The following is a 43696-nucleotide window of genomic DNA, read 5'->3' as shown; positions in this document are numbered from 1 at the left end:
CCGTTCCCTGATGGCGCTGGCCATGCTCGCCCTCGGCGGTCACCGACCCGACCTCCCAGGCCGGTGACCACCCACAGATCAATACGAAGAGCCCCTTAACGGCACGCTGGAACTACGGCAGGGTGGCCAGCGAGGCTTCGAGGGTGGCCGCGGACAGCTCGTTGTCTACCATGTCGCCGGCCAGGTAAGCGCCGTACGCCGGCAGGTCCAGGTGCGCGTGGCCGCACAACGCCGTGAGGATCACCTTCTCCTCCCCGGTTTCCTTGCACCGCAACGCTTCCTGGATGCACGCCGCGAGCGCGTGCGTCGGCTCCGGCGCCGGGATGATCCCCTCCGAGCGCGCGAACCGCACCCCCGCCGCGAAGCACTCCTGCTGCCCGACGGCGATCGCCTCGATCAGGCCGAGCTCGTAGATGTGCGAGATCAGCGGCGACATGCCGTGGTAGCGCAGGCCGCCCGCGTGGATCGGGTCCGGGATGAAGTCGTGGCCGAGCGTGTGCATCTTGAGCAGCGGCGTGAGCCCGGCCGTGTCGCCGAAGTCGTAGGCGTACGTGCCGCGCGTCAGCGTCGGGCACGCGGCCGGCTCGACCGCGCGGATCACCGGGTCCATCCGGCCGGCCAGCTTCTCGCGCAGGAACGGGAAGGCGAGCCCGCCGAAGTTCGAGCCGCCGCCGGTGCAGCCCACGAGCACGTCCGGGGTGTCGCCGGCCAGCTCGAACTGCTTCAGCGCCTCTTCGCCGATGATCGTCTGGTGCAGCAGCACGTGGTTGAGCACGCTGCCCAGCGCGTACCGCGTGTTCGGGTCCTGCGCGGCCTGCTCGACGGCCTCGCTGATCGCGATGCCGAGGCTGCCGGTCGAGTCCGGGTGCTCGGCGAGGATGGCCTTCCCGGACTCCGTCAGCTCGGACGGGCTGGGGTGGACGGTCGCGCCGAACGTCTCCATCATCAGCTTGCGGTAGGGCTTCTGGTCGTAGGACGCCCGCACCTGCCAGACCTCGCACTCGAGGCCGTACTGCGCGCAGGCGAACGCGAGCGCGCTCCCCCACTGGCCGGCCCCGGTCTCGGTGGTCAGCCGGGTGACGCCCTCCTGCGCGTTGTAGAACGCCTGCGGCACCGCGGTGTTCGGCTTGTGTGAGCCGACCGGGCTGACGCCTTCGTACTTGTAGTAGATCCGCGCCGGGGTGCCGAGCGCCTTCTCCAGCCGCCGCGCGCGGAACAGCGGCGACGGGCGCCACAGCCGGTAGACCTCCCGGACCTCCTCCGGGATGTCGACATAGCGATCGGTCGTCACTTCCTGGGCGATGAGCGCCTGCGGGAAGAGCGGCGCCAGGTCGTCCGGCCCGACCGGCTCGCGGGTACCGGGGTGCAGCGGCGGCGGGGGTGGCTCGGGCAGGTCGGGAACGACGTTGTACCACTGCGTCGGGAGATCGTCTTCGTCCAGGATGTACTTGGTGCGTTCGGCCATCGCGCCTCCTAGGTCGGTCTCCCAACTTAGGACGCGACCGGGGCGAGAGCCAGTACGGTGACCCGGTGGGGAACTTGATCCTGCTCGACGCTCCGTCCAACCTGGGCCTGCGCCCGCCGGCCGAGGGCGCGGCGCCCGGCTGCTACAAGACGCCGGGGGTGCTGCGCGACCTGGGCATCCTGGGCCGGCTGGGCGCGTCGGACGGCGGTGTCGTGACGCCGGGGCGGTACGTGGGCACCTGGCAGCCGGGCGACGGCGTCCGCAACGCGGCGGCGATCGCGTCCTACACGCGCGCGCTCGCGGACCGGATCGCGTCGATCCGCGCCGGCGGCGGCTTCCCGGTGGTGCTGGGCGGCGACTGCTCGATCTCGCTGGGCGCGATGCTGGCGCTGCGCCGGTCCGGCCGCTACGGCATCGCCTACCTCGACGGCCACGACGACTTCCGCCACCTGCCCGCCGCCGACCACGTGGGCGCGGCGGCGGGCGAAGACCTGGCGATCATGACCGGCCGCGGCGCGGACGACCTCGCCGCCATCGACGGGCTCCGGCCGTACGTCCGCGACGAGGACGTCCTGGTGCTGGGCGTGCGGTCCGCCGAGTCCGCCCAGCTGGCGGCGGCGGGCATCGCCCATGTCACGTCGGAGGCGCTGATGGCCGGCGCCGCGGTGCCGCCGGCGTTCGCGGGCCTGGACGGGTTCTGGGTCCACGTGGACATCGACGTCCTCGATCCCGAGTACGTGTCCGCGGTGGACAGTCCCGACCCCGGCGGGCTCGACCCCGCGACGCTGGTCTCGGTGCTGCGTGAACTGCTGGCGCGGCCGGGCGCGGCGGGCTTCGAGCTGACGGTGTTCGACCCCGACCTCGACCCGGACGGCCACCAGGCCGCACTGGTCGCCGACATCCTGGAAAGGGCACTGCGATGACCGACCTCCCGATGTGGCACCCGCCGTCCGGCCGCGGCCCCGGCCTGGTGCTGATCCAGGAGATCTTCGGCCTGGACGACTACCTGCGCTCGGTGGCCGCGGACCTGGCGGCGGCGGGCTACGTGGTGGCGATCCCGGAACTGTTCCGGCGCACGGCGCCCGGCTGGTCGTCGACGCACGACGAGGCGGGCGTCGCGGCGTCGATGGAGGTGGCCGCGTCGTTCGACCCGGAACTGGGGCTCGCGGACGTGCTGGAGGCGATGGCCCACCTCCGTTCCCTGCCGTCGGTGGCCGGCGGCGTGGGCCTGCTGGGCTTCTGCCTGGGCGGCTCCCTGGCCTTCGCGGCGGCGGCCGAAGGCGACCCGGACACGGCGGTGTCGTTCTACGGCTCGACGGTGGCGGCGTCGATCGCGGACCTGTCCCGGGTGACGTGCCCGATCCAGTTCCACTTCGGCGGCCAGGACCCGTACATCCCACGCTCGGACGTGGCGCTCGTGGAGGCGGCGGTGGCCACGCACCCGGGCGCGGAGATCCACGTGCAGGAGGAGGCGGGCCACGCGTTCCACAACCACGTCGCCCCGATGTTCCACCACCCCGAGGCAGCCGCCCGCGCCTGGACCCTGACGACCGAATTCCTGCGGCGCGCCCTGCCCGCTTAGAAGCACCCGACACCGACTCAGGAGGAGCCATGCCCCGCGCCGTGGACTTCACGACCGTCTCGACCACCGGCCTGGAGTCGTCCCCGGTCGCCGCCGCCCTGGCCGGCCTGCGCGCGAACGAGGCCCGGTACTTCAAGAACAAGTACGACCACGTGTTCACGGTTTCCCCCGCGGCCGAGGTCCCGTCGGCCGTCGAGTGGGTACACCGGATCCTGCGGGAGGAGCGCGGCATCGTCATCGAGTCGCGCCCGCTCGAAGCGACGGCGTTCGAGGTCGAGGGCATCCGGATGGCGTACGTGTTCTACGAGAGCGGCCTGTCGATCAACGTGATGTACACGATCGAGGAGTCCGGGAAGCGCGCGGTGGGGTTCAAGCTGTCGGAGGGGATGGCGGTGCCCGCGGAGCTGGACGGGTTCAAGTTCGCGCGCCAGAAGTCAAAGCTGGCAGGGACGATCCGGGGCTCGTACTTCGTGATCAAGAAGGAGTACTGAGCCGGATTGGAAGCGAACGAAGACTGGGACGACGACTGCTGGCCTGAAGATCCACCAACCACGTACATCGAGGCAATCGCCCGGCTGAAGGCCGAGTCAGCCACCCGATCGGACATCCGCCTCGAGTGGAGTGGTAAACGCGGCTCGAGAGAAGACGCGCGACTCGTCTTCTTGAACTACGACGGCACCGAGAAGTTCGTGCGGCGCATCACTTCGGCCGAGCACCTGGACGCCTTCAGCCGGATCGTCCGGACGGCGCATCCGATTCCCCGACGGCACTCGCTGTGGTACCCGGAGGAGGACCGCATCACCGCGCGCCTGGCCGGAGACCGCGATGAGCTGGTCACCGTGTTGGCCCATCGGATGGTCCGGCTCAAGCCCCGCACAACGGTGCCGCCGGACAGCATCCTCGGGCGAGACGTGCTCGGCGAGCTCGCCGAGCACGGATCGCTCGTGACAACGCATCCTGCGATCCCGGCGAGAAGTATCCGATTGAAGACGGCGAGCCCAGAACTGGTGACGCTGTACCGTCGCCGGTACCAGGGCGGGAGCTGGGTGGCACTGGAACTCACGGGATTCGGAATCTCGGACCTGGCGGCCGCCGAACAAGTACTCGTCGACCACGGAACGAGCTACCTGCACGAGATCGCCAATTCCGCGGACCTCTCATTCCGCCTCTGGGACTCGGCCTACCGCCTGACCTCGGGAGGACCGGCGACCGCGACCGGCAAGATCCGGTTTCCCAGCCGCAAGTACGACACCATTCCAGCCGGACTCTACTCGGCGGGCGGCCGCACCGACCGGGACCCGCTCGAGCGTTACCTCAAGTACTACCAGGTTCTCGAGTACTACATGCGGCAAGCCGCCGACGATCTCGCGACACGGCAGAACGCCCCGAGCATCGGCAAGGCGACCACCCCGTTCCCCTCGGGCAACCAGGCGAACGACAGCCTCCGCTTGGAGCGGAACAAACTCTCCGCGGTCATGGAGAGGGCGGCGACTGCAGTGCAGGCGGGAGGATTTCTTCGCGGGAACCGGAGATTTCAGGTCTTGTGCGATCCGACCGTCATCGAAGACGTTCACGTGCTCCCGGCCGACGCCGCCGGAAATCCCGTCGCCGGACACGACTACCGGCCTGATCTCGTCGCGCGCGTGTACGAGATTCGATGCCGGATCGTCCATGCCAAGGAAGGTGGTGCGGGCAAGGCCGCCAAGCCGCTACTCCCGGACAGTCGGGAAGCCCGGGATCTAGGCGCGGACATCGAAGTTGTCCGATGGCTGGCCGACCGGGTCCTTCGCCACTGGGCCGGATCATTGCCGTGACCGCGCGTCGCCGGGGCGCGGAGCCCCGGCGACGGCGGGGCACTCAATTCCGGTACCGGAACAGGATCCGACCCCGGTTCAGGTCATACGGGCTCAGCTCCACCAGCACCCGGTCGAACGGCAGGATCTTGATGTAGTTCTTCCGGATCTTCCCGCTGATGTGCGCGAGCACCTTGTGCCCGTTCTCCAGCTCCACGCGGAAAGTCGCGTCGCGGAGGCACTCGAGCACCGTGCCTTCGACTTCGATCCCGCCCTTGCCGCCCATCAGCGCACCACCAGTTCGACGGTGCTGCCCGTGCGACGCGCGCCGACACCGGAGGCCAACGCGATCGCCGCCGGATTGCCTTCGTCGACTTCGAACGAAACGGACTCGATGCCCTTGCCGTACAACGAATCCAGCACGTAGGTCAGCAACGCCCGCCCGATCCCCCGGCGCTGCCGGTCGGCGCGGACCGCGATCAGCCCGAGCCGGGTCTGGCGCCGCACCGGTCCAAGGCGAACCAGGCCGACGTACGCGCCGGACTCCGAAGCCACGACGTACTTGGCCAAGTCCATTGTGGCCGGAGCCAGCACCTCGGCGGGCATCGAAGACCACCCGACCGAAGCCGACACCTCCGCGCGGACGGCGTCGTCGAGCGAACGCAACAGGTCCTCGTCCGTCGCCGGGGCGATGGTCACGCCGGCAGGAGACCCTGGCGAAGTGGGCACGACGTACTCCCACTCGCGCCGCCGGATCGCGAAACCGGCGCGCTCCCACTGGGTTTTCAAGGCGCTGTCGGCTTCGTCGACCACCGTGTACAGCGGCCTCGGCAGGGCGGCCAGCATCGCGGACGCGAGACGCGCGAACTCCGCGTCGTGCCACGTGTCGATGCTGAGGAACAGGCGCCCGTCGGGACGCGTGGACGCTTCGCCGCGGCCGACCACGCGGTCGTCGGACAGGGCGTGCCACTGGTGCTCCGCCACCCGCGTGATCACCACCGCGGGTTCGGAATGCAGAGAATTCATGGGATTGCCTTTCGGGAGTGCTTCACTTGCAGCGCTCCCGGCGGCCCCTGCGTCAGCCGCCAGACCGTGACAACGAGGGGAGCACCCACTGCGATCCAGCGTTCACGGGTCCCACCTCCTCGGGCAAAATCACGGTTCGACGGCAAGCTACCAACCCCTCGCGACCCCGTCCAACGGTTTTTCAGGGGTGCTCGTCCAGCCACCGGCTCGCCGTGCCGATCGGGTCGTGACCGGCGAAGCCTTCGAGCTTGCGGGCGTGGCGGCGCAGGGACTCGGTGATCTCGGCCTCGGTGCGGCCGTGGCGGTCGGCCGCGATCTGCAGGTGGGCCGCGCTCTCCTTGACCTCCCAGGCGAGGTCGGACATCAGGTTGCCGGCCAGCGCCGCCAGTTCCTGCCACGCCGGGAACGGCCCGTCCGTCGTGTCGGACACCCCGAGCTCGGACGAGCGGTACCAGGCGGCGCCGCACATCGAGCCCCAGTAGACGAGGTCCGCGCCCGCGTTGATCTGCTTTTCGATCTGCGGCAGCGTGTCGGTGGCGAGGAAGTGCAGCACCTCCAGGTCCACTTTGATCCCGCTGACGTCGACGACCTCGAGCAGTTTCGGCTTCGGCATCGCGAACGACCCCGACCGCCGCGTGACGGTCTCCATCCCGTCCTTGATCTTGCCCTTGATGTCGTCCTCGCAGCCGCGGATCGTCCGCGCCAGCGTCTTCAGCGCCTCCGACGCGCTCGCGATCACCTTCTCGGGCGTGCCGCCGGCGAACTCGACCGGCTGCTTGTTCGGCTCGTCACCGGCGTTGAGCAACGTCTCCAGCGCGGGGAGCGCCGCGCCGACGCCGGCCAGGATCGGCTGCGCGGGCGTCGGGAAGGCCGCCGCGAGCGCGAACAACGCGGTGATCGTGCCGAGGTCGGCGACGGCCGAGCCGCGGTCCTTCATCGCTTCGAGCATCTTCTCGGCGATGGCGTGGACGTCCTCCCGCGCCTTCGCCCAGATCTCCTTCTCCCCGAGCAGCGTCACGCCGGCGAGCAGCGCGACGGCGTACTGGCCGTGGAGCACCGTCGGCAGCGGGGTGCAGAAGTTCTGGTCGAACGCGAAGATCGTGGCGCCGCGCATGTTCTCGCCGCCGATCTTCTCCTGCAGGTAGCCGACGGTGTCCAGCGCGGCGTTGCCGACCGAGCTGACCCGGTCGGCGGCGCTGGTCAGCGACACCGACCAGGCGGCGTCGCGGACCTGGTCGAGGTAGTCGTCGAAGGCCGCCGGGTCGGGGATCGTGCGCCACGGGCGGAACAGCTCGCGGATGGTCGTCTCGAAGTGGCCGTAGACCAGCGAGCCGGCGTTGCGGCCGGCGCCGTACTCGAAGCCGCCGTAGTAGCCGGGAAAGCCGCCGCCGATCACCTGGCCGCCCGACGTGCGCGAAGGGCTGCCGGGCGGGGTGATCTGCGTGCCGTCGCCGGCCGGCCACTGTTCGTAGTTGCCGTGGACGTTGCGCCGCCAGCCGCGCGAGGCCATGAAGAACTCGATCGCCTCGTCGATGATCCGCTCGACCATCTCGTCCACCTGCTCCGCGAACCCCATCGCCGTCCTCTCGTGCCGTGCCGGGTCAGCCGGACCACGCGCGACTGGGCCGAACGGTTTAGCGCGGACCGGTCAGGAATCGAGAAGCGCCGGCCGGCGGCGCGGACCTAGCGTTACCGGCATGACGAACATCGACACCATCACCCTCGAGGTGGCCGACCCCGCGGCCGCCGAGCGCTTCCACGCCGCCGCCTTCGGACCCACCGTCCCGCTGCGCTTCCGCGCCGCGCAGGAGCCGTCCACCGGCTTCCGCGGCTTCACCCTCTCCCTGGTCGTCGCCCAGCCCGCCGACGTCGACTCCCTGGTCGGCACGGCCCTCGAGGCCGGCGCGACGACGCTCAAGGCACCCGCGAAGTCCATGTGGGGTTACGGCGCGGTCGTCCGGTCCCCGGACGGGACGATCTGGAAGATCGCGACGTCGGCGAAGAAGAACACCGGCCCGGCCACCCGCGAATTCGGCCAGGTCGTGCTGCTGCTGGGCGTCGCCGACGTGGCGGCGAGCAAAAAGTTCTACGCCGACCACGGCTTCACCGTCGGCAAGAGCTTCGGCCGGATGTACGTGGAGTTCGAGAGCACGAGCCCGGTCAAGCTGGCGCTGTACCGGCGCAAGGCCCTGGCGAAGGACGCGGGCGTGGCCCCCGAGGGCACGGGCTCGCACCGGCTCGCGGTCAACGGCACGGCCGAGCCGTTCACCGACCCGGACGGCTTCGCGTGGGAGACGACGGCGACGGCCGAGCTGTCCTGAAGGCTTCGTGGCCATCGAACGCTGTAATGAGCGGCTCTGCGAAGACAACTACCCGCGCATGCCGTACGTTTCCTTGCCCGGCGAGGGCCGCCCGATTTCGGTCGACCCGGCCCGTTGGGCGGAGCGGCTCCCGCCGGGAACGTGGCCGCCGGACTTCGCGCTGACCGGCGAAGTCCGGCGCACCGAGGTGTTCTCACTCGCGGATCGCTGGCGAGCCGAAGACGTCTCGACCGTGCAGTTCACGGCCGGGGTCCTGGCCTGGGGCCACGGGATCCGCGGCTACGGGCCGCACCGGACCACCCGGGTCCTGGCACAGCCGGACGCGGCCGGACGCCTGGAAACGGCGCTGGGCCCGCTTCGGGCGGACGTCACCCCGGACGTCGTGCTCGACTGCTACGAACGGTTCGGCACCACGGCGAAGGTGCCCGGCCTCGGGGCGGCGTTCTTCTCGAAGCTCCTCTACTTCGCCGGGTACCGCCGCGGCGAAGGGGGCGTCCAGCCGTTGATCCTCGACCAGGTCGTGGCGCGACGGCTGCCCGAGGACGCAGGCCCGGCCCGGAAGTACACGACGGGCTGGTGGACCAGCACCTGGTCGGACTACCTGCACTGGGCCGCGGCGCAAGCCCGTCGCCCGGAGTACGGCAACGAGCCCGACCGAGTCGAAATCGCCCTGTTCGCCGGCACTTGGACCGCCTGACTTCTGCGCACCCCCGCCGCGGTCGGCAGACTGGACCGCGTGCCGGAACTCCCCGAAGTGGAACTCGCCCGCCAGGTCCTCGCCGGGGCGCTCAACCGGAAGATCCGGGACGTCGACGACCACGACGACTGGGTCTGCCGTCCGCACGCGCCCGGGGACATCCGGGCCGCGCTGCGGGGCGGCAAGCTCACCGGGGCACACCGGCGGGGGAAGACACTGTGGTGTGAAACCGAAACCGGCCGCGGCAGCGCCGGGCCCACGCTCGGCCTGCACCTCGGGATGGCCGGGCAGCTGCGGTTCGGCGACGAAAGCGGCCCGCCCCGGCGGCGGCGTGATCGGGACGAGAAACCCGAGTGGTTCCGGTTCGGGATCACCTTCGCCGACGGCGAACAGCTGCGGTTGTTCGACCCGCGGCGGCTGGGCCGGGTGCGGCTCGACCCCGATCTCGGCGCGCTCGGGCCCGACGCCGGCGAAGTCTCGCGCCGGGACTTCCGCGAGCGCGTCGGGCGGGGACGGGCGCCGCTCAAGGCGCGGCTGCTGGACCAGTCGGTCGTCGCCGGGATCGGGAACCTGCTGGCCGACGAGACCCTGTGGCAAGCCGGGCTCAACCCCGCGCGGCCGGTCGGCGAACTGGACGACGACGAGCTCACCGGACTCCACAAGGCACTGCGGAAGTCCCTGCGCGCGGCGATCAAGCACGGCGGCGTGCACACCGGCGAGCTGATCGGCCACCGCCGCCCCGGCGACCACTGCCCCCGCTGCGGCACCGAACTGGCGCACGGCACCGGTCGGCGGCCGGTCGACCTGGTGGTGCCCGAAGGACCAGGCCGGCTGACACCCCCGAGGTTCGCGGAGGGCGGCCGTCGAGCGCCCCCATGAGGTTTTCTCGGTAGCGGCTGTGAGCGCGGGCGTGCCGGGTGGCCCGGTCGGCTGCGGCTGCGCCCCCGTCAGCGCGGCTACCGAGAAAACCCCGATGTCACGGCTGGCGCGGGCCCTCCTCGATCACGTGCAGCACCACCCCGCGCAGGTCGACGATCTCCTCCCCCAACGGCCCCGGGTGCGCCTCGTCCGACCGGCGGCACTACCCGAACACCACCTCCGGACGCCGTGGCGTGGTCAGCGGCGGCCACCGACGAGAACCGCACGGCGGCGAGCGGTTTTTGTCGGACCCTTTCGGTAGCGTCGCGGACATGGCAACACTGGTCACCTTCCACGCCCACCCGGACGACGAGTGCCTCCGCACCGCGGGCGTCATGCGCAAAGCCGTCGAAGAGGGGCACCGGGTCGTGCTCGTCGTCGCCACCAAGGGCGAGGTCGGCGAGGTACCCGACGGCTTCCTGGCCGAGGGCGAAAAACTCGAGGACCGGCGGGTCCAGGAGGCGCACGCGGCCGCGGCGATCCTCGGCGTCGAGCGCGTCGAATTCCTCGGCTACCGCGACTCCGGGATGATGGGCGAGCCGACGAACGACGACCCGTCGTGCTTCTGGCGCGCCGATGTCGAAAAAGCGGCCGAGCAGCTCGCGGCGATCCTGCGCGAAGAATCCGCCGACGTCCTGACGGTCTACGACGACAACGGCGACTACGGCCACCCGGACCACATCCAGGTGCACCGCGTCGGCATCCGCGCCGCCGAGCTGGCCGGCACGAGCCGCGTCTTCCAGGCGACGTTCAACCGCGAATTCATGCAGCGCGGCTTCGAAGCGGCGGTCGAGCAGGGCCTGATGCCCCCGGAGGCCGCACCGAAACCCCCGGAGAACGTCGAGTTCGGCAAACCGGAAGCCGAGATCACAGCGGCGGTCGACGTGGCGAAGTACGCGCCCGTGAAGCGCGCGGCGATGCGCGCGCACCCCAGTCAGATCAGCGAGGAGATGTTCATGCTGGCGATGCCGGACGACGCGTTCGCCTTCGCCTTCGGCACGGAGTGGTTCATCCGGTGGGGGCAGGGGCCGGGGATCACGGAAACGGACCTGATGGCCGGTCTCTGAACCGCGGTCAGCCGAGCGCGGCCGTCACGTCCAGCTCCACCAGCTGGCCCGGGTACCCGAGCTGGGCGACACCGAGCAAGGTGCTCGCCGTGCTGAAGGCCGCGCCGATCGGGGACGCCGTCAGCCGCGCCCACACCGCCGAGAGGGTCTCGCGGTCGTCGGTCACCACGTAGATCACCGTGCGCACGACGTCCGCGGGCCCGGCGCCGGCGAACTCCAGCGCGGCCACCGTGTTGGCGACCACCTGGTCGGTCTGGGCGAGCACGCCGCCCTCGACCACCGAGCCGTCCGCGGTGAGCGGGCACTGGCCGGCCAGGTACACCGTGCGCGTCGCCGTGCTCACCGTCACGTGGTGGTAGCCCGGCGGGGTGTGCAGGCCGGGCGGGTTCTGCCGTTCAATGGTCACAGCCGCATCATCACCACCGCGGCAACCGGATTTCGCGGGAGGCAGCTTCGTGCGCAGGACCATCGACTGGGCGGACGGCGCCGTCGTCATCATCGACCAGACGGCGCTGCCCGGCGAGTACCGGCTGCTCGAACTGCGGACGGTCGGCGAACTCGTCGACGCCATCAAGAGGCTCGCCGTCCGCGGGGCGCCCGCGCTGGGGGCGGCGGGGGCGCTCGGGGTCGCGCTGGCCGCCCGGCTGGGTGGCGACGTCGCGGCGGACGCGGAGCTGATCGCCCACGCGCGCCCGACCGCCGTCAACCTCGCCTGGGGTGCCCGGCGCGCGCTCGCCAAGCTCGATCAGGGTCCTGACGCCGTCCTCGCCGAGGCGCGGGCCCTGCTGACCGAGGACGAAGAACTCAACAAGACGGCGTCCGCGCACGCCGCCGAGATCGTGCTCGCCGAGTGCCCGCGCCGCCCGCTGCGGCTGCTGAGCCACTGCAACGCCGGGCACCTCGCGACCGTCGGCTGGGGCAGCGCCCTCGGCGTCGTCTGGCACCTGCACGAGCGCGGGCTCGTCGAAGAGGTGCTCGTCGACGAGACGCGCCCGCTGCTGCAGGGCGCCCGGCTGACGGCGTGGGAGCTGGCGCAGGCCGGCGTCCCCCACCGCGTCCAGCCCGACAGCGCCGCCGCGGCCGCGATGGCCCGCGGGATGGTCGACTGCGTGCTCGTCGGCGCCGACCGGATCGCGGCGAACGGCGACGTCGCCAACAAGATCGGCACCTACGGCCTGGCGCTCGCGGCGCGGCACCACGGTGTCCCGTTCGTCGTGGTCGCGCCTTCGTCCACTGTGGACGAGCGGCTCGCGGACGGCACGGGCATCACCATCGAGGAACGCGACGCCCGCGAGCTCACCGAGTACGCCGGGGTGCCGGTCGCGCCGCCGGGCACCGAGGTGTTCAACCCCGCCTTCGACGTCACCCCGTTCGGCCTGATCACGGCCGTGGTGACCGAACGGGGGCGCCTGGCACCCTAGGGCCGCGGGCCGATCTCGCGGCCGCCGTCGGTCACCGTGATCGCCATCGCCGGGCACGAGTCCGCCGCGTCGAGCACCGTTTCGTCGCCGTCGACCGACGACGTCACCGTGTGCGCGACGGCGCCGTCGAGCGCGAACACCTCCGGCATCAGGGCGGCGCACATCCCCGACCCGATGCAGGTGTGTTCGTCGATCCGCACGTCCCAGCTCATGCTCACCATCCGATCGGCATCGACCGCGGTCCGCGGACGAGCATCTGCGTCTTCCACACGATATCGCCGGCCAGGTGCAGGCCCGGCATTTCGGTGACCAACGCGCGCAGCGCCTCCTGCAGTTCCAGCCGGGCGAGCGGCGCGCCGAGGCAGTGGTGGACGCCGTGGCCGAAGCCGAGGTGGTGGTTGTCGCCGCGGTCGAAGCGCAGCTTCTCGGCGTCGTCGAACTGCAGGCCGTCGCGGTTCGCCGCACCGACCGCGACCAGCACCGGCTCCCCCGCCCGCACGAGCACCCCGCCGACCTCGACGTCTTCGGTGGCGTAGCGCGCGAACCCGGCGCCCGCGCCGAGCGGCACGAACCGCAGCAGCTCCTCGACGGCGGCCGGGATCAGGTCCGGGTCGGCGACCAGCCGGTCCCAGTGCTCGTGCTGGTCCTGCAGCGCGTAGACGAAGTTGGGGATCTGGCTCGCGGTCGTCTCGTGGCCGGCGACGAGGATGCCGACGCAGAGGTCGACGAGCTCCAGCTCGGTCAGCCGGTCGCGCACGTCGCGGGCCTCGATCAGCGCGGTCATCAGGTCGTCCTGCGGCGCGGTGCGGTGCTCGGCGATCAGGCCGCGCATGTAGTCGCGCAGCTCTTCGCGGTTGCGCTCGAACTCCTCGGGCGTGAGCCCGCTGGTGGACAGCGCGGCGTCGCTCCACACGCGGAACTTCGGCCGGTCGGCGACCGGGACGCCGAGCAGCTCGCAGATCACCGCGACCGGGATGGGCAGCGCGTAGGCGTCGACGAGGTCGGCGGGCGCCCCGGCCGCCTTCATGTCCGCGATCAGCTCCGTCGCCAGCGAAGCGACGCGCGGCCGCAGCAGCTCGACGCGGCGCATGGTGAACGCCTTCGCGACCAGCGTCCGCAACCGGGTGTGGTCCGGCGGGTCCATCTGCAGGATCCCGCCGTCCCGCTGCGCGGGCATGCGCCGCGGCGCGTCCTTCTCCTTCTCCATCGCCCGCGAAAACCGGCGGTCGCCCAGCACGAGCCGGGCATCGGCGTACCGGGTGGCCAGCCACGCCGGCTCCCCGTAGGTCATCTTCACCCGGACCATGCCCTCGGCTTCCCGAGCGGCCGCGTAAGCCTCGTTGAGGTCGAGGCCCGCCTCCTCGTTGAACGGGTACGAGAGCGGCTCGGTGTGGGTGACTGTCATGCGGAACCCCCGTGCTCCAGATTTGTAAGCAGCTGCTTACAACGCTACACAGGACGAGGGCTCACGTCGAGCGCCGATCCGACCACTCCGCGTCACCGCGGTAACGGAAAGTTTCCGTCCACATGTCACGGTGAGCCATTGCTGGGTCACCGGAGACTAGGTTACGGTGACCTAGGTGTGGATCGAGATCCTCCTGCTGTCGAAGCTGGCCCGCGAACCGATGCACGGCTACGAGCTGCGCAAAGCCGTGGAGGCGTCGACCGGGCACACCTTGTCGAACAACTCGCTGTACCCCACGCTTCGGCGCTTCGTCGACGCCGGCGCGGTGAGCCGCAGCGCCGAGGAGCAGGAGGCCAAGCCGCCGCGGCACGTCTACACGATCACCGACGTCGGGCGGGAGCTGCTGCACGACCTGCTCGCGGACTTCCCGCCGGAGCTGGCGCTCGGCCAGGAGGAGTTCCTGGCGCGCGTCGGGAACTTCGGGTGGCTCAGCCCGGCCGAACGGGCGCGGGTGCTCGAGGTACGGGAACGGGCACTGACCGCCGAGCACGAACGGCTCACCGAGCTCGCCGCCGGGCAGGCCGATCCGTGGAGCCGTGCCGCGCTGCGGCACGTGCTCTCGCGGTTCGACGCCGAACTCCGCTGGCTTTCCGAACTGAACCCCAGGAGCGACGCATGACCACCACCGAACAGACGCCCCGGCTCCCCTTCGCCCGCGGCAACGCGCTCGAAATCGCCCCGGACTACGAGGCGCTCCGGCGGCAGGCGCCGGTGAGCCGCGTGCTCACCCCCGCCGGCGACCCCGCCTGGCTCATCACCTCCTACGAAGCGGCCAAGGAAGTCTTCCGCGATAAGCGGTTCGGGCGCTCGCACCCGGCTCCGGAGCAGGCGTCGCGGATCTCCTACGCCGCGGTGCAGGACGGGCCGAGCGGGGACTTCGAAAGCGAGGAGCGCGAGCACAAGCGGATGCGCCGGATGCTGGCGCCCGCCTTCTCCGCGCCGCGCATGCGCGCCCTCGGCGACCGGATCGCCGAGCTGACCGACCGCTGCCTCGACGACCTCGAGGCCGCCCGCGCCGCCGCCCCGGACGCGCCGGTCGACCTCACCGACTTCCTCGCGTTCCCGTTGCCCGTGCTGGTGATCTGCGAACTGCTCGGCGTGCCCTACGAGGACCGCGAGCACTTCCGCGGCCTGTCCGAGCGGATCGCCAGGATGGACGGCGGCGAAGACGCCCAGGCCGCCATGACCGAGTTCAAGGCGTACATGACGAAGCTGGCCGAGGCGAAGCGCGCGAACCCGCAGCCTGACGTCATCTCCGACATGGTCGCCGTCCAGGCCGACGACCCGACGTTCACCGACGACGACCTCGCGCGGATGGGCGCCGGGCTGCTGTTCGCCGGCCACGAGACGACGTCGACGCGGATCGCGATGGGCACCCTGTTCCTGCTCACCGACACCGCCCGCCGCGACCGGTTCGCCGCCGACCCCGAGGGGCAGGTGGCGCAGACCGTCGAGGAGATCCTGCGGCTGACCGCCACCAGCGGCACCGGCCTGCTGCGCTACGCCCACGAAGACGTCGAGGTCGCGGGCACCCGGATCGCCCGCGGCGACGCCGTCCTCATCTCCAGCGACGCCGCCAACCGCGACGCGGCCGTGTTCGCCGACCCCGACGAGTTCGACCCGGACCGCACGCCGAACGTGCACCTCGCCTTCGGCACCGGCGCGCACGTCTGCATCGGCGCCAACCTGGCCCGCACCGAGCTGCGGACGGTGTTCCCGAAGCTGTTCCGCCGGTTCCCGGGCCTGCGGCTCGCGGTCGGCCTCGACGAGATCCCGGTCCGCACCAACCGCGTGGCCGGCGGCGTCGAGCGCGTCCCCGTCGAGTGGTGAGCCCGGTGAAGATCACCGCCGACACCGCCAGCTGTGTCGCTTCCGGACAGTGCGTGCTGCTCGCACCCGGGACGTTCGACCAGGACGAGGAGACCGGCACGGTCGTGCTGCTGTCCGGGGAACCGGCGGCGGGCGAGGAGGACGCGGTCCGGCAGGCCGAGCTGACCTGCCCGGCCGCCGCGATCCGCCTCACCGGCGACTAGGCGACCGCACGCACGTCCGGTTACCGCTCGGGCCAAGCGCCCCAATGTGGCCTTCGGTGCGTCAGACGCAACCAAGGCCACATTGGGGCGCATTGCCGGACCGGCGGCTAGGCGACCGCACGCGCGTCCGGTTTGCCGGTTAACCTGCACCGGTGAGCGAACAGCCCGGCCGGAAGCGGGACGCGGCCGCGACGCGGCTGGCGTTGCTCGACGCCGCCGCGGAGCTGTTCGCCGAACGCGGCTTCGACCGGACGACCGTGCGGGACATCGCCAAGCTCGCCGGGGTCAACCAGTCGCTGCTCTTCCGCTACTTCGGCAGCAAGGAAGCGCTGTTCGAGGCGGTCATCGCGCGCAACGGGCGCGAACAGCTGGCCGCCACGCCGCCCGAGCGGCTCTTCAGCGCTTCCTTGCGCAGCATGCTGGCGCCCGACGGCGCGGGGAACCGGACGCTGGAGACGTACCTGCGCTCGTCGGGCAGCGACGGCGTCGCGGCCGCGATCCGGCAGGAGATCGGCGAGGAGTACGCGCGGGTGCTGGCGACGCTGACCGACGCCCCGGACGCCGAGCTGCGCGCCGACCTCGCGCTGGCGTGGCTGATGGGCATCGCGCTGGTCCGCGAGATCTCCGGCAAGGAGCCACTGGCCAGCGCCGACCCCGAAGAGGTCTGCCGGCTCGTGCTCACCGCGACGCGGACGCTGCTGGAGCGCAGCGAATAACCGCTGGACACCCGCTCTAGCGTCGAGATCATGGTGCCCTTCCCGCCCGCGGCGACCGAAGCCGAGTTCGGCGCGCTCACCCGCGCCGGGCTGCTGCCCGCGGTCACCGGCCTGCTGGGCCGCGCCGACGTCGTGCCGTTCACCGAGGGTTCGCTGCCGGTGTACGCCGTCGGCGACGACCTGGTCCTCAAGCTGTACCCGCCGCTGTACCGCGACGAAATCACCACCGAACGCACGATGCTCGAAGTCCTGTCCGGCACGCTCCCGGCCCCGGCGCTCAAGGACGCGGGCGAACGCGACGGCTGGGGCTGGCTGCTGATGGAACGCCTGCCCGGCCGGACGCTCAAGGAAGCCTGGCCCACCCTGTCCACAGCGGACAAGCGGCACCTGATGCCCGAGCTGGGCGAGCTGCTGGCCACGCTGCACGCGGTCGACGACCCGCGGCTGGCCGCCCTGGGCCCCCACGACTGGGCCGGATTCGTCGCGCGGCAGCGGGCGAAGGTCGTCGAGCACCACCGGCGGACCGAACTGGACGAAACGTGGGTGACGCAGATCCCCGGTTTCCTCGACCACGTCGACCTCGGGACGCCGCCGGTCGTGCCGCTGCACACCGAGTTCATGCGCGACCACGTGATGATCGACGGCGGCCGCGTCACGGGCCTGTTCGACTTCGAACCCGCGATGCGCGGCGCGGCGGAGTACGACTTCGTGGCGGTGGGCCTGTTCGTGAGCAGCGGCGACCGCGACCTCCTGCGCCGGTTCCTCGACGGCTACGGGCAGGCGATCGACGAACGCCGTTGCCTGGCGTACGCGCTGCTGCACGTCTACAGCAACTTCCCTTGGTACTTCGGGGAAATGCCCGAACCACCGGAGCCGACGCTGGAGGCGCTGGCGACGGCTTGGTGGGGCTCAGGGCAACGCGCGGCGCAGTAGTTCCGCGAGGTGCACCGGACGGCGGCCGGACTCCTGCTCGATCTGCGTCCGGCAGCTGAAGCCGTCCGACACCACCACCGTCTCCTCCGACGCCGCGCGGATCGCCGGGAGCATCCGGTCCTCCGCCACCGCCTTCGAGACGTCGTAGTGGCCGCGCTCGAAGCCGAAGTTGCCCGCCAGGCCGCAGCAGCCCGCGTCCAGCGTCTGGTTCCGGACGCCCGCCGCCGCGAGCGCCGACTCGTCCGCGCCGAAGCCGAGGACCGCGTGCTGGTGGCAGTGCACCTGCGTGATCGCGTCGACGTCCAGCGCCGCGAACGGGATCGGGGCTCGCTCCAGCAACTCGGCGAAGGTGAACGTGCGGGACGCCAGCAAGGAGGCGCGCGCGTCACCCGGCATGAGCGCGGGCAGGTCGCCGCGGAACAGCGCCGTGCAGCTCGGTTCCAGTCCGGCCACCTCGTAGCCGTCCTCCAGGTACGGCGCGAGCACGCTCAGCGTCCGGTCCAGGACGCGCCGTGCCACGCCGAGCTGGCCGGTCGACACCCACGTCAGTCCACAACAGACCCCGCGGTCCGGGAGCACGACGTCGTAGCCTGCCGCGGTGAGCACCTCGTACGCGGCGTCGAGCACCGACGGCGTCAGGTAGTTGTTGAACGAGTCCGGCCACAGCACCACCCGGCGCTCGCCCGAAGCCCGGCGCCGCAGATCCGCGCGACTGCGGGTGAACGGCGAGGCGGCGAACGTGGGCAGGGCGCGTTCCGGTGCGATCCCGCCGAGCCGTTTCACCAGGCCCGCCAAGCTGGACCGCCCGACGGCGTTGGCCAGCCGCGGTGCCCGGGCGCTGAGCCGCAGCCACAGCGGCAGCCAGCCCATCGAATAGTGCGACGCCGGGCGCAGCCGCCGCCGGTAGTGCTGGTGCAGGAACTCGGACTTGTACGTCGCCATGTCGACGTCGACCGGGCAGTCCGACAGGCATCCCTTGCAGGACAGGCACAAGTCCAGCGCGTCGTGCACTTCGGCCGACCGCCAGCCGTCCTTGATCACTTCGCCGTTGATCATCTCGGCCAGCAGGTGCGCGCGCCCGCGCGTCGAGTGCTGCTCCTCGCGGGTGGCCCGGTAGCTCGGGCACATCACGCCACCACCACTGGTGTTGCGGCACTTCCCGACGCCGACGCAGCGCCGCATCGCCTGCCCGAAGCTCCCCCGGTCTTCGGGGTAGCCGAGGAACACTGTGTCCTCAAAGGACGGTGAAGTGGCCCGGACGCGCAGGTCCGCGTCGACCGCCCGCGGCGCCACCAGGATGCCGGGGTTCATCCGCCCGGCCGGGTCGAAGATCGCCTTGAACCGCGCGAAGACGTCCAGCATCTCCGGGCTGTACATCCGGGACAGCAGCTCGGACCGCGCCTGGCCGTCGCCGTGCTCGCCGGACAGCGAACCGCCGTGCGCCGCGACGAGGTCCGCCGCCTCCTCCAGGAACCGCCGGAAATCCGCGACGCCGGACGCCGACAGCAGGTCGAAGTCCAGCCGCAGGTGCAGGCAGCCTTCGCCGTAGTGGCCGTAGACGACGCTGCGGCGCCCGTGCGCGCGCATGAGCTCCTTGAACTCGCGCAGGTACGCGCCGAGCCGCTCGGGCGGGACGGCGGCGTCCTCCCAGCCGGGCCACGCCTCCGAGCCGTCGGCGAGCCGCGTCGCGAGCCCGGCGCCCTCCTCGCGGATGCGCCACAGCCCGCGTTGCGCGGCCGGGTCGTCGACGATCGCGAAGCCCGTCAGATCGAGGGACGCCGCCAAGGCGCGGGCCCGCTCGGCCGGCTCGTCCCCGGCCAGCTCGACGAACAGCCACGCGCCACCCGGCGGCAGGTCGCCCGCCCGGCCCGGCAGCATCGCGACCAGTTCGGCGTCCACGCCTTCGACGGTCAGCGGCGACCAGGGCAGGATCGCCGGCACCGCGTCCGCCGCCGCGACGTCGGACGGGAAACCCAGTACCGCCAGCACTTTCCGGTCCGGGAGCCGGGCCAGCGAGACGGTCGCCTCCAGGATCGTCACGCACGTGCCCTCGCTCCCGACGAGCGCCTTGGCGACGTCGAAGCCGTTCTCCGGCAACAGGTGTTCGAGCCCGTAACCGGACACGCGGCGCGGCCACGTCGAGAGTTCCTTGCGCAGCAACGCGAGGTTGTCGCGCACCAGCGCGCGCAGCTCGTCGAAGATCCGGCCCTCGGTGGGCTCGTCCGGGCCGACGCGCAGCCGCGTGCCGTCGTAGAGCAGCACCTCCAGCGAGCGGACGACGTCGACCGTGCGCCCCCACGCCACCGAGTGCGACCCGCACGCGTTGTTGCCGATCATGCCGCCGAGCGTGCAGCGGCTGTGCGTCGACGGGTCCGGCCCGAACCGCAGCCCGTGCGGGGCCGCGACCGCCTGCAGGTCGTCGAGCACCGTGCCGGGCAGCACCCGCGCGAGCCGGGTCTCCGGGTCCAGCGAGAGCACCCCGCCGAGGTGGCGGGACGCGTCGATCACCAGCCCGGGCCCGCACGCGTTCCCGGCGACGCTCGTACCGCCGCCGCGCGCGATCACCGGCAGGTCGCGGACGCGGGCCTCGGCGACCGCGGCGACGACGTCGGCGGCGGTCCGCGGCAGCACCACGCCGCGGGGCACGTGGCGGTAGTTGGACGCGTCGGTGGTGTAGAGCGCGAGCGTGGCGGCGTCGGTGAGGATCTCCACACCCCCATTCAAGTCGACCGGGCGCCCTCGTACCTCTCCAGCCGGGTATGTCCGAAACCACAGTCCGTGTGCGATCGTGGGCGCGTGACGGCAAAGGAGCACGTCGCCGAGTACAGCGCGGTGCTGGGCGAGCTGCTGCGCGAGCGCGAAAAGCTGCTCGGCACGCTCGACCGCGTCGCCGCGCTGCACGGGACCGCGCGCCTGATCCGGGCGGCGGTCGGGGCGAAGGCCGGCTTCGTCGCCGAGCTCGACCGGCCCGAGCTGGCCGTGATCCGCTGGATGTCCGGCACCCGGACCGACGCCCTCCAGGACCTCGAGGTGCCGGTCGGCCAGGGCATCGGCGGCCGGGTGCTGGCGCTGGGCCGCCCCGTCAGGGTGAGCGACTACGTCAGCTCGCCGGCGATCACCCACCAGTTCGACGCCCAGGTGCGCGGTGAGGGCCTGGCCGCGATGCTCGCCGTCCCGATCGTCGCGCGCGGCGAGACCGTCGCCATCGCCTACGCGGCCATGCGGGAGCCCGCCGACTTCGGCGACGACGCCGTCCGGCGGCTGGAGGAGGTCGCGCTCGACGCCGGGACGGCGCTGCACCTGGCCAAGGTCGCCGAGACCGACCGGACGGCCGCGGTGGCGGGCGAGCGTCTGCGGATGCAGAGCGCGCTGCACGACTCGGTCGGCGCGCTGCTGTTCTCCATCGGCGTCCAGGTGCGCGACCTGACCGCGGACCTGCACGGCAACCCGGGGCTCGAAGCGCGGCTGCACCGGCTGGAAGGGGACGTCTCGGCGGCCGCCGGGGCGTTGCGGGAGTCGCTGCTCGCGCTGTCGGAGTCCAGCCCGGAGCGGGCGCTGCCGGTCGAGCTGGCCGAGCACTGCCGCTCGTTCCAGGCGCGCTGCGGCGTCCCGGCGCGGTTCGTGCAGCTCGCGGCGGTGCCGCCGCTGGACGCCGAACGGACGGCGCTGCTGGTGTCCGCCGTCCGCGAAGGACTGCTCAACGTCGAGAAGCACGCCCGGGCGTCGTCGGTGATCGTCAGCCTGGTGGCGGGCGACGACGGCGTGCAGGTGGTCGTCGCCGACGACGGCACCGGCGCGGCGACCGTGCCCGGCGCCGGCGTGGGCCTGCGGACGCTGGCCGAGCGCGCCGCGCGGCTGGGCGGCCGGGTCAGCCTGGTCCGCGACGAAGACGACGGCTGCACGCTGCGCGCGTGGGTGCCGCTGGTGCGGCCGTGACGCCCGCGACCGTGTTCGTCGTCGACGACCACCCGGTGGTCCGCGACGGCGTCACGCTGCTGCTGCGCTCGGACCCGTGCCTGCAGGTGGCCGGGTCGGCGGAGTCCGGGCGGGCGGCGATCCAGCGCGTCGCGCAGCTGCGGCCCGACCTCATCCTGCTCGACCTGCGGCTGCCGGACATGCTCGCGCCGGAGGTGATCGCCGAGCTGCGGCACGTGCACCCGCCGGCCCGGATCGTGGTGTTCACCGCGCACGGCGACCACCAGGGCGTGCTGGCCGCACTGGACTCGGGCGCGCACGGCTGCCTGCTCAAGGACGTCGCCGGCACCGACCTGGTGGCGGCGCTGCGGCGGGTCCTGCGCGGCGAGCGCGTCGTCGACCCGCGGATCCTGCCCGACGAAGGCCAGCGGTCGGACGCGCTGGCCCGCAGCGGCCTGACCCGCCGGGAGTACGAGGTGCTGCGGCTGGCCGCGCAGGGGCAGACGAACCCGGAGATCGCGGAGTCGACGGGGCTGGCGCGCAACACCGTGAAGACGTACCTGCAGTCGGCGCTGCACAAGCTCGGCGCGCGCAACCGGGTCGAGGCGATCGGCAAGGCCAGCGAGGCCGGGCTGCTGTGAGATCGTCGCTCGGGTGACGATCGACCTGCACGCGCACAGCACGGCCTCCGACGGGACGACACCGCCGTCGGAGCTGCCCCGGCTGGCCGCCGAAGCCGGCCTGACGGTGCTGGCCCTCACCGACCACGACACCTTCGCGGGCTTGGCCGCGGCTTCGGCCGCTTCGGACGTCGAACTCGTCCCCGGCGTCGAGATCTCGTGCCGCCTCGACGACGCCGAGGTGCACCTGCTGGGCCTGTTCGCCGACCCCGGGCACGCGGCGCTGGCGGCCGAGCTGGAGCTGATCCGCACCGACCGGGACCGGCGTGGCGTGCGGATGGTCGAGCGCTGCCGCGAGCTGGGCGCGCCGATCACCCTGGCGCAGGTGCGCGAGATCGCTGCGGGCGCGCCGCTCGGGCGGCCGCACATCGCCGCCGCGCTGGCCGCCGTGGGCATCACCGACGCCTTCACCGCCGACTGGATCGCCGACGGCGGCCGCGCCGACGTCCCGAAGCACGTCCTGGCCACAGCGGACGCGATCGGCCTGGTCCGCGCGGCCGGCGGGGCGGCGGTGCTGGCCCACCCGCGCTCGGTCAAGCGGCGCGCTTCGGTCTCGGACGCGCAGCTGGCCGCGCTGGCTTCGGCCGGGCTCGCCGGGATCGAGGTGGACCACCCCGAGCAGCCGCCGGAGGTTCGGGAGCGGCTGCGTGACGTGGCCGCTTCACTCGGGCTGCTCGCGACCGGGTCCAGCGACTTCCACGGCGACCGCAAGCCGGTCCGCCTCGGCGAGTGCACGACTTCCCCGGAGGTGTTCGCGGCGCTCCGGGAGTCCGCCGCCGGAAATCCGTGAACGCCCCCCGTGCGCCGCGAGGATGTCTGGGTCCCGGCAAAGTCGCGGCGGCTTGCCCGGCGACGGCTTCGCCGACGTCTTGAATGACTCATTCAGGTCTTCGGAGGTCCTGAATGACTCATTCAAGACACCACAGGGCCGCCCGGCACCACTTGCCGCGGCCGGCACCGGTCGGTTCAGACCGAGCGGTCGGCCCCCGGCGACTTTGCCGGAGCCCTGGGCGGGGATGTCGTGAAAGGGTCGTTCATGTCGTCTGGCGAGGTGAACGACCCTTTCATGACATCGCCGTGTCCGTTTCGTAGCCAGAGGGGTCTCCAGGTGGGGGTGTCCGAAGGCCACCGGTGAACGCAGGATGACCGCCACTGATCGTGACTCACGTCACACGAGTGGAGGAGGCCTCTTGCGTCCTGGAGTGAGCCCGTGCTGACCGTGCGTGGCCTGCGGGTCCGGTACGGCCGGTCCACGCCCGCCCTGCACGGCATCGACCTCGACGTTTCCGCCGACGGCGTGCTGGCCGTGCTCGGCAGCAACGGCGCCGGGAAGTCCACTCTGCTCAGAGCCGTCTCGGGCACCCTCCGCATGCACCGGGGCTCGATCGACGCCGGCGAAATCCGCTACGACGGGCACGCGCTGGGCAAGCTCGACCCCGCCCGGATCGTCCGGCTCGGCGTCGTCGGCGTCCCCGAGGGGCGGCAGGTCTTCGCCCGGATGACCGTCGAGGAGAACCTGCGCGCCGGCGGGATCGGCGCCCGGACCGCCGCCGAACGGATCGCCGCGCGCGAGCGCGTCGACGAGCTGTTCCCCGTGCTGAAGGAACGCGCCAAGCAGCGCGCCGGGCTGCTGTCCGGCGGCGAGCAGCAGATGCTCGCGATCGGCCGCGCGCTCATGTCCGCGCCCAAGCTGCTCCTGCTCGACGAACCCTCGCTCGGGCTGGCCCCCAAGATCGTCGAGCAGATCGGCCGGACCATCCGGGAGATCCACGAGCAGGGCACCGCGGTGGTGCTGGTGGAGCAGAACGCCGTGATGGCGCTCGGCGTCGCCGACCACGCCGTGGTGCTGGAGGTCGGCCGGGTGGCGCTGGCCGGGACCGCGGCCGAACTGGCCGCCAGCCAGGACGTCCAGCGGCTCTACCTCGGCGGGCACGCCGAGTCGCAGGAGACCGCCGACGCCGAGGCCGAACGCGCGCGCGAGCAGCTCGCCGGCCGGACCCTGTCGAGGTGGGCCGGATGAAGCCGCCGGAACTGCGTGTCGAGGACGTCTCCCTGCGCTTCGGCGGGATCCGGGCACTCGACGAAGTGAGCTTCACCGTCGCCCCCGGTTCGCTGCATGCGCTGATCGGGCCGAACGGCGCCGGGAAGTCCAGCTGCTTCAACGTGATCAGCGGCCTGTACCGGGCGAACGCCGGCCGCGTGCGGCTCGGCGACACCGGTCTCACCGGGCTCGCGCCGCACAAGCTCGCGCGCCTCGGCGTCGGCCGGTCGTTCCAGAACGCCGCGCTGTCGGCCGGTTCGACCGTGCTGGACAACGTCATGCTCGGCAGGCACGCGCTCACCCGCGGCGGGTTCCTCGAGACCGGGCTGCGGCTGCCGTGGACGGTCCGCGCCGAACGGCGGCACTCGGCCAGGGCCCGGGAGATCTGCGCGTTCCTCGGCCTCGGCCCGGTCGTGGACACCCCGGTCGGCGCGCTGCCCTACGGCGTCGTCAAGCGCGTCGACCTCGCCCGCGCGCTCGCCGTCGAACCGGTGCTGCTCCTGCTCGACGAGCCCGCGGCCGGGATGAACGCGGCCGAGACCGCGGAGCTGGCCGGCACGATCAGCGGGATCCGCGCCGAGCTGGGCATCTCTATCCTGCTCGTCGAGCACGACATGGGACTGGTGATGGGCATCGCCGACCGGGTCACCGTGCTCGACTTCGGCCGCCGCATCGCCGACGGCACCCCCGCGGAAGTCCAGTCCGACCCGGACGTCATCAAGGCCTACCTGGGCACGGAGGCGGCGTGAACACATTCCTGCAGCTCGTGGTGAACGGCCTCGGCAAGGGCGCGGTGTTCGCGTTGCTGGCGCTGGGGTTCGTGATCATCTTCAAGGCCACCGAAGTGGTCAACTTCGCGCACGGCTCGCTCGTGCTCTTCGGCGGCTACCTCGTCGTGGTGACGCGGGACGCGCTCGGCTGGGTCGGCGCGTCCCTGGTGGGCATCGTGTCGGCCGGGCTGCTCGCCCTGGTCGTGGAGCGGCTGCTGCTGTCGCGGTCCCGGCACGCCGACGCGAACAGCCTGGCGCTGCTCACCATCGGCGTCGACGTGATCGTCACCGAGGAGATCGTGCGCCGGCTCGGCGTCACGCTGCCCTTCCTCGGCGACGCCTGGGACGCGAAGCCGTTCCAGCTCGGCGGCATCACCCTCTTCCGCACCCACCTGGTCGCGCTGGGCGTGGCCGCGGTGCTGATCACGGCGTTCTGGCTGGCCTTCAAGTACTCGAACTGGGGCGTGGCCATGCGGGCACAGGCGGAGAACCGGGAAGCGGCCGCGCTGATGGGCATCCGCAGCTCCCGCGTGACGGCGACCGCGTGGCTGGTCGCCGGGCTGCTGGCCGGCGTGGCCGTGCTGTTCATCGCCACGCAGGACTTCTCCGGCGCGGGGCTGTCGCGCGGGACGCATTCGATCGCGCTGGCCGCGTTCCCCGCGGCGATCCTCGGCGGCCTCGACTCGACGGCGGGCGCGGTGGTCGGCGGCCTGGTCGTCGGGATCGTGGAAGCGCTGTCCGCGCAGTACGTCTCGTTCGACTTCTCCAAGAGCGCGGTCTTCCTGGTGATGCTGGTCGTCCTGGTGGTGCGGCCCTCGGGGCTGTTCGGCACGAGGGAGCGGACGCGTGTCTGACAGCGCCGTGTCCGAAGTGGACGCTCCCCCGACGCCCGCCGCGCCGCCGCGCCCCCGGCGGAGCCCGGCCAAGCTCGTGCGCACGGCGGCCTGGCTCGCCCTGCTGGTGGTGCTGCTCGCCCTGCCGCTCTACCTCGACGCGGCCTGGCTGAAGGCCGGGCAGTACATGATGATCGGCGGGGTCGGCGCGATCGGGCTGACGCTGGTGGTCGGGCAGGCCGGGCAGCTTTCCCTGGCGCACGCGTTCTTCCTGCTCGCCGGCGGCACGGCCTACACCGTCCTGTCCGGACCGACCGACGACGACCGCGTGATCGGGTTCGGCCTCGACCCGGGCCTCTCGCTGCTGGGCGCGGTCGCCGTCGCGGCCTTGCTGGGCCTGGCCTTCGCCCCGGTCGCCGGCCGGCTGCGCGGGATCTACCTCGGGGTCGCCTCGCTCGCCCTGGTGTTCCTCGGCCTCTATTTCGGACAGTCGGCCGAGGAGTACACCGGCGGGACGTCGACCGGGCGCACGCCGGCGCCGTTCTCGCTGTTCGGCTTCCCCTTCAGCAACGACGGCCCGGAGATCTCCCTGCTCGGCGTCCCGATCCGGCAGGCCGAACGCACGTGGTACCTGTTCCTGCTGCTGACCGTGCTCGCGTTCGTGATCGCCCGCGGCGCCGTGCGCGGCCGGGTCGGGCGGTCGTGGCGGGCGGTGCGCGACAACGAAGCCGCGGCCGCGGTGATGGGCGTCAGCGTCATGCGCGCGAAGGCGGGAGCGTTCGCGGTGTCGTCGGCGTACGGCGGCCTGGCCGGCGCGATGACCGTGCTGTGGTTCGACATCCTCAAGCCGGACGAAAGCGAGTTCGGCACCTACGGCATCAACGTGTCCATCGCCTACCTGGCGATGGTCATCATCGGCGGGCTCGGCTCGGTGTCCGGCGCGCTCGTCGGCGCGCTGATCGTCAACGGCCTGCCGCAGGTCCTCGCCCTGTACTCCGCCGACCTCGGCTGGTTCTCCGGCACCGGCGACGGCGCGCTGACCCCCGTCCTCGTCAGCTCGTTCGTCTACGGCGCCGCGATCGTCCTCGTCGTGCTCTTCGAGCCCGGCGGGCTCGCCGCGATCGGCCGCCGGCTCACGCGGCGCCGTCAACCCCCGGAGGAAAAACCATGAAACGCACACACCTGGCGGCGGCGCTGGCGGCCGTCCTCGTCCTTTCGGCGTGCAGCACGAAGGCCGGCGACTCCGGTTCGTCCGGTTCGGACAGCTCCGGCGTCAAGACCGGCAAGGGGGTGACGGCGACCGAGGTGACGCTCGGCGTGATGACCGACAAGTCCGGGGTGTTCAAGAACCTCGGCCTCGGCGTCACCCAGGGCAACGAGCTGTGGGCCAAGGACTTCAACGCCGCCGGCGGGGTCTGCGGGCGGCAGGTCAAGCTCGAAGAGGTCGACCACGGCTACAAGGCCGACACCGCGAAGACGCTGTACCCGCAGGTCGAGCCCAAGGTGCTCGGGTTCGTGCAGCTGCTCGGCTCGCCGGTGGTCGCCGCGCTGAAGCAGAACCTGGCCACCGACAAGGCCGTCGCCGCGCCCGCGTCCTGGTCGTCCGAGCTGCTCGACAACCCGTACGTGATGATCGTCGGCACCACCTACGACCTGGAGATCATCGACGGCCTGTCGTACCTGCAGGAGCAGGGCCTGATCAAGGACGGCGACACCATCGGGCACGTCTACATCGACGGCGAGTACGGCAAGAACGGCCTGCGCGGCTCGCAGTTCTACGCCAAGAAGCACTCCCTGACGGTCAAGGAAGTGAAGATCACCTCGACCGACAGCGACCTGACCAACGTCGTCACCGGCCTCAAGGGCGCCGGGGTGAAGGCGATCGTGCTGACCACCACGCCCGCGCAGACCGGGTCCGCGGTCGCGACGAACAAGGCGCTCGGGCTGAACGTGCCGGTGCTGGGCAACAACCCGACGTTCGACCCGGCGCTGCTGAAGAGCCCGGCCGCGGGCGCGCTGGACAAGCTCACGGTCGTCGCCAGCAGCGTGCCGTTCTCGGCCGACCTGCCGAAGGCCAAGGACGTCGCGGCGAAGTACAAGGCCGCGTACAAGGAAACCCCGAACGGCGGTGTCCCCTACGGCTACGCGGTCGGCGAAGTGTGGGGCGCGGTCCTGAAGAAGGCCTGCGAGAACAAGGACCTCACCCGCGACGGCATCTCCGCGGCGCTGAAGCAGACGACGTCGGCGAACACGGACAACCTGGTCGCGGCGCTCGACTTCTCCAAGCCGGGGACGCCGGCGACCCGCCAGGTGTACGCGGCCACCCCGGACGCCTCGGCCGAGGGCGGCGTCAAGTACGTCAAGCCGTTGTTCGAGGCTCCCGAAGCGAAGGAGTACGTGGCGCCGCACCAGAAGTGAGCCGGCGCGCGGCCAGCGCGGCCGCCTCGTGCAGCGGGGTGGTCGCGTTGGCCTCCGCGGCGTTCAGGAGGTCGGTGACGGTCTGCTCGATCGTCTCGACGCGGGCGAGCGCGGCCTCGTGGTCCAGGCCCTCCGCTTCGCGCGAGAGCGTGTAGAGGATCCCTCCGGCGCTCGCCACGTAGTCGGGGATCCAGCGGACGCCGCGGGCGGCCAGGTCGTCGGCGACGGCGTCGTCGGTGAGCTGGTTGTTGGCGGGCCCGACGACGAGCGGGGTGTCGAGCCGGGCCACCGTCTCGGGGCTCAGCACGCCGCCGACCGCGGCCGGGACGACGACGTCGGCGGTCAGGGTGAGCGCTTTCTCCGGCTCGGTCCAGGTCAGGCCGCTCCGCTCGGCTTCGGCGCGCTTGGCGGGGTCGATGTCGGAGACGACGACTTCGGCGCCCGCCGCGTGCAGGCTCGCCGCGAGGTGCGCGCCCACCGAGCCGTAGCCGCTGATCACCACCCGGCGCCCGGTCAGGTCCGCCGGTCCGGCCGCCCGGAGCGCGGCGAGCACGCCGACGGCGGTCGGGCCGCTGGAGGACCCGGTTCCGCCCGCGGACTCGGGCGTGCAGAACGCGTACGGCGAGGCCTCCCGGAGCACCAGCATGTCGGCCGGCCCGGTGCCGACGTCCGGGCCGGCCCGGTACGCGCCACCGAACTCCGCGATCAGGTCGGCGTGGTCGAGCAGGACCGCGCGGCGCTCCTCGGGCGAGAGCACCCGCCCGGGCTCCGGCGCGATGACGCTCTTGCCGCCGCCGAACGCGAGCCCGGCGACGGCGCACTTCGCCGTCATGGCGGCTGAGAGGCGCAGGACGTCGCCGACGGCTTCTTCGAGCGTGGCGTAGGGCTTGAAGCGGCAGCCGCCGACGGCGGGGCCGAGCGCGGTCGAGTGGATCGCGACCATCGTGGTGATGCCGGAACGACGGCCACGCCGGACGACGAGGTGCTCATGTGCGGTCATGGCCGTGAAAGTTAGGCTGATCGTCAACGACACGGATGCGTTGCCGAACGAAATTCGGTCACGACGAGGAGGCCACGGTGCTCGACGAACTTGATTCGGCGATCGTGCGGCACCTGCAGGAAGACGCGCGGCAGACCAACCGGGACATCGCCCGCAAGGTCGGCATCGCGCCGTCGACGTGCCTCGAGCGCATCCGGCTGCTGCGGGAGCGCGGTGTCATCCGCGGCTACCACGCCGACATCGACCTGCCGAGCCTCAACCGCGGCGTCCGGGCGCTCGTCACGGCGCAGGTGCGGCCGCTGAGCCGGGCGGTCATCGACTCCTTCCAGCGGTCGATCGCCGAACTGCCGGAAGTGCTTTCGGTGTACGTGACCGCGGGGAGTGACGATTTCCTGATCGAAGTCACGACACCCGACATCGACGCGCTGCACGCTTTCCTCACCGACCGGCTGGCACTGCGCCGGGAGATCGTCGGCTTCCGCACGTCGATCGTTTTCCGCCACCTGCGCAAGACGACGCTTGAACCACTGCCTTAGGGGTATCCGGGGATCACCCGGGAAAGCGCGACACGCCACCCCTACGTGAACCCCTGAAATACCCGGGTTCGCACGCTGAGAGGCGGAAACTGTCGGTGGTGAGGCGTCTAATGGGCACGACGGGAAGGAGGCGCCGCCATGATCACCGACTTGAACCATCGTGAGCGGGCCACGTTGAGAGCCGTGGCCGGGGGCCACGCCGAGATCAGCTGCAGCTGCGAGCCCGACCTCTTCATCGACGGCCTGAGCTGCTGCGACCAGTCCACCGCGCACCGCCTCGCGCGGCTCGGCCTGATCGCGCCCGCCCACCCCGGCAAGTGCGGCGACCTCGTGCCCGCGCTGCTGACCGAGGCCGGGGCGTCGGCGCTCGGCGAGGTCCTCGCCGTCGCGGCGTAATTGCGTTGCCACGCACCGGGGTCACTGCCAGCATCACCCGATGCACGTATTCCTCGAAACCGAGCGGCTGATCTTCCGCCGGTTCACCGAGAACGACGCGGACGCGCTCTTCGAGCTCTACGACGACGCGGACGTGATGAAGTACCTCAATGGGGGCCTGCCGGCCGACCGCACGGAGATCGTCGAAAAGGATCTCCCCGCGTTCCTCGGTTACTACGAGCGTTTCCCCGGTTACGGGTTCTGGGCGGCGATCGAGAAGCGCACCGGCGATTTCCTGGGGTGGTTCCACTTCCGCCCGCGCCCGCACGACCCGCCGGACGAGCCGGAGCTGGGCTACCGGCTGCACCGCAGGGCGTGGGGCCGGGGCTACGGCACTGAAGGCTCGGCGGCGCTGCTGGCGAAGGGCTTCACCGAACTGGGGGTCACCCGCGTGACGGCGTTCACCATGACGGTGAACCAGCGATCGCGGCGCGTGATGGAGAAACTGGGGATGACGTTCGTCCGCACGTACTTCGAGGAGTTCCCCGAGCACGAGCGGGCGCCGGGCAGCGAACACGGCGAAGTCGAGTACGCCATCACCCGCGAAGAGTGGTCGCGTGGTCGTGAGGGGTCTTGAATGTCATTCACGTCGTCCGGTGACAGGGCCCCGGCAAAGTCGGGCAGCACGGCCGATCCGCCCGTCCGCGATGTCATGAGTGAGATGCGCGACGTCGCCGGGGCCCTGACCTCCCAAGACCCGAATGAGTCGTTCAAGGCCTTTGACGCGCCGCCGGGCCGCGCGGTCGTGAGTGTCCGGGCGGCCCCGCCCGAACACTCACGACCGGCGGGTCAGCGGTAGACCTCGAACTCGTAGATCCGGGCCGCGCCGTTGCCGTTGTTGGCCGGCGTGGTCAGGTTCAGCTTCACGTACCGGGCCGACCGCGTCGTGATCGGGTGGTACGTGCGGCTGGCCCGCGAACCGGACACGGACGCGACCGTCGTCCACGTGCTGCCGTCGGTCGACGTCTGGATCGTGAACGCGCCGGTGTTCCAGCCGGTCGTCTCCCCGCCCAGGCCCGCGTGCTTGACCACGAACGACGACACGTTCTGCGCCGACCCGAGGTCGACCTGGAGGAACTTCGTCGCGGCCGTGGAACAGAACTTGCTGTTGTTCGCCAGGCTGCCGTCGACCGCCTTGTCCGCGGTCTCGGCCGAGTTGCAGGTGGCCGAGCCCGTCGCCGCCTTGCCCTGGGCTAGGTTCGTGCCCAGTTCCGGCGCGGCCGGCGGCGGCGTGAACCCGTCGTTGTAGGACGGCGGGACGTCCGCGGTGCCCGTGCCCCAGCCGCTCGGCGACGAGCCCATCGTGTAGTTCAGGCTCGACGCGCCCGCGATGTCGCCGTAGCGGATCCACGACTTGGTCGTCGCGGTCCCGTTGACGCTCAGGCTCTGCACGTACTGCGCGCCCTGGCCCGCGCCGGAGCCGGTGATCTGGATCGTCCCGCTCGGGCGCGCGATCGAGACCGCCGGGAACAGCGGGCCGTGCAGCGCCAGGACGTCCGCGCCCGGCGTCGCCGGGTACATGCCCAGCGCGGCGAAGACGTACCACGCCGACGTCGCGCCGAGGTCGTCGTTGCCGGGGAGGCCGCCCGCGCCGGTCGTGAACGACTCGTTCATCACGCGCCGCACCGCCGAGCTGGCGCCCTGCGGGTAGGCCGCGTAGTTGTACGCCCACGGCACGCCGTGCTCGGGCTCGTTGCCGATGTAGAAGTACGGCTGGGTGAGGCCGCCGTTGAGCTGGGTGAAGTGGTGGTCCAGCCGCTGGACGGCGGTCTTGCGCCCGCCCATCAGGTTGATCACGCCCTGGTAGTTGTAGGGCACCATCCAGGTGTACTGCGACGGGTTGCCCTCGGTGTACCCGCTGTCGCTCGACGGCACGACCGGCCACGCCCAGTTCCCGTCGCTGCCGCGCGGCTGGACGTAGCCCGAGTCGGGGCCGAACACGTTCTGCCACCACTGGGCGCGCTGCATGTACGTGGTGTACTTCGTGGTGTCCCCGACGGACTTCGCGAACTGCGCGATGGCGAAGTCCGACGCCGAGTACTCGAGCGAGTCGGACGGGTCTTCGTAGATGTAGTGCCGGCTGAGGTAACCGCTTTCCCGGCCGCGAATCGCCTGGCCCTGCGCGGTTCCGCCGTTGGAGCTCTTGTCCATCAACGTCAACGCCGCCGCGGTGTCGAAGCCGCGGACCCCGAAGGCGTACATGCTGCCGACGATGATCGGGCCGGGGTCACCGGTCATCACGAAGTGCTCGTTGTTGTTGTGCGACCACTTCGGCAGCAGGCCGCCCTGCTGGCCGTCCAGCACCATGGACTTCGCGATGTCGCTCGCCTCGTTCGGGGCGAGCAGCCCGATCAGCGCGGCCCACGACCGGTAGATGTCCCAGCCCGAGTAGTTCTGGTAGACGGTGTGGGACGCCGTGTGGATCGCCTGGTCAAACCCGCGGTACTGGCCGTTGGTGTCGCTGGCGATGTTGGGGTTCTGGAACACGTGGTACAGCGCTGTGTAGAACTTCTGCAGGTCCGCGGCCGCGCCGCCGGTCACCTGCACGCGGTTGAGAATGTCGTTCCAGCTCGTGTCGGCGGCACTCCGGATCCCGGCGAAGTCGAAGCCGGGGTTCTCGGCGGCGAGGTTCGCCTGCGCGTTGGCCAGGCTGACGAACGAAATGCCGACCTTCGCCTGCACGGTGGTGTTGCTGGAGGTGTCGAAGGTGACGTAGCCGCCGGAGTTCGTCCCGCTGGTGCTCGCGGACCCGGCGCTCACCGTGCCGCCGAGCCAGGTGCCGAACCCGCTGGGCGCGCGGTCGAACTGGATCACGTAGTAGATCTGGTAGGTCTTGGAAGAACCGCAGAAACCGCCGCCGGTCACCGCGCCGGTGAGCTGGCTGCCACTGATGGAGATGGACCCGCTGCGGTTGCCGGTGGCGCTGCGGCCGGTGTTGACGAGCAGCCGCGCGGACGTCGTGTTCGGGTAGGTCAGCTTCATCGAGCCGGACCGCTTGGTCGCGGACAGTTCGACGGTCGTGTTGTAGTTGTCGAGCTTGTTCTTGTAGTAGCCGGGCGCGGTCGATTCGTTCGCCTTGGTGTAGCGCCCCGCGTAGCCGGTCCAGCCGGTGCCCGGCGAGGTGCCGATGGCGCCGGTGATCGGCAGCAGGCCGAGGTCTTCGTTGTTGGGGCAGCCGGCGCCGTTGAAGTGGGTCAGGCTGAACTCTTCGATGCTGGTGTCGCTGTAGCGGTACCCGGACGGCGACGCGGTCGGGGTGTCCGGGCTGAACTGCACCATCCCGAACGGCACCACGGCGCCGGGGTAGGTGCTGCCGCCGGCCCCGCCGGGAACCGGGTTGGGCGAGTTGCTGTTGTCGGTGCCGATGAAGGGATTCACGTACTGCGTAAGGGCCAACGTCGCGCCGTCGGCCGGTGTCGCGGCAAGTCCCGCGCCGACGAGCGCGGCCACGAGCAGAGCCCCGCGCAACCGTCTGCGCAGCTTCGAGAGTGGTCCGGACATGGGAACCCTTCCTCTCCTTGTCGCACGCTTTCCGCCGGGCGACAACGTTGTCGGGCGTCGTGACAACGTTGTCAGGTCGGCGGGTGCCGCGCTGACAACGTCGAGGGGATCGAAGTGGTACCGGAACTCGGTGGCAGGACATGGTGCCACGACGGGACCCTCCGGCGGAAGCACCGAAAGTTCGTTGCGCAGCAAGCGATCCGCGGACCGGACCAGTCAGGGCCGGTGGACCACCCGGCACCGCGGGACGTCATGAAAGGGTCGTTCATGTCGTCTGGTGAGATGAACGACCCTTTCATGACATCGCGGATGTCCGGATCGGCCGTGCTGCCCGACTTTGCCCGGGCCCTGACCTCCAGCCCGGGGCTTCAGCTGCGCCCGGTCACCCAGTGGTCGCCGAGCGCCGTCGTCGCCGCTTCGCCGTTCGTCAGGTCCGCCAGCCAGCTCTCGAACGCCGGCGCCTCCCCCGGCGCCAGCCCGACCTCGAACCGCGCCAGCTCCTCGAACCGGGTCGCGTGGACCAAGTACGGCGACGCCCGCAAGTCGTTCTCGAGCCGGCCCGCGCGGTCGTAGCTCACCGCCACTTCCACCAACGCGAGACGCCGGTGTTCTAGTACACCAACAACTTCCAGTGCCTCCGAAACGGACTGTCCGTACGCGCGGATCAGTCCACCCGCGCCCAGCAGCACCCCGCCGAAGTACCGGGTCACCACCGCGACCACATCGGTCACCTCGCGGCGGCGCAGGACTTCGAGCATCGGCGTGCCCGCGGTGCCGGCCGGCTCGCCGTCGTCGCTCGAGCGCTGGGTGCGGCCGTCGGGACCCAGAACGAAGGCGTGGCAGTGGTGCCGCGCTCCCGGATCGGCCCGCCGGCGGCCCGCGATGAACTCGCGCGCCGCCTCCTCCGACGTCACCGGGGCGAGCGCGCAGAGGAACCGGGAGCGCTTGATCTCGATCTCGTGGACCCCGGATCGAGCCACGGAGAGATAACGATCAGTCATCGGACGAGTCCGCCATGCCCCCAGCTTCCCACCCCGGCACGGCGTCCAAGCACGTGCCCCGGACCACTTGCGACGGACGTTTCCGCAGGTCAGCGGGGTCCCGCAACGTCATTCGGGAGCCACAGCCCGACATATGGGACTACCCCCTGGCCCGTCAACGTAAGCGTGGCATTTCCCACCCGGGGGCAACGACGTATGTCGATAACAGCGAATTCACACTATCGTCATAAGACCCGGCGAACCCGGGAGTAACACCGCGCGCTCGGCTGACCCCCACCACAGTGGTCCGTCTTGCGCGCACGCAGCACCCGACATGTTCGGCTGCCCAGTGTCGTGCGGCCTCCCAGATGACCGCGTCCGGTTTTCCGAGCATCGCCGCTCGGCCGGTCCCACGCGGCGTCTTGCACCTCGACAACAGCAACTGTTCTCGACTGACCATCGCGGTACCGGACCACTTCGTTAACCGGTTCAGCTCGAACCACACGATGGAGTGAGTACCGGTCGCGCCAACGCCTTGGGAGGCGGCCAGCCGTGACCCACCGTGCCAATTCCCTGCCCCCGTCCGGGGAGCAGTTCAGCAACGCCGAGGCCGAAGGCCTCTACCGGAGCGACTACGAACACGACGCCTGCGGTGTCGCCTTCGTCGCCGACCTGACCGGGCGGCGCGATCATGCGATCGTCGCCAAAGCCCTGGTCGCGTTGCGCAACCTGGAACACCGCGGGGCGCGGGGTGCCGAACCGGACACCGGGGACGGCGCGGGACTGCTCATCCAGGTCCCGGACGAGTTCTACCGCGAAGTCGTCGACTTCGAGCTGCCCGAGCCGGGCACCTACGCCGTCGGCACCGCTTTCCTGCCGCAGGACGAAAAGCGCCGCGGCCGGGCCATGACGACCATCGAGCGCATCGCCGCGGAAGAGGACATGCGCGTCCTCGGCTGGCGCGAGCTGCCGGTGCACACCGAGCACTGCGGGCCGACCGCGGCCGAGACCATGCCGCACTTCACGCAGCTGTTCCTCGCCGCGCGCCGCCCGAAGCCGGAGCACTCGGACCCGCTGCACATCGAGCGCAGCGCCTTCTGCGTCCGCAAGCGCGCCGAGCACGAGCTCGTCGAGGACGACGTCTACTTCCCGTCGCTGTCCTCGCGCACGATCGTCTACAAAGGAATGCTCACCGAGCCGCAGGTCGAGCGCTTCTTCGCCGACCTCACCGACGAGCGCGTCACCAGCGCCATCGGCCTGGTGCACTCCCGCTTCTCCACCAACACCTTCCCGTCGTGGCCGCTGGCGCACCCGTACCGGTACGTCGCGCACAACGGCGAGATCAACACCCTGCGCGGCAACCGCAACTGGATGGACGCCCGCGAGGCGCTGCTCGAGACCGACCTGGTCCCGGGCGACCTCAAGCGGATCTACCCGGTGATCACCCGCGGCGCCAGCGACTCGGCGTCGTTCGACGAGGTGCTGGAGCTGCTCCACCTCGGCGGCCGCTCGCTGCCGCACTCGGTCCTGATGATGATCCCGGAGGCCTGGGAGAACCACCAGGAGATGGACCCGGCCCGGCGCGCCTTCTACGAGTTCCACTCGACGCTGATGGAACCGTGGGACGGCCCGGCGCTGGTCGCCTTCACCGACGGCTCCCAGATCGGCGCGGTCCTCGACCGCAACGGCCTGCGCCCCGGCCGGTACTGGGTGACCGACGACGGCCTCGTCGTGCTGGCCTCCGAGGTCGGCGTGCTCGACATCGACCCGGCGACGATCGTCCGCAAGGGACGCCTCGAACCCGGCCGGATGTTCCTCGTGGACACCGCCGAGGGCCGGATCATCGAGGACGACGAGATCAAGACCGAGCTGGCCACCGCGCACCCCTACGACGAGTGGGTCGAGGCCGGTCTCCTGCACCTGGAGGACCTGCCCGAGCGCGACCGCGAGGTCCCGCTCCACGCCGCGCTCGTGCGCCGCCAGCAGGCGTTCGGCTACACCGAGGAGGAGCTCGACACCATCCTCGAGCCGATGGCCCGCACCGGCGCGGAGCCGATCGGCTCGATGGGCAACGACTCGCCGATCGCGACGCTGTCCAGCCGGCCGCGGCTGATCTTCGACTACTTCATCCAGCTCTTCGCCCAGGTGACGAACCCGCCGCTGGACGCAATCCGCGAGGAGCTCGTCACCGCGCTCGGTACGCAGATCGGCGCCGAGCCGAACCTGCTGACCGGCGACGCCGCCAGCTGCCGCCGGATCGTGCTGCCGTTCCCGGTGCTCGACAACGACCAGCTCGCCAAGCTGGTGCACGTCAACGACGACGGCGACCTGCCCGAGTTCCAGGCCGTCACGGTGCTCGGCCGCTACAACGTCCACGGCGGCGGCGACGCGCTGCTCAAGCGCCTCGACGAGATCCGCGCCGAGGTGTCGGAGGCGATCGAGGACGGCGCGCGGCTGATCGTGCTGTCCGACCGCGGGGTCGACGAAGACCACGCGCCGATCCCCTCGCTGCTGCTGACCGGCGCCGTGCACCACCACCTCGTCCGCGAGAAGACGCGTACGCAGGTCGGCCTCATCGTCGAGGCGGGCGACGCGCGCGAGGTGCACCACATCGCGCTGCTGATCGGCTACGGCGTCGCCGCGGTGAACCCGTACCTGGCGATGGCGACCGTCGAGGAGATGGCCCACCAGGGCCTGATCCCGGGTGTCACGCCGAAGGAAGCGACGCAGAACCTGATCAAGGCGCTCGGCAAGGGCGTCCGCAAGACGATGTCCAAGATGGGCGTCTCGACCGTCGCGTCCTACACCGGCGCGCAGATCTTCGAGGCGATCGGGCTCGGCGAAGAGGTCATCGAGACCTGCTTCACCGGCACGACGTCCCGCCTCGGCGGCGTCGGCTTCGAGACCCTCGCCGACGAGGTCGCGAAGCGGCACAAGTACGCGTTCCCGGCCGACGGCGTCCGGGCGTCGCACCGCGAGCTGGAGACCGGCGCGGACTACCAGTGGCGCCGCGAGGGCGAGCCGCACCTGTTCAACCCGCAGACCGTCTTCAAGCTCCAGCACTCCACGCGCTCCGGGAAGTACGAGATCTTCAAGGAGTACACGAAGGCCGTCGACGACCAGGCCGAGAAGCTGCTGACGCTGCGCGGGCTGTTCGACTTCAAGTACGGCAAGCGCGCGCCGGTGCCGATCGAGGAGGTCGAGCCGGTCTCGGAGATCGTCAAGCGGTTCGCCACCGGCGCCATCTCCTACGGGTCGATCTCGATGGAGATGCACCAGACCCTCGCGATCGCGATGAACCGCCTCGGCGGCAAGTCGAACACCGGTGAGGGCGGCGAAGACGCGGAGCGCCTGTACGACCCGGAGCGGCGTAGCGCCGTGAAGCAGGTCGCGTCCGGCCGCTTCGGCGTCACGAGCGAGTACCTCGTCAACGCCGACGACATCCAGATCAAGATGGCGCAGGGCGCGAAGCCCGGCGAGGGCGGGCAGCTGCCCGGCGCGAAGGTGTACCCGTGGATCGCGAAGACGCGGTTCTCGACGCCGGGCGTGGGTTTGATTTCGCCGCCGCCGCACCACGACATCTACTCGATCGAGGACCTCGCCCAGCTGATCCACGACCTCAAGAACGCCAACCCGAACGCGCGCATCCACGTGAAGCTCGTGTCCGAGGTCGGCGTCGGCACGGTCGCGGCCGGTGTGTCCAAGGCGCACGCCGACGTCGTGCTCATCTCGGGCCACGACGGCGGCACCGGCGCGTCGCCGCTGTCGTCGATCAAGCACGCGGGTGGCCCGTGGGAGCTGGGCCTGGCCGAGACGCAGCAGACGCTGCTGGCCAACCGGCTGCGCGACCGGATCGTCGTGCAGACCGACGGCCAGCTCAAGACCGGGCGTGACGTCGTCGTCGCCGCGCTGCTCGGGGCCGAGGAGTTCGGTTTCGCGACCGCGCCGCTGGTGGTGTCGGGCTGCATCATGATGCGGGTCTGCCACCTCGACACGTGCCCGGTGGGCGTCGCGACGCAGAACCCGAAGCTGCGCGAGAAGTTCAGCGGCAAGGCCGAGTACGTCGTCAACTTCTTCGAGTTCATCGCCCAGGAAGTGCGGGAGTACCTGGCGGAGCTGGGCTTCCGGTCGATCGCCGAGGCGGTCGGCCACGCCGAGTTCCTCGACAAGCGCAAGGCGATCGAGCACTGGAAGGCTTCGGGGCTGGACCTGTCGCCGATCTTCCACGTGCCCGACATGGCGCCGGCGGGCCTGCGCCTGCAGCAGACGCTGCAGGACCACGGGCTGGAGAAGGCGCTCGACAACACGCTGATCCAGCTGGCCGAAGGCGCGTTGAACTCCGGCGACAAGGTGCGGCTGGAACTGCCCGTCCGCAACGTCAACCGGACCGTCGGCACCATGCTCGGCTCCGAGCTGACCAAGCGGTGGGGCGGCGAAGGCCTGCCCGACGACACCATCGACGTCACCTTCACCGGCACCGCGGGCCAGTCGTTCGGCGCGTTCGTGCCGAAGGGCATCACGCTGCGGCTGATCGGCGACGGCAACGACTACGTCGGCAAGGGCCTCTCCGGTGGCCGGCTCATCGTGCGGCCGCCGCGTGAGGCGAAGTACGTCGCCGAAGAGCAGATCATCGCGGGCAACGTCATCGCCTACGGCGCCACCAGCGGTGAGATCTTCATCCGCGGCAAGGTCGGCGAGCGGTTCTGCGTGCGCAACTCGGGCGCGCTGGCCGTCGTCGAAGGCGTCGGCGACCACGGCGGCGAGTACATGACCGGCGGCCGGATGGTCGTGCTCGGCCCGATCGGGCGCAACTTCGCGGCCGGCATGTCCGGCGGCATCGCCTACGTGCTCGACCTGCCCGCGCACCGCGTCAACCCGGAGATGGTCGACCTCGACCCGCTCGACTCCGAGGACGCGGACTTCCTGCGCGAGACGCTGGAAAAGCACTACGACGAAACGGAATCCGCGGTCGCGCGGGAACTGCTGGCCGACTGGGACGCGGGTGTCGACCGCTTCGGGAAGGTCATGCCGAAGGACTACAAGCGCGTGCTCGCGGCGCAGGTGCAGGCCGAGCGCGACGGGCGCGACGTGAACGAGGCGATCATGGAGGCCGCACATGGCTGACCCCAAGGGCTTTCTGACCACCACGCGCGAAGAACCCAAGCGCCGTCCCGTCGACCTCCGGCTGATGGACTGGCGAGAGGTCTACGAAGACTTCGCGACGACGAAGCTGGAGAAGCAGGCCGGCCGCTGCATGGACTGCGGCATCCCGTTCTGCCACCAGGGCTGCCCGCTCGGGAACCTCATCCCGGAGTGGAACACGCTGGTGTGGCGGGACGACTGGCGCCAGGCCATCGACCGGCTGCACGCGACGAACAACTTCCCGGAGTTCACCGGCACGCTGTGCCCTGCCCCGTGCGAAACCGCGTGCGTGCTCGGGATCAACGACGACCCGGTGACCATCAAGCGCGTCGAGATCTCCATCGTCGACCGCGCCTTCGAAGAAGGCTGGATCACGCCGGAGGTCCCCGCCGTCCGCACCGGCAAGAAGGTCGCGGTCGTGGGCTCCGGTCCGTCGGGACTCGCCGCGGCGCAGCAGCTCACGCGCGCGGGCCACAGCGTCGTGGTCCTCGAGCGGGCCGACAAGATCGGCGGGCTGCTGCGCTACGGCATCCCCGAGTTCAAGATGGAGAAGTCCCGCCTCGACCGGCGGCTCGACCAGATGCGCGCCGAGGGCACGGAGTTCCGGACGTCGGTGAACGTCGGCGTGGACGTCACGGCCGAGGAGCTGACTGCTTCGTACGACGCCGTTGTGCTCGCCGGTGGCGCGACCGACTGGCGCGACCTGCCGATCCCGGGCCGGGAGCTGGACGGCATCCACCAGGCGATGGAGTTCCTGCCGCCGGCCAACCGGGTCGCCTCGGGCGAGCTGGAGAAGTCGCCGTTCGACGCTTCGGGCCTGGACGTGGTCGTGATCGGCGGCGGCGACACCGGCGCGGACTGCGTCGGGACGTCGCACCGCCAGGGCGCGCGTTCGGTGACGCAGTTGGAGATCATGCCCAAGCCGCCGGAGTCGCGGTCGGACGCCCACCCGTGGCCGACGTACCCGATGATCTACCGGGTGTCCTCGGCGCACGAAGAGGGCGGCGAGCGGCTGTACGCGGTCAACACGCAGGAGTTCCTGGGCGACGACTCCGGCCGGGTCCGCGCGCTGAAGCTGGTCGAGGTGCGCAACGAGGGCGGCAAGTTCGTCCCCGTCGAGGGTTCCGAGCGCGAGCTGCCCGCGCAGCTCGTCCTGCTGGCCATGGGCTTCCTCGGCCCGCAGAAGCAGGGGCTCCTGGAGGACCTCGGCGTCGAGCTGGACGCGCGCGGCAACGTCGCCCGCGACAAGGCGTTCAAGACCAGCCTGGACAACGTGTTTGTGGCCGGCGACATGGGCCGCGGCCAGTCCCTGATCGTGTGGGCGATCGCGGAGGGCCGCAGCGCCGCGGCCGGCGTCGACGCTTTCCTGACCGGGCGGGACTTCCTGCCCGCCCCGATCGCGCCGACGGACCGGCCGATCGCGTAGAACCCGGCGTCGGCGGAGGTGTCACTGTCGCCACCTCCGCCGGCGCTGTCCCACTTTTCAGCCGAAGTAGTGGCCCTTCTCGATGTCCTCGAGGAGGCCGGGCCGGGTCGGGCGCCAGCCGAGCAGCTCCCGCGTGTGCGTGCTGCGCGCCGGCTGGTCGACCGCCAGGATCCCGCCCAGGAAACCCAGTTCCTCGGCCGGCACCGACGCGGTCGGCAGCTCGAGGTGCCTGCCGATCACCGCGGCGATCTCGCGGATCTCGACGCCTTCGTCGCCCACCGCGTGCAGCACCGAGCCCGCCGGGGCCTGCTCCAGGGCCAGCCGGAACAGGTGCGCGGCGTCGAGGACGTGCACCGCGGGCCAGCGCTGCGTGCCGTCACCGACGTAGGCCGCGGCCCCCTTCTCGCGGCTGAACTCGACCAGCCGGACGATGAAGCCGTGCCGGTCGCCTTCGCCGTGCACCGAGCGCGGCAGCCGCACCACCGACGAGCGGACCCCGCGCCCCGCCATGGCGACGACCGAGCGGGCGATGTCCAGCCGGCCCGCCAGCGGCCCGAAGCCCTCGGGCTCGTCCTGCTCGGTCGACGGCCGCCCGGCGACCACCGGCGTGCCCGACGCGGCCACGAACGGCTTCCCCGCCACCGCCGAACCCAGTGCTTCGACCGCACGCGCGTCGGTCTCGATCGACTCGGCGATCCGGCTGAAGTCGTGCCCGAAGGCCAGGTGGACGACGCCGTCGGCGCGCTCGGCGGCGTTCTTCAGGGTGTCGAGGTCGGTCAGGTCGCCGCGGAGCACGTCCGCGCCCATGGCTTCGACCGCGGCCGCCGAAGCGTCCGACCGGGCCAGCCCGACGACCTCGTGCCCCGCGCCGAGCAGCTCGGGGACGACGGCCGAGCCGATCCAGCCCGACGCGCCGGTGACGAATACCCGCATGACAACCTCCGTGCTGTGATGACACCTGGTGCCATCACCCTAGCACCGTGATGACACCTGGTGTCATCGCCTAAGCTGGACCGCATGAGCCGCTGGGAGCCGAACACGCGCGAGCGGCTGATGCGCGCCGCGGTGGCGGAGTTCCTCGACCGGGGCTACGAGAGCGTCACCGTCGCCGAGATCACCGAGCGCGCCGGCCTGACCAAGCGCACGTTCTTCCGCCACTACGCGGACAAGCGCGAGGTGCTGTTCGCGGGGCAGGAGATCCTGACGCGGCTCTTCGCCGACTCGATCGCGGCGGCACCCCCGGAAGCGACACCGATCGAGGCGATCGGAGCCGCGCTGGACGCGACCGGCGAGGAGTTCGGGCCGGAGCGGCGGGAGTGGGCGCGGAAGGTGAAGGAAGTGGTCGCGGGCCACAGCGACCTGCGGGAGCGGGAACTGCTGAAGCGCGCGAAGCTGACGGCCGCGATGGCGGGGGCGTTGCGCGAGCGCGGCGTCGGGGAACCGGCGGCGAGCCTGGCGGCGGAGATCGGCGGCCTGGCTTTCTCGACGGGCTTCGCGCGGTGGGTGGAGCCGTCGAACGAGCGCGGTTTCGGGGAGCTTTCCCGCGCGGCTCTGGCGGAACTGGTGGCGGCGACCGCCTCGCTCGGCTGACGGGTCCTCGGCGTCACCGCCCGCAGACCGCGCGCGACCGGCCTTCACCGGTCCAAGAGAGCGCTTCCCAGCGGCGTCAGCGAATGCAGCACCGTGTTCCGCTCCCGGTGCGTGATGATCAGCCCCGCCCGCCGCAGCACCGTCGTGTGCTTGCTGACCGCCGACGGCGTGACCCCCAGCCGCGCCGCCAGTTCCGACGTCGAGCAGCCGACCGCCAGGATCGTCAGCGCCGCCGCGCGGGTCGGGCCCAGCAGGTCCGCCAGCGCGTTGCCCGGTGCCTTCCGGGCCGCGCGGTCGAGGCCCGCGGTGTGCGCCGCGTGGCGGACACACGGGTACAGGAGCCGGGGAACGCCGCCCGGCAACGGCGGAACCAGCGACGGTGCCACCGAAAAGTACGTCGGGACCAGCAGCAGGCCCGTGCCTTCCGACGGGAGGGTGCCGGGGAGGCCGTCGTCGGTCTCCAGGACCGGGGCCCTCCAGCGGACCTTGGGGCGCAAGCCGGTCAGCAGCGCGTCGACGCCGCCGTGGAGCAGCACCTGCGTGCGCATGCCGAGGTCCGCGTCCACCTGGGCGCACAGCAGGTCCCAGCCCGGCGCGAGCGCCAGGTCGTGGTAGTCCTGCATGGCCTGGACCAACCGGGGCAGGCCGGCGGTGTCGCCGTCGGCGAAGGCGGCCGCCCACGGTGGCAGGTCGTGGTCGGCGGGCGCCGTGCGCAACGCGGCCTTGAGGCTCACCGAGTCCGCCTTCAGCACCGCCGCGAGGCCCGTCTCGAGGTCGTAGCGGCCCGCCGCGGGCACCAGGAACTCCGGGATCGGCGCGTCCGGGCGGCACAGCCACATCAGCACCGCCGCGGAGTCCGGCAAGCCCTGCCAGACCCGGTAGCGCCACCGGTTGAACGCCGCCGAAGCCGCGTTCCGGCCGCCGTCGCGCCGCTGCAGGACCTGCAGGCTCGCGGCCAGCTCCCCCATCGGGTCGGCCGCGGCGGCGAGGCC

Annotated in this window: 41 protein-coding genes (1 of these 41 cut by a window edge); 28 read left to right on the top strand and 13 right to left on the bottom strand. The window is 71.4% G+C overall.

Annotation, left to right across the window (positions count from 1 at the left end):
* Positions 1–112: 112 nt before the first annotated feature.
* Complete coding sequence (locus EIY87_RS32030; protein WP_125313511.1) at positions 113–1465, bottom strand: TrpB-like pyridoxal phosphate-dependent enzyme; 1353 nt, start codon at positions 1463–1465, stop codon at positions 113–115.
* Between the two features lie 65 nt (positions 1466–1530).
* Here EIY87_RS32030 and EIY87_RS32025 point away from each other — a divergent pair, with 65 nt between their 5' ends.
* Genes EIY87_RS32025 through EIY87_RS32010 form a run of 4 tightly spaced genes read left to right on the top strand, consistent with a single transcriptional unit; the run spans position 1531 to position 4861 of the window.
* Positions 1531–2388 (top strand): arginase family protein, encoded by an 858-nt coding sequence (locus tag EIY87_RS32025; protein ID WP_125313510.1) that lies wholly within the window; start codon positions 1531–1533, stop codon positions 2386–2388.
* Positions 2385–3047, top strand: coding sequence for a dienelactone hydrolase family protein (locus EIY87_RS32020; RefSeq protein ID WP_125313509.1), 663 nt, complete (start codon positions 2385–2387; stop codon positions 3045–3047). The genes EIY87_RS32025 and EIY87_RS32020 overlap by 4 nt, the downstream gene beginning before the upstream one ends.
* A gap of 29 nt (positions 3048–3076) precedes the next feature.
* Positions 3077–3538, top strand: coding sequence for a phage tail protein (locus tag EIY87_RS32015; protein ID WP_125313508.1), 462 nt, complete (start codon positions 3077–3079; stop codon positions 3536–3538).
* A 6-nt stretch (positions 3539–3544) separates the two neighbouring features.
* Positions 3545–4861: a hypothetical protein gene (locus EIY87_RS32010; protein ID WP_125313507.1), complete on the top strand. Its 1317-nt coding sequence runs from the start codon at positions 3545–3547 to the stop codon at positions 4859–4861.
* A gap of 43 nt (positions 4862–4904) precedes the next feature.
* Here the strand turns inward: EIY87_RS32010 and infA are convergent, their stop codons facing one another.
* From infA to EIY87_RS31995, 3 genes are all read right to left on the bottom strand, one after another.
* Complete coding sequence (gene infA, locus EIY87_RS32005; protein ID WP_086862560.1) at positions 4905–5126, bottom strand: translation initiation factor IF-1; 222 nt, start codon at positions 5124–5126, stop codon at positions 4905–4907.
* Positions 5126–5866 (bottom strand): GNAT family N-acetyltransferase, encoded by a 741-nt coding sequence (locus tag EIY87_RS32000; RefSeq protein ID WP_125313506.1) that lies wholly within the window; start codon positions 5864–5866, stop codon positions 5126–5128. Before EIY87_RS32000 ends, infA begins: the two co-directional genes overlap by 1 nt.
* Positions 5867–6047: 181 nt before the next feature.
* The gene (locus tag EIY87_RS31995) at positions 6048–7442 is read right to left on the bottom strand and encodes a hypothetical protein (RefSeq protein ID WP_125313505.1); all 1395 of its coding nucleotides are present in this window, start codon (positions 7440–7442) and stop codon (positions 6048–6050) included.
* 121 nt (positions 7443–7563) lie between these two features.
* On the opposite strand from EIY87_RS31995, the gene EIY87_RS31990 reads away from it, so the two are divergent.
* The 4 genes from EIY87_RS31990 to EIY87_RS31975 all read left to right on the top strand — a co-directional run bounded on the left by EIY87_RS31990 (position 7564) and on the right by EIY87_RS31975 (position 10869).
* Entirely contained in the window at positions 7564–8187 is a 624-nt protein-coding gene (locus tag EIY87_RS31990) for a VOC family protein (protein ID WP_125313504.1), read from the top strand.
* Between the two features lie 7 nt (positions 8188–8194).
* Positions 8195–8884: an 8-oxoguanine DNA glycosylase OGG fold protein gene (locus tag EIY87_RS31985; RefSeq protein ID WP_125313503.1), complete on the top strand. Its 690-nt coding sequence runs from the start codon at positions 8195–8197 to the stop codon at positions 8882–8884.
* 39 nt (positions 8885–8923) lie between these two features.
* A complete protein-coding gene (locus tag EIY87_RS31980; RefSeq protein ID WP_225440146.1) occupies positions 8924–9763 on the top strand; it encodes an Fpg/Nei family DNA glycosylase in 840 nt (279 codons plus the stop codon).
* A gap of 311 nt (positions 9764–10074) precedes the next feature.
* Positions 10075–10869 (top strand): PIG-L family deacetylase, encoded by a 795-nt coding sequence (locus EIY87_RS31975; protein WP_125313502.1) that lies wholly within the window; start codon positions 10075–10077, stop codon positions 10867–10869.
* A 7-nt stretch (positions 10870–10876) separates the two neighbouring features.
* Here EIY87_RS31975 and EIY87_RS31970 read toward each other — a convergent pair whose 3' ends face one another.
* Positions 10877–11275: a RidA family protein gene (locus EIY87_RS31970; RefSeq protein WP_125313501.1), complete on the bottom strand. Its 399-nt coding sequence runs from the start codon at positions 11273–11275 to the stop codon at positions 10877–10879.
* A 49-nt stretch (positions 11276–11324) separates the two neighbouring features.
* Between EIY87_RS31970 and mtnA the strand changes: the two genes are divergently transcribed.
* Positions 11325–12290 carry an S-methyl-5-thioribose-1-phosphate isomerase gene (gene mtnA / locus EIY87_RS31965; protein ID WP_125313500.1) on the top strand — a complete coding sequence of 322 codons (966 nt, stop codon included), beginning with the start codon at positions 11325–11327 and terminating at the stop codon, positions 12288–12290.
* On the opposite strand, the gene EIY87_RS31960 is transcribed toward mtnA, so the two are convergent.
* Positions 12287–12511 (bottom strand): ferredoxin, encoded by a 225-nt coding sequence (locus EIY87_RS31960; protein ID WP_125313499.1) that lies wholly within the window; start codon positions 12509–12511, stop codon positions 12287–12289. The two genes, mtnA and EIY87_RS31960, sit on opposite strands and share 4 nt — an antisense overlap.
* Entirely contained in the window at positions 12505–13695 is a 1191-nt protein-coding gene (locus EIY87_RS31955) for a cytochrome P450 (protein WP_125313498.1), read from the bottom strand. Before EIY87_RS31955 ends, EIY87_RS31960 begins: the two co-directional genes overlap by 7 nt.
* Before the next feature lie 175 nt (positions 13696–13870).
* Between EIY87_RS31955 and EIY87_RS31950 the strand changes: the two genes are divergently transcribed.
* From EIY87_RS31950 to EIY87_RS31930, 5 genes are all read left to right on the top strand, one after another.
* Positions 13871–14374 carry a PadR family transcriptional regulator gene (locus EIY87_RS31950; protein WP_125313497.1) on the top strand — a complete coding sequence of 168 codons (504 nt, stop codon included), beginning with the start codon at positions 13871–13873 and terminating at the stop codon, positions 14372–14374.
* Positions 14371–15585, top strand: coding sequence for a cytochrome P450 (locus EIY87_RS31945; protein WP_125313496.1), 1215 nt, complete (start codon positions 14371–14373; stop codon positions 15583–15585). Before EIY87_RS31950 ends, EIY87_RS31945 begins: the two co-directional genes overlap by 4 nt.
* A 5-nt stretch (positions 15586–15590) precedes the next feature.
* Positions 15591–15788, top strand: a complete 198-nt coding sequence (locus EIY87_RS31940) for a ferredoxin (RefSeq protein WP_125313495.1) — start codon at positions 15591–15593, stop codon at positions 15786–15788.
* A gap of 152 nt (positions 15789–15940) precedes the next feature.
* Positions 15941–16504: a TetR/AcrR family transcriptional regulator gene (locus EIY87_RS31935; RefSeq protein WP_125313494.1), complete on the top strand. Its 564-nt coding sequence runs from the start codon at positions 15941–15943 to the stop codon at positions 16502–16504.
* A gap of 30 nt (positions 16505–16534) precedes the next feature.
* Positions 16535–17437: a phosphotransferase family protein gene (locus tag EIY87_RS31930; protein ID WP_125313493.1), complete on the top strand. Its 903-nt coding sequence runs from the start codon at positions 16535–16537 to the stop codon at positions 17435–17437.
* Here EIY87_RS31930 and EIY87_RS31925 read toward each other — a convergent pair.
* Complete coding sequence (locus tag EIY87_RS31925; protein WP_125313492.1) at positions 17414–20149, bottom strand: FAD-binding and (Fe-S)-binding domain-containing protein; 2736 nt, start codon at positions 20147–20149, stop codon at positions 17414–17416. The genes EIY87_RS31930 and EIY87_RS31925 overlap by 24 nt on opposite strands.
* An 84-nt stretch (positions 20150–20233) precedes the next feature.
* On the opposite strand from EIY87_RS31925, the gene EIY87_RS31920 reads away from it, so the two are divergent.
* The 8 genes from EIY87_RS31920 to EIY87_RS31885 all read left to right on the top strand — a co-directional run bounded on the left by EIY87_RS31920 (position 20234) and on the right by EIY87_RS31885 (position 28094).
* Entirely contained in the window at positions 20234–21373 is a 1140-nt protein-coding gene (locus tag EIY87_RS31920; protein WP_125313491.1) for a GAF domain-containing sensor histidine kinase, read from the top strand.
* The gene (locus tag EIY87_RS31915) at positions 21370–21993 is read left to right on the top strand and encodes a response regulator (RefSeq protein WP_125313655.1); all 624 of its coding nucleotides are present in this window, start codon (positions 21370–21372) and stop codon (positions 21991–21993) included. Before EIY87_RS31920 ends, EIY87_RS31915 begins: the two co-directional genes overlap by 4 nt.
* A 13-nt stretch (positions 21994–22006) precedes the next feature.
* A complete protein-coding gene (locus EIY87_RS31910; protein ID WP_125313490.1) occupies positions 22007–22822 on the top strand; it encodes a PHP domain-containing protein in 816 nt (271 codons plus the stop codon).
* Positions 22823–23242: 420 nt separating this feature from the next.
* On the top strand, positions 23243–24052 hold the full coding sequence (locus EIY87_RS31905) for an ABC transporter ATP-binding protein (protein WP_125313489.1): 810 nt from the start codon (positions 23243–23245) through the stop codon (positions 24050–24052).
* Positions 24049–24822: an ABC transporter ATP-binding protein gene (locus tag EIY87_RS31900; protein WP_125313488.1), complete on the top strand. Its 774-nt coding sequence runs from the start codon at positions 24049–24051 to the stop codon at positions 24820–24822. The genes EIY87_RS31905 and EIY87_RS31900 overlap by 4 nt, the downstream gene beginning before the upstream one ends.
* Positions 24819–25697: a branched-chain amino acid ABC transporter permease gene (locus tag EIY87_RS31895; RefSeq protein ID WP_125313487.1), complete on the top strand. Its 879-nt coding sequence runs from the start codon at positions 24819–24821 to the stop codon at positions 25695–25697. The genes EIY87_RS31900 and EIY87_RS31895 overlap by 4 nt, the downstream gene beginning before the upstream one ends.
* 7 nt (positions 25698–25704) lie before the next feature.
* Entirely contained in the window at positions 25705–26847 is a 1143-nt protein-coding gene (locus tag EIY87_RS31890) for a branched-chain amino acid ABC transporter permease (protein WP_125313654.1), read from the top strand.
* Complete coding sequence (locus EIY87_RS31885) at positions 26844–28094, top strand: ABC transporter substrate-binding protein (RefSeq protein ID WP_125313486.1); 1251 nt, start codon at positions 26844–26846, stop codon at positions 28092–28094. Before EIY87_RS31890 ends, EIY87_RS31885 begins: the two co-directional genes overlap by 4 nt.
* Here the strand turns inward: EIY87_RS31885 and EIY87_RS31880 are convergent.
* The gene (locus EIY87_RS31880; protein WP_125313485.1) at positions 28036–29094 is read right to left on the bottom strand and encodes a Glu/Leu/Phe/Val dehydrogenase dimerization domain-containing protein; all 1059 of its coding nucleotides are present in this window, start codon (positions 29092–29094) and stop codon (positions 28036–28038) included. The genes EIY87_RS31885 and EIY87_RS31880 overlap by 59 nt on opposite strands.
* 77 nt (positions 29095–29171) lie before the next feature.
* Between EIY87_RS31880 and EIY87_RS31875 the strand changes: the two genes are divergently transcribed.
* The 3 genes from EIY87_RS31875 to EIY87_RS31865 all read left to right on the top strand — a co-directional run bounded on the left by EIY87_RS31875 (position 29172) and on the right by EIY87_RS31865 (position 30642).
* Positions 29172–29630, top strand: a complete 459-nt coding sequence (locus EIY87_RS31875; RefSeq protein WP_225440144.1) for an Lrp/AsnC family transcriptional regulator — start codon at positions 29172–29174, stop codon at positions 29628–29630.
* 138 nt (positions 29631–29768) lie between these two features.
* Positions 29769–30026, top strand: coding sequence for a hypothetical protein (locus tag EIY87_RS31870; RefSeq protein ID WP_191984323.1), 258 nt, complete (start codon positions 29769–29771; stop codon positions 30024–30026).
* 40 nt (positions 30027–30066) lie between these two features.
* On the top strand, positions 30067–30642 hold the full coding sequence (locus EIY87_RS31865; RefSeq protein WP_125313483.1) for a GNAT family N-acetyltransferase: 576 nt from the start codon (positions 30067–30069) through the stop codon (positions 30640–30642).
* A 212-nt stretch (positions 30643–30854) separates the two neighbouring features.
* Here the strand turns inward: EIY87_RS31865 and EIY87_RS31860 are convergent, their stop codons facing one another.
* Both EIY87_RS31860 and EIY87_RS31855 read right to left on the bottom strand, forming a co-directional pair.
* Positions 30855–33566, bottom strand: a complete 2712-nt coding sequence (locus EIY87_RS31860; protein WP_125313482.1) for a GH92 family glycosyl hydrolase — start codon at positions 33564–33566, stop codon at positions 30855–30857.
* Between the two features lie 368 nt (positions 33567–33934).
* Entirely contained in the window at positions 33935–34567 is a 633-nt protein-coding gene (locus EIY87_RS31855) for a YigZ family protein (protein WP_125313481.1), read from the bottom strand.
* Positions 34568–35098: 531 nt separating this feature from the next.
* Between EIY87_RS31855 and gltB the strand changes: the two genes are divergently transcribed.
* Positions 35099–39670 (top strand): glutamate synthase large subunit, encoded by a 4572-nt coding sequence (gltB, locus tag EIY87_RS31850; RefSeq protein ID WP_125313480.1) that lies wholly within the window; start codon positions 35099–35101, stop codon positions 39668–39670.
* Positions 39663–41114, top strand: coding sequence for a glutamate synthase subunit beta (locus tag EIY87_RS31845; protein ID WP_125313479.1), 1452 nt, complete (start codon positions 39663–39665; stop codon positions 41112–41114). The genes gltB and EIY87_RS31845 overlap by 8 nt, the downstream gene beginning before the upstream one ends.
* 57 nt (positions 41115–41171) lie before the next feature.
* Here EIY87_RS31845 and EIY87_RS31840 read toward each other — a convergent pair whose 3' ends face one another.
* The gene (locus tag EIY87_RS31840) at positions 41172–42047 is read right to left on the bottom strand and encodes an SDR family oxidoreductase (protein ID WP_125313478.1); all 876 of its coding nucleotides are present in this window, start codon (positions 42045–42047) and stop codon (positions 41172–41174) included.
* A gap of 84 nt (positions 42048–42131) precedes the next feature.
* Here EIY87_RS31840 and EIY87_RS31835 point away from each other — a divergent pair, with 84 nt between their 5' ends.
* Positions 42132–42704 (top strand): TetR/AcrR family transcriptional regulator, encoded by a 573-nt coding sequence (locus EIY87_RS31835; RefSeq protein ID WP_125313477.1) that lies wholly within the window; start codon positions 42132–42134, stop codon positions 42702–42704.
* 44 nt (positions 42705–42748) lie between these two features.
* On the opposite strand, the gene EIY87_RS31830 is transcribed toward EIY87_RS31835, so the two are convergent.
* Positions 42749–43696, bottom strand: the 3' portion of a protein-coding gene (locus EIY87_RS31830; RefSeq protein WP_125313476.1) for an ArsR/SmtB family transcription factor. 39 nt of this gene lie beyond the right edge of the window; only the last 948 of its 987 coding nucleotides appear in the window; the start codon falls outside the window, past its right edge — the gene reads right to left on this strand; its stop codon occupies positions 42749–42751.

The sequence above is a fragment of the Amycolatopsis eburnea genome (genome assembly GCF_003937945.1).
In the GTDB taxonomy this organism is placed as follows: Bacteria; Actinomycetota; Actinomycetes; order Mycobacteriales; family Pseudonocardiaceae; genus Amycolatopsis; species Amycolatopsis eburnea.
Note: the sequence above shows the minus strand (reverse complement) of the source record. Positions and strands in the feature narration are given on the sequence as shown.

What these genes read in the sequence shown, in the direction of transcription:
- EIY87_RS32030 (WP_125313511.1), bottom strand. Translation starts at nt 1,465, where the DNA reads ATGGCCGAACGCACCAAGTACATCCTGGACGAAGACGATCTCCCGACG.
- EIY87_RS32020 (WP_125313509.1), top strand. Translation starts at nt 2,385, where the DNA reads ATGACCGACCTCCCGATGTGGCACCCGCCGTCCGGCCGCGGCCCCGGC.
- EIY87_RS32015 (WP_125313508.1), top strand. Translation starts at nt 3,077, where the DNA reads ATGCCCCGCGCCGTGGACTTCACGACCGTCTCGACCACCGGCCTGGAG.
- infA (WP_086862560.1), bottom strand. Translation starts at nt 5,126, where the DNA reads ATGGGCGGCAAGGGCGGGATCGAAGTCGAAGGCACGGTGCTCGAGTGC.
- EIY87_RS32000 (WP_125313506.1), bottom strand. Translation starts at nt 5,866, where the DNA reads ATGAATTCTCTGCATTCCGAACCCGCGGTGGTGATCACGCGGGTGGCG.
- EIY87_RS31995 (WP_125313505.1), bottom strand. Translation starts at nt 7,442, where the DNA reads ATGGGGTTCGCGGAGCAGGTGGACGAGATGGTCGAGCGGATCATCGAC.
- EIY87_RS31990 (WP_125313504.1), top strand. Translation starts at nt 7,564, where the DNA reads ATGACGAACATCGACACCATCACCCTCGAGGTGGCCGACCCCGCGGCC.
- EIY87_RS31975 (WP_125313502.1), top strand. Translation starts at nt 10,075, where the DNA reads ATGGCAACACTGGTCACCTTCCACGCCCACCCGGACGACGAGTGCCTC.
- EIY87_RS31960 (WP_125313499.1), bottom strand. Translation starts at nt 12,511, where the DNA reads ATGGTGAGCATGAGCTGGGACGTGCGGATCGACGAACACACCTGCATC.
- EIY87_RS31955 (WP_125313498.1), bottom strand. Translation starts at nt 13,695, where the DNA reads ATGACAGTCACCCACACCGAGCCGCTCTCGTACCCGTTCAACGAGGAG.
- EIY87_RS31945 (WP_125313496.1), top strand. Translation starts at nt 14,371, where the DNA reads ATGACCACCACCGAACAGACGCCCCGGCTCCCCTTCGCCCGCGGCAAC.
- EIY87_RS31930 (WP_125313493.1), top strand. Translation starts at nt 16,535, where the DNA reads ATGGTGCCCTTCCCGCCCGCGGCGACCGAAGCCGAGTTCGGCGCGCTC.
- EIY87_RS31900 (WP_125313488.1), top strand. Translation starts at nt 24,049, where the DNA reads ATGAAGCCGCCGGAACTGCGTGTCGAGGACGTCTCCCTGCGCTTCGGC.
- EIY87_RS31885 (WP_125313486.1), top strand. Translation starts at nt 26,844, where the DNA reads ATGAAACGCACACACCTGGCGGCGGCGCTGGCGGCCGTCCTCGTCCTT.
- EIY87_RS31880 (WP_125313485.1), bottom strand. Translation starts at nt 29,094, where the DNA reads ATGACCGCACATGAGCACCTCGTCGTCCGGCGTGGCCGTCGTTCCGGC.
- EIY87_RS31870 (WP_191984323.1), top strand. Translation starts at nt 29,769, where the DNA reads ATGATCACCGACTTGAACCATCGTGAGCGGGCCACGTTGAGAGCCGTG.
- EIY87_RS31865 (WP_125313483.1), top strand. Translation starts at nt 30,067, where the DNA reads ATGCACGTATTCCTCGAAACCGAGCGGCTGATCTTCCGCCGGTTCACC.
- EIY87_RS31860 (WP_125313482.1), bottom strand. Translation starts at nt 33,566, where the DNA reads ATGTCCGGACCACTCTCGAAGCTGCGCAGACGGTTGCGCGGGGCTCTG.
- EIY87_RS31855 (WP_125313481.1), bottom strand. Translation starts at nt 34,567, where the DNA reads ATGACTGATCGTTATCTCTCCGTGGCTCGATCCGGGGTCCACGAGATC.
- EIY87_RS31845 (WP_125313479.1), top strand. Translation starts at nt 39,663, where the DNA reads ATGGCTGACCCCAAGGGCTTTCTGACCACCACGCGCGAAGAACCCAAG.
- EIY87_RS31840 (WP_125313478.1), bottom strand. Translation starts at nt 42,047, where the DNA reads ATGCGGGTATTCGTCACCGGCGCGTCGGGCTGGATCGGCTCGGCCGTC.
- EIY87_RS31835 (WP_125313477.1), top strand. Translation starts at nt 42,132, where the DNA reads ATGAGCCGCTGGGAGCCGAACACGCGCGAGCGGCTGATGCGCGCCGCG.